Here is a 57671-nt window from a genome sequence, read left to right on the forward strand (position 1 = left end):
GGCTGGCCGCTGGGCGCGGCCCTCACGGGGTGGCTGGCCCAGCGACGGCCCAGCGACCGGCCGCAGTGGTTCTTCGCGGCCGCCGTCGCCGGCGGCATCGGGGTCGTCTACGCGATCGGGGTGCCCCTGCAGCTGCTCATCCTCGACCTGCCGGTGAGCGCGGCGTGGGCGAGCGCGGTGTTCCTGCCCGGCGACCTGCTCAAGGCCGTGCTGACGGCGTTCGTGGCCGGCGGGGTGCACCGCGCCCGTCCCGAGCTGCTGCCGCGGCGCCGCCGCCGCACCACCGCGCCGGTCTGAGCGTGACGGGGGCCGACGGACTCCTCGTCCTGACCTCCGGTGACGGCGCCGACGGGGACCTGGCGGCGGCGCTGGCCGAGGCGACGTCCCACCCCGCGCACCCGCCCGTCCTCGTGCTCGACCCCGCCGGCGGCGACGACCTGCTGCGGGCCACCCGTCGCGCCGTCGCCGCCGGTGACGTCGGCCCCGGCGACCTCGTCCTCAGCACCTCCGGCAGCACGTCCCGGCCCCGGGCCGTGGTGCGGACCTCGGCGTCCTGGGCTGCCTCCGCCCGGCCCCTCGCCGACCTCCTCGACCTCGGACCCGGCGACGTCGTCGGGACCGCCGGACCGGGCGCGTCCACCCTGACGCTGCACGCGGGCTGGCACGCGCTGCGGGTCGGGGCCCGCACCGCCGGGGCGGGCGGCCGGGTCCCGCCGGTGGACAGCACCGTCCTGCACGTCGTGCCCGCCGTCCTGGCCGCCGTCCTGGAACGGCACGAGCACCCGCACGTGCGGACGGTCGTCGTCGGGGGCGCCGGGCTCGACCCGCGGGTGCGGCGGTCCGCCCTCGACCGCGGTTGGCGGGTCGTGGAGTACTACGGCGCCGCCGAGCTGTCCTTCGTCGGGATCGCCTGCCACGCACCGGGTCCCGTGGAGACCGCCGAGGGTTTCGCGCCGTTCCCCGGTGCCGCCGTCCGCGTCCGGGACGGACTCGTGGAGGTCGCCTCGCCGTACCTCGCCCGGTCCCGGCTCGACGCGACGGGCACCGCGACCCCCGTGGCGGGCACCGCGTTCGCCGGTGTCGGGGACGTCGGGGCGGCGTTGCCGGCCGGCCGGTTCGCCGTCCTCGGCCGCCCCGGTGCGGTCCTCAGCGGCGGCAGCACCGTCCTCGTCGCCGAGGTCGAGCACGCCCTGCGGCCCCACCTCCCGCCCGGCGCCGAGGTCGTGGTCTGCGGGACACCCCACGACCGGCTCGGGGAGGTCGTCACCGCCGTCGTCGTCGGGGTGGACGCGGTGCCCGCGACGCTGCGGGCGGCCACCCGGTCCCTGCCGCCGGCGGCCCGGCCCCGCCGCTGGCTCGCGACGGGTGACGTCCCGCGCACCGGCAAGGGCGAACCCGACCGCGCCGCCGTGGCGCGCCTCGCCGGGGGCGGACGGTGAGCGCCGTCGTCGTCGCCGCCCGGCGCACCCCCTTCGCCACGGCGGGCACCACCTTCGCCGGGCTGCGCGACCACGACCTCGCCGCCGCCGTCCTCGCGGCGCTCGCGGACGACGTCACCGCCTGCGCGGCGGGGGAGGACGTCACGGTGGCCGAGGTCGTCGCGGGCGTGGGGACGGCCGACGGCAACCCCGCCCGCCGGGCCGCGCTCGCCGCCGGGCTGGGTGCCCACGTCCCCGGCACGACCGTCGACGCCCAGTGCGCCAGCGGCCTGGCCGCCGTCCGGTTCGCGGCGGCGCTCGCGGCCACCGGCACCGGGCCCGTCCTCGCGGTCGGCGCCGAGAGCACCACGGCCCGCCACCGCGACGGCGTCGTCCCCCGCGCCGCGTTCGCCCCCGACGACTGGCCCGACCCCGACATGGGCCCGGCCGCCGACACCCTCGCCACCCACCTCGGGATCACCCGCGCCGACCAGGAGGCGTTCGCCGTCCGCTCCCACGCCCGCGCCCTGGCCGCCCGCCGCCGCACCGCGCAGCGGTTCGTCCCGCTCGCGGGCGTCGAGCACGACGCCCGGCCGCGGGTCCTGCGCCCGGAGGTCGTGGCCCGGTTCCCGCCCGCCTTCGGCGGGACGGTCACGGCCGCCACCGCGAGCGCCCACGCCGACGGTGCCGCCGGCCTCGCCCTCCTCGACGCGGCGACGGCGGACCGGTGGGGCGCGGGCGGTCTGGCCGTCCTCGGCACCGCCGCCGTCGGGGCCGACCCCGCCCTGCCCGGGGCCGCGGCCGCCCCCGCCGTCCGGGAGGCGCTGCGGGCCGCGCACCTCGACGTCGCCGACGTGGACCGGTTCGAGGTGGGGGAGGCGTTCGCCGCCCAGGTCCTGGCGTGCTCGCGCGACCTCGGGCTCGCGGACGAGGACCCGCGCCTGAACCCCGACGGCGGGGCGCTCGCCGTCGGCCACCCGTGGGGCGCCACGGGGGCGGCGCTGCTCGTCGCCCTCGCCGGCGGGCTGGCCCCGGGGCGGGTCGGGGTCGCGGTCAGCGCCGCCGGGGGCGGGCTGGGGGTGGCCGTCGTCGTCCGGGCCCGGTCCGCGTCCGCGGGTGCGTGACGTCCCGGCACCGCGTCGTCCCCGAGGAGGTGCCGGAAGGACGCGCACCGCGGAGGCGCAACCCCTCCGGGGGCACCGTCAGCCCGTTCGGGTGATGTTCGGTCTGCGCGGGGGGCGACACCGATCTCGGCGGGCGCGTCGCGTCGTGCGGAGTACTTTCGTGACCACGGGTTGTCTGGAGTTCGAGGAGGAACTGTCATGGTCGTCCTGGGCATCGTCCTGCTGATCGTGGGACTGCTGGTCTCGTCGCTGAGCGTGCTGGTGTGGGTGGGTGCAGTGCTCATCGTCGTGGGCCTGGTCCTGAACCTCGTCCCCATCGGCGGGAGCAGGCGGCGGGTCTTCTGACGTCGCGGGTCGGGTGCGGAACCGTCGGGGGATCCGCACCTGGGCCGTGGAGGATCCTCGCGGTCTGACGCCGTTCAGGAACCGGCGTCGTCCGCCGTCCACACCAGCGAGTACCGCCAGAACAGGTGCCGGCGGGTCCGCGCCCCCGGAACCACCCGCCGCGCCACCTCCCGCACCTGCCGGAACGTCGCGGTCGAGGGGGCGGTGGGCGCGGTCATGGCCACGGGCCGAACGGCGGAACTTCTGCGCCGGGTCCGCACGGCGCCGACGAGGAGGTTCGCGGGAACCGCGACGACGCCGAGAGCGGAGTCGAGGAACCCCGCCTCGCGCGGCACACCGAGGACGACGAGGGTTCCGCCCGGCGCCACGAGGTCGCGCAACCGCGTGAGCCCCGCCTCCAGCGGGACGTGGTGCAGCACGGCGAGGGCGGTGACGACGTCGTACCGGCCGGGAAGGTCCGCGCTCAGCAGGTCGCCGCAGCGGAACTCGATCCCGGGACCGGTGGACGGTTCCGCCGCCGTGCGGACGATCCCGGGATCGACGTCGATCCCGGTCACACGGTCGGCGCGACGGGCCAGCCGGCGCGTGAACTCCCCCGTCCCGCAGCCGACGTCGAGCGCGGACCCGAACCGCGGCGGCAACCGCCGTTCGATCCACCCGTGGTACGCCGCGTCGTGGTCCCAGGGGTGCGCCGCGTTGAACGCGTCGCACCGGGCGAGGACCCGGTCCCTCAGCGCGGAACCCCGGCCTCGGCCGCGATCCGCTGCACGGCCTCCTCGTCCAGGACGAACAGTTCCTCCCCGTCGCCGGGGGAGGGGATCGACAGCACGCGGGAGAACACCCCCGCGTCGGTGACGTCCACGAGCAGGGCGCCGTGGCCGCGCAGGATCCGCTCCCGCCCGTGCGCGGCGAACGGGTCGCTGCGGTTGGCCACCGCGGGGGCGACGAGCGCGGTCAGCCCGGAGGGGTACGTCTGCGCGGCGTGGTGGTGGTAGTGCCCGGACAGCACCACCCGCACGTCGGTTCCCGCCACGGCGGAGAGCAGGTCGTCGGGGTTCTGCAGGCGCAGCGCCTCGTGCAGCACCGTCGGCGCGCGGACGGGGGAGTGGTGCAGGACCACCGCCGACCCGCGGGCGGCCGGGGCCGACAGTTCGGTGCGCAGCCGGTGGAGCTGGTCGGGGTCGAGGAACCCGTACCCGCGGCCGGGCACGGAGGAGTCCAGGACGAGGAGGCGGAACCCGTCGACGTCGTGGACGGACCGGGTGGGCCCCAGGACCTCGGTGAACTGCTCGCGGGTGTCGTGGTTGCCCATCGCGAACACCGCGACGGCCCCGTGCGAGGCCGCGAACTCACCCACGAGGGCGCGCGCCGTCGCGTACGAGGCGGTCGTGCCGTCGTCGGAGACGTCGCCCGAGACGACGACGGCGTCGAGGGGGCCGACGGCGTGCACCGACTCCAGCACGTGCCCGAGGGCGGCCGTGGTGTCCACGAGGCCGTTGTGCAGCGCCCCCGCGGCCAGCAGGTGCGTGTCGGACAGGTGCAGGATCCGCGTCACTGCAGGCCCCGGGCCTCACCCTGCGGCCCCCGGCCGGGCGCGGACTCGCCCCGCTGGCCCGCGGCCTCGGCCCTCGGGTTCCGGCCGGACCCGGGACCCACCCCGGAACCCACCGCGGAGTCCACGCCCGACCCCACGACGGCGTCGGCCCCCGGGCGCACCGCCGAGTCCGTGGGGGAGTCCTCCGGGCTGGTGGTCGGCGAACCGGACGGGGAGGACGTGGGGGTGCTGGTCGCCGTCGGCTCGGCCGCGATCGCCAGGTCGATGGAGGACCCGGCGGCGACCCGCGTGCCCGCGTCCAGGCTCTGGTCCACGACGGAACCGGGTTCGGCGTCGCTCTGGGCCGACGTCTCCCGGGTGTTGACGTTGAACCCGAGGGCGTTGAGCCTCTCCTGCGCGTCCGACTGCGACTGCCCGACGACGTCGGGGACGGTCACCTGACCGCTGGCGACGTCGATCGAGACGGTGGCGCCGCGGGGCACCGAGGAACCGATCGCCGGGTCGGTCGAGACGACCTGGTCCCGGCCCACGGAGGCGTCGTCGACGGTGTTGACGTTGCCGACCTCGAACCCGGCCTGCCGCAGCGCCTGCCGGGCCTCCTCCTGCGAGCGCCCGCGCACGTTCGGCACCTGCACCGCCTCCGGGCCCGAGGACACGACGACGTTCACGGTGCCGCCGACCGCGACCTGCGTCCCGGCCTCGGGGTCGGTGCTGATGACGTCGCCCTCGTCGACGGTGTCGTCCGCGGCCTGCGTGACGTTCGGGGTGAGACCGAGGTCGGTGATCTGCTGCTCGGCGCTGTCCTGCGAGGCGCCGACGAGGTCGGGCACGGCGACGGTCGCCGGCGCCGAGGACGTGGTCTCGGCGGGCGGGGCACCGTCGTCGCCGGTGTTCTGCAGCGCCCACACGACGGCGCCGATGCCGAGCAGCAGCGCGACGACGAGGAGGATCCACGGCCAGCGCCGGGGCCGGTCCTGCGGCGGGGGTGTCTCCTCGGTGACGCGCGGCAGCGTCCCGGTGGGCGGGCCCGCCGGGACGGCCGGGGTGACGGTCGTGGGGGCGGCGGCGGCGAACTGCTGGGTGGCCTGGGCCGTGGGCGGCAGGCTGGCCCCGCGCAGGGGGCGGCCCTCGACGGCCCGGCGCAGGTCGTCGGCGAAGTCGCCGGCGCTCTGGTAGCGGTGCTCGCGGTCCTTCGACAGGGCCATGAGCACGACGCTGTCGACGGCCGGGGGGATGTCCGGCACCAGCGCCGACGGCGGCCGGGGCTGCTCGGAGACGTGCTGGTAGGCCACGGCCACGGGGGCGTCACCGGTGAACGGCGGGCGGCCGGTGAGGATCTCGTACAGCAGGCAGCCGGTGGAGTACAGGTCGCTGCGGGCGTCGACCTGCTCCCCGCGGGCCTGCTCCGGCGACAGGTACTGGGCGGTGCCCATGACGGCCGACGTCTGGGTCAGCGTCGCGGAGGAGTCGCTGACGGCCCGGGCGATGCCGAAGTCCATGACCTTGACCTCGCCCGCGGGCGTGATCATCACGTTGGCGGGCTTGATGTCGCGGTGGACGATGCCCATCCGGTGGGAGTACTCCAGCGCGGCCAGGACGCCCTCGGTGTAGGCCAGGGCGTCGGTGATCGCCAGCGGGTGGTCGGTGCGCAGCATGTCGCGCAGCGTCCGACCCTCCACGTACTCCATGACGATCCACGGCAGCTCGACGCGGCCCCCGCCGTGCTCGGTGAGGTGCTCGGCGCCGGTGTCGTAGACGGCGACGATCGCGGGGTGGTTCAGCCCGGCCGCGGCCTGGGCCTCGCGGCGGAACCGGGCCTGGAAGGAGGGGTCGCGGGCCAGGTCGGAGCGCAGCAGCTTCACCGCGACGGTCCGCCCCAGCCGGGTGTCCTGGGCCACGTGGACCTCGGCCATGCCACCGCGCCCGAGCAGGTTCCCGACCTCGTAGCGACCGCCGAGCACGCGCGGCGCCGGCACCCCGTGGCCAGTCGTCGTGTCCGTCACTGCTCTCCCCGTCCCCTGCGTCCTGTGTGCCTGCGGTCGGCCCCGCGGGGGGCCCTGGGCTCAGCCATCCAGCGCCGCCTCCATCACCGTCTTGGCGACCGGCGCGGACAACCGCCCGCCGTAGGCGCTCTCGGTCGTGCCGCCGTCCTCGATGACCACGGCCACCGCGACCTCGCGGTCGCCCTTCTCGGCGAAGGAGGTGAACCACGCGTAGGGCGGCAGCCCGACCCCGTGCTGCGCGGTGCCGGTCTTGCCGCCGACGGTGGCGCCGTCGATCTGTGCCCGCGTCCCGGTGCCCCGGCTCACGACGAGCTCCATCATCTGCTGCAGCGTCCGGGCGGTCCCGGTGCTGACGGCCCGGCCCAGCTCCTGCGGCGAGGGCTGCTCGATGACGCTGCCGGACCCGCCCGCCTCGGAGACCTTCGCGACGAGGTTCGGCTTCATGACGACCCCGTCGTTGGCGATGGCCGCCGAGATCATCGCCACCTGCAGCGGCGTGGCGACGTCGCTGCCCTGGCCGATGGCGGAGTACGCCAGCAGCGGCCCGGCGACGTCGTCGCCGGTGGGGTAGCGGCTCGTGGCCACCGACGTGGGGATGGACAGCGACTGCCCGAACCCGAACTTGCCCGCCTGCTCCTCCAGGGCGTCCGCGCCGAGCTGCTCGCCGAGCCAGCCGAAGGCCGTGTTGCAGGAGATCTTCAGCGCGTCGGCCAGGGAGACCTGGTCGTTCGGACCGCACGCGGTGCCCTCGTCGTTCTTGAGGGTGTTGCTCGTCTGCGGCAGGTCCAGCTCCTGCGGGCCGGCCAGCGCCGAGTCGGCGGTGTAGTCCCCGCTCTCCAGCGCCGCGGCCGCGGTGACGAGCTTGAACGTCGACCCCGGCGGGTACAGCGCGGACGTCGCCCGGTTCACGAGCGGGTCGTCCTCGTCGCCGTTGAGCCGCGTCCACGCCTGCTCCTGCGCGGCGCCGTCGTGGGTGGCGAGGGTGTTCGGGTCGTAGCTGGGGCTGGACACCATGGCCAGCACGTCCCCGGTCCGGGGGTCCAGCGCGACCACGGCCCCCTTGCGCCCGGCGAGGGCGTCCCACGCGGCCTGCTGCACCCGGGGCTGCAGGGTGAGCGTGACGTCGGCGCCCTGGGGCTTCTCGCCCGTCAGCAGGCTGGAGAGGTTCCGGTAGAACAGCTCGTCCGCGGACCCGGACAGCACGTCGTTCTCGGCCCGCTCGATCCCCGCCGTGCCGTACCGCAGCGAGTAGTAACCGGTGAGGGGCGCGTACAGCGGTCCCGCCGGGTACGTCCGCTGGAACTCGTAGGGGTCGTCCACGCGCTGGCTCGTGGCCACCGCCGCCCCGCCCTGGACGAGGATCGCCCCGCGCTCGCGGCCGAACTCGGAGTACAGCTGCCGGGAGTTGCCCGGCATCGCGTTCAGCGTGCCGGCGGAGACGAACTGGACCCACGTCGTGGACGCGAACAGCGCGAAGAACAGGAAGGCCACCACGAGGGACAGCCGGCGCAGCGGTCGGTTCACGCGATCCTCACCGCCTGGGTCACCCCGGTGTCGCCCTCGGGGCCGTTGCGGACCTCCGCGGCGGGGCGGCGGGCCAGGTCCGACACGCGCAGCAGCAGCGCCACGACGATCCAGTTCGACACCAGCGAGGACCCGCCGGCGGCCAGGAACGGCATCGTCAGACCCGTCAGGGGGATGACCCGGGTGACCCCGCCGACGACGACGAAGACCTGCAGCGTGACGGAGAACGCGAGCCCGGCGGCCAGCAGCTTGCCGAACCCGTCGCGCACGCCGATGGCCGTGCGCAGCCCGCGCTCGACGAGCACGACGTACAGGACGAGCACGGCGAACAGGCCGACGAGGCCGAGCTCCTCCCCGAGGGAGGAGTAGATGAAGTCGGAGTTGGCGTACGGCACCGTCTGCGGACGGCCCTCGCCCAGACCGGTCCCGGTGAGCCCGCCGTTGGCCATCCCGAACAGCCCCTGGACGAGCTGGTAGCTGGACCCGGTGCGGTTCTCGGCGGTGAACGGGTGCAGCCAGATGTCGACGCGGGCCTGGACGTGGCTCATCGTCGTCGCGGCGAACACGGCCGCCGCGGAGAACATCAGCAGCCCCAGCACGATCCACGACACGCGCTCGGTCGAGACGTACAGGACGGCCACGAACAGGCCGAAGAACAGCAGCGACGTCCCGAGGTCGCGCTGCAGGACGAGGATCCCGACGCTCGCCACCCAGGCCAGCAGGATCGGCCCGAGGTCGCGCGCCCGCGGCAGCTGCAGGAACAGCACCTTCTTGCCGGTCAGGGACAGCGCGTCGCGGTGCACGACGAGGTACCCGGCGAAGAACACCGCCAGGCAGATCTTCGCCAGCTCCCCGGGCTGGAACGACAACGACCCGATCCCGATCCAGATGCGCGCCCCGTTGACGGTGCGGCCCAGCCCCGGCACCAGGGGCAGCAGCAGCAGGACCAGACCGGCGACCGCCGCCGTCCACGTGTACCGGCGCAGGATGCGGTGGTCGCGCACGAACACCAGCACCACCCCGGCCATGACGATCCCCAGGGCCGACCAGGTGAACTGCCGCGAGGCCGCCGAGGAGTCCAGCGCGAGGTCGAGGCGGTGGATCATCACGAGCCCGATGCCGTTGAGCAGGGTCGCCACCGGCAGCAGCAACGGGTCGGCGTGCTTGGCCCGCCACCGCAGCAGCAGGTGCAGGACGACGGCGAGGCCACCGAGACCGCCCGCGTAGGCGAACAGGTTCGGCGGCAGCGACCCCTCGACCGTCAGCCCGGTCACGGCCCAGGCGCCGCCGGCGATGACGACGGCCAGCACCACGAGCGCGAGCTCGACGTTGCGCCGGGTCGTGGGGTAGACGGGCAGCACGGTGGCCATCAGCCGGCGCCTCCGCAGTCCTCGGGGGTCAGGGTCTGGGTCGGGGAACTGGTGGGGGTGCTCGTGGGCGAGCCGGGCGACGCAGCGCTCGGGACGGAGTAGTCCGGGGTCGCGCTCGTGGCCGGCGAGGGGGCGGGCGTGGTCGCCGCGACCGCCGCGCGGCAGGCCGCCGCGTTGTCCTCCAGGTTGGCGACGAGCTCGCGCGCGTCGGCGAGGCTGTCGGTGCTCACCCGGTCCCGGACCCGGTTCGACCACGTCGTCGACAGGTCGCCCACCGCGATGCCGGTGGTCTGCAGCACGTGCGAGGTCTTCAGCGGCCCCACGTCCTGCGTGAGGCCCTGGTAGATCGCGACCGTCCCGTCGTCGTCACCGACGAAGTACTGCTGCTGGCTCCACCGCCACACCCCGAACCCGCCGGCGGCGAGCAGCAGGACGAGCAGCAGGGGACCGGCGATCCAGCGAGCGCGGCGACGGCGGCGCTCGCGGTCGGTCAGCGCGGGGCGATCGTCGTCCTCCGCGTCGTCGCCGGACTCGTCCTGGGCGGCGCGCAGCGCGGCGGCCCGGGCGGCCGGGGTCCCGGCGGCCGAGGACCGGCGGGGGCGGTGGAACGCCGCGGCCCCGACGACCTGCGGGGTCGTCGAGGGCGGTGCCCCGCCGCCGAGCTCGACGACGTCGGCCACGACGCAGGAGATGTTGTCCGGCCCACCGCCGCGCAGCGCGAGCTCGACGAGGCGCTGACAGGTGGTGTCCGGGTCCTCCCCGGCGGCGAGGGTCTCGGCGAGGGTGTCGTGGCTCACGACCCCGGACAGCCCGTCGCTGCACAGCAGGTAGCGGTCACCGGGCCGGGCCTCGCGGACGGAGACGTCGGCCTCGTCGTCGGCCCGGCCCGTCAGCACGCGCATGATGACCGAGCGCTGGGGGTGCCGCTCGGCCTCCTCGGGGCTGATCCGGCCCTCGTCGATGAGGGTCTGGACGTAGCTGTGGTCCTTCGTGAGCTGGGTCAGCCGGCCCTCGCGCAGCAGGTACCCGCGCGAGTCGCCGATGTGCGCCAGCACGAGCCGGGACCCGGCCCGCAGGATCGCAGTGACCGTGGTGCCCATCCCGGTGAGGTCGGGTTCGGCCTCGATGCGCCGGCGCAGCTGCTCGTTCGCGGCCTCGATGGCCTCGCTCAGGTGCTGGGCGGCGTCGTCGCTGCCGTGCGACTCCCCGTCCAGGGAGGACATCTCCCCGACGGCCAGGGAGCTGGCGACGTCACCGCCGGCGTGCCCGCCCATCCCGTCGGCGACGACCAGCAGGTGCGGGCCGGCGTACCCGGAGTCCTGGTTGGTGGTGCGGCCCAGTCCGACGTCCGAGCGCGCGGCGTAGTTCAGCGCGATGGCCACGGGCTACCTCCGGAGCTCGAGCACGGTCTTGCCGATGCGCAACGGCGTGCCGGGCTCGAAGGGGGCGGGGGCGGTCAGGCGGTCGCGGCCGAGGAACGAGCCGTTGGTGGACTGCAGGTCCTCGACCGTCCAGCCGTCACCGGCGGCGTTGGGGGTGATGCGGACGTGCTTGGTGGAGGCGTACTCGTCGTCCAGGACGAGCGTGCAGTCGCTGCCGCGGCCGATGAGCATGGAGCTCTGACCCAGCGTGAGCGTGGTGCCGCGCAGCGAACCCTCGGTGACCACGAGCGTGGCCCGCCGGGCCCGGGCCGGTTCGGGCGGGGCGGCGGCGGGGTCGCGGCGCGGCGCGGCCTTGGCGCGGTCGGTGCGGCGGGCCGTCACCCGCGTGCCCAGCAGGTCCGCGCGCAGGACGCCGACGATGGCCAGGACGAACAGCCAGAGCACGACGAGCAGCCCCAACCGCAGGACGGTGAGGGTCAGTTCGCTCACGGGCGCGTCCCCGGCTCGCCCGTCACGTCCAGCCCTCGTCCCGCCGCGCGGCGTGGAACACCAGCTTGCTGCGCCCCACGGTGATCACGGCCCCGTCCCACAGGTCCAGGGAGGAGACGCGCTCGCCGTCGACGAACGTGCCGTTGGTGGAGCTGAGGTCGGACACGCGGGCCCCGCCGGGGGCGACGCGGATCTCGGCGTGCCGCCGCGAGACGCCCGGGTCGTCCAGGACGACGTCGGCGTCGGACCCGCGCCCCAGGACGGTCACGGCCTCGGCCAGGACGTACCCGCGGCCGTCGACCTCCAGCCGGGGCCGGCCGGCCTGGCTGGTGCGCGGGGTCGCCGGGGCCACCCGGCCCTTGACGGTGGAGGACAGCACGCGGAAGACCCCCGTCTCCAGGTCGTCGGACTCGTGGAAACCGACCCGCACCGGCCCGACGAAGCTGTACCGCTGCTTCTCGGCGTGCTGGGTGACGGCCGCGACGAGCTCGTCGGCGAGGGTGTCCTGCCAGGACGCGATCTTCTCGTGGTCGGCGCTGCCGAGCTCGACGATGAAGCTGTTCGGGACGAGGGTCCGGCCCCGCGACAGCACGGCCGCGCGGTCGTCCAGCTCGCGGCGCAGGGCGCTGGCGACCTCCACCGGCTGCACCTCGCTGCGGAAGGCCCGCGCGAACACACCGTTGACGGCACGTTCGACCCCGCGCTCGAAGCGGTCGAGCACTCCCACGGTGGGCCTCCCTCCACGATCGCGTCCAGTCGTCCGGCCCGGCAATCCTAGCCGGGGACCCCCTCCGTGCCCGTGGAGCGGCGGTGCGGGCAGGTGGAGGTGGCGTGAGGGCCCTCCCGGGGCTGGTACGGTTGCTCTCAGCACGCGCGAGTGGCGGAATAGGCAGACGCGCACGGTTCAGGTCCGTGTGCCCGAAAGGGCGTGGGGGTTCAACTCCCCCCTCGCGCACGTGTGGCGGGGCCCCGGTCAGCAGACCGGGGCCTTCGTCGTTCCCGGCGCCGCTCCCGTCTGCGAGGGTGGCGGGACGGCGCGGGACGGGGGACGGGACGCCGGAGCGGACGGTCCCCGGTGCCGCCCCGGCCTCCGTCGCGGTGCCCGACGACCCGGACGCTCCCCGGCTGCGCCCCTCGACCGCCGACGCCGAGGAGCAGGCCCGCGACGGGGAGGGGTGCGCCCGGATGGGGGAGGGCAGGTCCCTCGCCGACGACGGGACGCACCGGCTGCCGGCGGAGCAGACCGACGCGCTGCGCCTCGTCTTCTCGGCGGCCACCGACGTCGCGTCCGCGGTCGGCTACCGCGAGGACGGCGGTGACCGCGTCTTCCTCTGCACCGGCTGCTCCCTCCGGGACGACAGCAGCGGCGCGTCCTCCGGGAGCGTCCCCGTGCCCGCCGCCGACGTCGCGGCCACGCTGGCCGGCTCCCCGGTGGGCCACCGGCCGGGGGAGAACGTCGTCGACCACTACGGCTGGGCCGCGCCCGTCGTCACCGAGGACGTCGCGGCGCGCGCAGGAGGCGACCTGGCGGGCCCTGGACGCCTCGGGGCGGGTCCTGGCCGAGGGCGGGACCCGGCGGGACTGACCCGGGCGCGGGAGCAGCCGAGGAAGAAGCCGCCCTCGCCCGGCCTTGCAGCAGACGTGGCAGACGTCAGCACGCGGAACGCGCTCCTGGACCTCGTCGGCTCGACCCGCAACGGCGTCCTGGTGACGCTCAAGCGCGACGGCCGGCCCCAGCTGTCCAACGTCACCCACCACTACGACCCCGAGCGCCGGCTCGTGCGGGTCTCGGTCACCGCCGACCGCGCCAAGGCGAGGAACCTCCAGCGCGACCGGCGGGCCAGCCTGCACGTCACCAGCGCGGACTTCTGGAGCTGGGCCGTCGTCGAGGGCGAGGCGGACCTGTCCGCCGTCGCCGCCCGCGAGGACGACGAGACCGTCGCCGAACTCGTCGACCTCTACCGGGCGCTCGCGGGCGAGCACCCGGACTGGGACGACTACCGCCGCACGATGGTGCGGGACCGCCGGCAGGTGGTGCGGCTGCCGGTCGGGCACGTCTACGGGCAGGTGCCCGGGTGAGGACCCGTCGGCCGGGGTGGTGGCGTCGTGCTCTCCGAACGGGGGCCTGCGTGAACGCCGGGTCGTGTCCGCGCCCGGAGCCCGGTCGCCGCCTCCCCGGGGATCACTCCGTGGGACGTTCACCGGGTTCGTGCCGCGTCGTCGTGTCGTCCTCGGGTACCCCCCACCGACCCCGCGCGCCTCGACGCCACGGCAGGCGGTCGGCGGCGGCCTCGACGACGTTCCCGGTCCCCGCCCTGGCGCCGTCGAAGGTCTTCGCACCCAACCGGCCCACGGCCTTCGCGCTGCGCCCGGTGATCCCCACGGCACCGTCGCGGGCCTCCCCGACGGCCTCGCGCCAGGGCTTCGCCTCGACGGTCCTGCGGCTACCGGTGATCCCGAGCGTCTCGTGGAAGTCGAGCACGTCACCGGCCACCTCGTTCCCGGAGCGCACGACGCGGCCGACCTTGAGCGGGTGGAGGAGCGCCTGCTGGTTGGCGCCCACCGCGGCAGCCTCCATGCGGGAGAGGAGGCGTGATGTGCTGCGCGCGATGAGGTCGCGCCGCTTGGCGCGGGCGGCCCGGATCGCAGCGCGGTGGCTCTCGACGTCGTCCGGTGTGGAGTCCAGGACGCGGTCGAGTTCGAGCACGGCCAGACCGTCGAGCAGCTGGAAGCACCGCGCCAGGACGGCCAGCCACTCCGCGACGGTCGCCTCAGCGGTACCGGTGAGCCTGTCGAGCTTCCCGATCCGGGACTTCTCACCCACCTTCTCGGCCAGGGCGTCGAGCTGGCGCAGGGCGTAGGCCTGGGTCGTGGCGATCGACTGCGCCGCACCGTGCAGGGTCGACCACGTCACCTCGGACACCCGCCCGACGTGCTCGCGCTTGAGCAGGGCGTCGTCGATGACCACGCCCACGCCGATCATCTCGGCGACGGCCGCGTCCTTCTGGGCGCGGAGGACGTCGTCGACCTTCTCGTCGATCACCTCGAGGTACTCGGTGACCTCGTCCATGGCCTGCTGGAGGGCGAGCTGCGCCATGATGCCCGCAGCGCCGGCGAGCACCGCAGGGTTGGTGAGCAGCGCGCCGGCTGAGCCGGGGCCGGTGAACTCCAGGATCTTCGTGATCTTGCCGTTCTTCGTCGTGGCGACCGCCCGGCTCACGCCGCCCGAGGAACCCTTCATCGCCCCGCCGAGCTTGAGCGCCCTGGCGGACTCCTCGGTGAGCTTCACCCAGCGACCGGAGTTCCCGGCGATCTGCGACCCGGCCCGGGCGAGACCGGAACCCGCGTTCACGGCCGGCCCGAGCTTCTGGTCCAGCCGCAGGGCCCTGGACGGGACGCCGGCCGACGTGAGGAAGCGGTCGACGGCGGCGGCATCGCCGATGACGGCCAGGCCGTCGCCGTCGCCGATCAGTTCGATCTGCTCGCTCACCGGTCCACCCTCCTGGCAGAAGCTCTGTGAGCAAAAGTAGCGGAGGTCATCGACGTCTCGTCAGGACGAGCCCGGGGCCCGGTGCCGGGCGGCGGGGCGGACGTGGTGGGTCCGACCGGGGGAGGGCCACGTCCCGCGCCGGGCGGGATCCGGTGGCAGGGTGGGGCTCATGGGACTCATCGCCGTCACCGGTGCCACCGGCCAGATCGGGGGCCGGGTGGCCCGCGGGCTCGCGGCCGCCGGTGCCCAGCAGCGCCTCGTCGTCCGCGACCCCAACCGCGCCCCCGACCTCGAGGGCGCCGACGTGCGGGTGGCGACCTACGCCGACGGTGAGGCGCTGCGGCACGCCTTCGACGGGGCGGACGTCCTGCTGTTCGTCTCCGGGGCCGAGGACGCCGACCGGATGAAGCAGCACCGGTCGGTGGTCGAGGCCGCCGCGGCGGCCGGGGTGCAGCGGGTGGTCTACACCTCGTTCCTGGGCGCCTCCCCGGGGAGCACCTTCACGTTCGCCCGCGACCACGCCGCGACGGAGGACCTGCTGAGCGCCGCGCGGTTCACCACGACGTTCCTGCGCGACAACTTCTACCTCGACGTCATGCCCGAGTTCGTCACCGACGGCGCCCTGCGCGGGCCGGCGGGCACCGGCCGGGTCTCGGCGGTGGCCCGCGCCGACGTCGCCGAGGTCGCCCTGGCCGCCGTCCTGGACGAGGCGCACGGGGGCCGCAGCTACGACCTCACGGGCCCGCAGGCGCTGTCCTTCGCCGAGATCGCCGCGACGATCGCCCGCGTCCGCGGGATCCCCGTGGACTACGTCGAGGAGACCGTCGAGGAGGCCTACGCCTCCCGCGCGGACTCCGGGGCGCCGCGGTGGATGCTCGACGGGTGGGTCAGCACCTACACGGCCGTCGCCGCGGGCGAGCTCGACGCGGTCAGCGACGCGGTCCGGACCGTGACCGGGCACGAGGCCCGCAGCCTGGAGGACGTCCTCACCGGGGGCTGACCGGGCCCACCACGACGCGGTTGCGGCCCGCCGCCTTGGCGGCGTACAGGAGCCGGTCGGCCTGGCACAGCAGGTCCCCGCCGGCGCCTGGGTCCGGGCGGGCGCCGACGACGGCACCGAGCGAGACGGTCACCCGCAGGCCGTCGGCCACCTGCCCCCAGTCGGCCTGCTCGACCTCGTGCCGCAACCGGTCCAGCCGCCGCTGCACCCCCTCGAGGCCGTCGCCGGTCCGGGAGGGACCGCGCAGCACGCACACCAGGGCGAACTCCTCGCCGCCGATGCGGGCGAGGAGGTCCTGGTCGCGCACGTCCTGGCGCAGCAGCGTCCCGAACCGGCGCAGCACCTCGTCGCCCACGCCGTGCCCGAACGTGTCGTTGACGACCTTGAAGTGGTCGATGTCCAGGAGGCAGACGCAGACGCGGTCGCCCTCCCCGGCCCCGGCCAGCAGGTCGGGCAGGGCGGCGTCGAAGGAACGGCGGTTGCGCAACCCGGTCAGCGGGTCCTCGTGCGCCTGCCGGTCCAGCGTCTCGGCGTGCGAGCGCAGCCGCTGCAGCTCCACGGTCTGCGTCAGCAACCGGGCCCGGACCTGGGCGGTCTGGGTCTGCTGCCGGGTCTGCAGCTCGTGGAACCGCCGGTAGGCGGCCAGGGCGCTGCGGAAGTCGCCGGTCTCCTCGTGGCAGCGGGCGAGCAGTTCCTGCGCCCGGACGAGGATGGTCGCGTCCTCCACCGCCTCCGCCATCCGCACCACGTCGGTGAACAACCCGGTGGCGGCTTCGAAGTCCTTGCGCCGCAGCGCGTCCATGGCGCGGGCCTCCAGGACGCTGAGTTCCAGGCCCCGGTAGCCGTGGGTGCGGGACAGGTCCCGGCAGGCCTGCAGGTCGCGCGCCGCGGGTTCCGGGTCGTCGAGGTAGGTGGTGAGCGCACCGCGGTTGAGCAGCGTGATCGCCTGCCGGTAGGGGTTGCCCGCCTCCTCGGCCAGCCGGAACGCCTGCCCCGACACCTCCACCCCGTGGCGCAGGTCGGCCGCGGGCACGTCGACCCCGGCGTAGGCCCGGTTCAGGACGAGGTCGGCGGTGTTCGTCAGCAGGCAGAACCGGGTCTCGTCCGAGACGTCCTGCCCGGCGAGCTCGGCGCCGGCCCGGTCGAACAGCTCCCCGGCCTCGTCGAAGTCGCCCATGGCGCAGCGGATCGTCCCGGCGCGGTTGAAGGTGGCCGAGCGCAGGTCGGCGTCGGGGAGGGTGACGACCCGGGCGGTGCTGCGCTCGATCGCGCCGAGCGCCTCCTCGAACAGCGCCAGCTGCAGGTAGGAGAACGCCAGCAGGTTCAGGGCCTCGACCTGGCCGGGCACGTCCCGGAGGCGGTCGGCGACGGTGAACGCCTCCGCGCCCGCGCGCGCGGCGTCCTCCAGGTCCCCCAGCCGCGCGGCCTGGTGGCAGACCAGGCGCAGCGCCTGCGCGAGCGCGCGGTCGTCACCGGCGGCCGTGGCGGCCACGACGACCTGCTCGGCCAGGCGACGGCCCTCGCGGTAGTCCCCGCGGGTGCGGGCCCGCTCGGAGCGGAGCAGCAGGACAGCGCTGTCCACGCCCTCGTCCACCACCGCCGTCGTCACCTCCTGAGCATCGGCCCCCGGCCCCCGGTCTTGACGCACGACACCCGGACGGGTGCTGCGTAGGGTGCCCCGGTGCCCGGACCCCGCGACACCCCCGCCGACACCCCCGCCGGCACGCTCGCCGCCACCCTGGAACGCCTCGACGGCGCACCCTACGCCCGCTACCGGTCCCTGACCGGGCGTCCCTGGCCCCTGGGCGGTGGGACGACGGCGAGCCTGCGGCACGGGCAGGCCGACCCCTTCGCACCGCCCTCGCGCTGGGAGGTGCGGTGCCCGCGCACCCCGTTCGCCGCCCTCGCCCTCACCACCGCGGTCCGCCGCCGGGCGCTGGCGGGGTTCCTGGCCCGCTCGGCCCGCTCGGCGGCCGGGCCGTTCCGCATCGACGCCGGGGGGCAGGAGGTGGTGCAGCGCAGCAGTTGCGAGGTGTCCGCCGACGGGTCCGTCGTGCTGCGCCCGGCCTACGCGCTGCCGGGACCGCGCCGCCGCATCGACGGGCACCGGGCCGCCGCCGACCTCGCCGGGACGCTGCCCGCGCTCGTCACCGAGCACGTCCTGGGCGTCGACCTGGAGCAGGCGCGGGCCTTCTGCGACGCCGTCGAGGACGCCGCCCACCTGCGCTCGCTGCTGCCGGGGCTGGGGCTGGTCGCCTTCGTCGCCGACGGCGCGGTCCTGCCGCGGGCCAGCGGGGTCGACGACCGCCCCCTGGCGGGCGCGGTGCCCTTCGACTCCCCGCCGTCGCTGCGGGTCGAGGTCGACCTGCCGCACCGGGGCCGGACGAGCGGGATGGGGGTGCCGACGGGGGTGACGGTGCTCGTCGGCGGGGGTTTCCACGGCAAGTCGACGCTGCTGCGCGCGCTGGAGGCCGGGGTGGACGACCACGTGCCCGGTGACGGCCGCGACCTCGTGGTCACCGACCCCGGGGCCGTCGCCGTCCGCGCCGAGGACGGCCGCGCGGTGACGCGGGTGGACGTGGGCGCCTTCGTCAGCGGGCTGCCCGGCGGGGCCGACCCGCGGGACTTCACCACGGCCGACGCCTCGGGGTCGACGTCCCAGGCCGCCGCCACCGTCGAGGCGCTGGAGGCCGGGGCGCGCGTGCTGCTGCTCGACGAGGACACGACCGCGACGAACCTCATGGTCCGCGACGCGCGGATGCAGGAACTGGTCGCGAAGTCGTCCGAACCGCTGAACCCGTTCGTCGACCTCGTCCGCTCCCTCGCCGACGACCACGCCGTGTCCACCGTCCTCGTCGTCGGCTCCAGCGGCGACTACCTCGACGTGGCCGACCGCGTGCTGCTGCTGGAGTCCTACCGCTGCCACGACGTCACCGACCGGGCCCGGGAGGTCGCCCGCCGCCCCACGGGCCGGGTCGCCGAGGCCGGCACCTTCCCGGCCGTCCGGGCCCGCGTCCCCGACCCCGCCGGTGTGGACGCCACCGCCCGCGGGCGCCGGCGGGTGTCCGCCGTCGGGACCGACACCCTGCGGCTGGGCGAGGACGACGTCGACGTGCGCGCCGTCCGGCAGTTCACCGACCCCGCCCAGGTGACGGGGGCCGGTCTCGCGCTCGACCACGCCGTGGCGGCCGGGCACCTCGACGGGCGGCGCACGCTGGCGGAGGTCCTGGACCGGCTCGAGGCCGACCTCGCCGGCCCGACCGGGGGGTGGACCGGCGGGGCGGCCGCGGACGTCGCGGTGCCCCGCCGGCACGAGGTCGCGGCGGCCCTGAACCGGCTGCGGTCCCTGCGGGTGCTGCGCCTGCGCTGAGGCCCGCACCAGGCCCGCGCCGGGTCGGTGCCTGACCCCTGCGACCCGAATGGCGCAGCCAGTCCCGGCGGGGCCCCGCCGATGTCTGACGGGTGATCCCCCGTCCGAGCCCGCCGCGCGCCCGCGCCGCCGTGCTCGTGGTCGCGGCTGGGACCACCGCGGCCGCCGCCCTGAGCGGGGTGCCGGTGGCCCACGCCCGCCTGCTCCTGCTCCTCGCCCAGCTCGCCGCCGTCCTGGTCCTGGTCCTGGCCGGCCGGCGCGAGGGGGGGATCTGGCGGTGGTGGGCCGCCGCCCTGGCCGTCATCGCCCTGGGACCGGCGGTCCTGGCCGGTCTCGGCCTGACCGGGGGTGTGCTGCCGGGGTCCTCGATCGTGGTGGCGACCCCGCTCGTCTACGCCGCCCTGGTGCGGTGGAACCGGTTCCGCACCTACGTCTCCGACCCCGGGGACTGGCTCAACGGGGTCAGCGCCGTCGCCGGGCTCACCGCCGCCACGCTCGTGGCGCAGCGGTGGCTGGGGTTCCTGCCCGCCGACTGGCCCTCCTGGCAGCAGCAGCTGTGGGCGCTCGTCGTGTCCTCCCTGGTCATCCTGCTCGGGACGGCCACCACCGTGGCTGGGATCGGCGGGCTGTCCCGGGACCCGCGGATGTGGCTCGTCCTGCTGACCCTCACCGGGCTCATCGCGCTCACCCTGAACCTGCGCGAGGACCCGTCCGGCCGCCTGCACGCCCAGACCGGCTGGACCGTCGCGGCCCTCCTCGTCGCGCTGGCCTCCGTCCTGCCCGCCCGCACCGTCCCGGTCCCGGCGACGAGCCAGGCCCCCGCGGTGGGGGCGGTCGTGGTCCTGGTCCTGGCGGTGGCCGCGCTCGGGCTGGACGACCACCGCGAGGGGTGGACGGCGTCCTGCTACGCCGGCGCCGCCCTCCTCGGGGTCGGCGTGCGGATGGTGCACCTCGTCCTGGAGCTGAAGCACCTGGCCGACTCCCGCAGGCAGGCCCTGACCGACGAGCTCACCGGGATCGGCAACCGGCGCGCGCTCCTGCGCGAGCTCGACCGCCTCGTCGCCGACGGGCGCCCGGGCGCGCTGCTGCTGCTGGACGTCGACCGGTTCAAGGAGGTCAACGACCGCGACGGCCACCACGCCGGTGACGACCTGCTGCGCCGCGTGGTGGCCGCCGCCCGGCGCGCCGTGCCCGCCGACGCCGTGCTGACGCGCATCGGCGGTGACGAGTTCGCCGTGCTGCTGCCCGGTCGCGACGAGGGCCAGGCCGCCGGCATCGGCCGGGCCGTGCACGCGGCCGTCGCCGAGGACGCGCAGATCGGGGTGTCGGTGGGGGTCCGGTCCGGCCCGGCCGGGGCCCTGGACCCCGACCGCCTGCTGCGCCAGGCCGACACGGCCATGTACTCGGCCAAGACCGCCGGCGGTGGGGTCAGCGTCTACGACTCCGAGGTGGACGCCCGCCACCGCGAACGCGCCGGCCTGGCCGACGAGGTGCGCCGCCTGCTGCGCGCGGGCCACGGCCGCATGGCCCGCGAGGTCGTCCTGCACTACCAGCCGCAGGTCGACCTCGTCAGCGGTCGCGTCGTCGGCGTCGAGGCCCTGGTGCGCTGGCAGCACCCGGTGCGCGGTCTGCTGCCGCCGCTGGTGTTCCTGCCGCTCGTGGAGGAACTGGGCCTCATGCAGCTGCTCACCGACCACGTCCTGCGCCGCGCCGCCGTCGAGGCGGCGTCCTGGCGCCACGACGGGGTCCCGCTGCGGATCTCGGTCAACGTCTCGGCGAGCTGCCTGACGCACCCTGACCTGCTGCCGCTCGTCGACGAGGCGCTGGCCCACAGCGGGCTGGCCCCGGGGCGCCTCGTCCTGGAGGTCACCGAGACCACGCTCATGGCCGACCCGGACCTGGCCCTGGCCGTCACCCACGCCCTGACCCGGCGGGGGGTGCAGCTCAGCATCGACGACTACGGGACGGGGTACTCCTCGCTGGCCTACCTGACCGACCTGCCCGCCACCGAGCTCAAGCTCGACCGCGCCTTCACGGTCCGGGTGCTGGGCGAACCGCGCACGGCGGACATCGTCGAGGCCACCGTCGCCCTCGCGCACCGGCTGGGTCTGCGCGTCGTCGCCGAGGGCGTGGAGGACGAGGCGACCCGCGCCGTGCTGCGGGGGTTCGACGTCGACGAGTCGCAGGGGTACCTGCACGCCCGGCCGCTGGCGCCGGGCGACTTCACCCGCTGGCTGGCTGCCCTGCCGTGCCCGGCCCGCACCGCCGAGGTCGTGGGCGCGGAGACCGGCGAGCACTGACCGTCCCCGGCACCGGGGAGGACCCCGCCGCCGTGGCGAGTGGGGCAGGACGGGGTTTCGTGACACGCTGCCGGGGTCAGGCGCCGGAGACGGTCGACCCGGTGCACCGGCGCACCGCACCAACGCCCCGGCGGTCCTCCACCGGTGGCGCGGCCCCCGTCCACCCCGGAGGACACCGATGGACACCTGGACCCAGACGCTCGGAGCCGGCCCGCTCCTGGGCATCGCCGCGGGCGCGATCGCCCTCATCCTGCTGCTCGTCATCGTCGTCAAGCTGCACGCGTTCCTGACCCTCATCATCGTCTCGGCCCTCACCGCGATCGCCACGGGCATCCCGACCGACCAGATCGCCCCCACGCTCATCAGCGGTTTCGGCACCACCCTGGGCACCGTCGCGCTGCTCGTCGGGCTCGGGGCCATGCTCGGCCGCCTCGTGGAGTCCTCCGGCGGCGCCCGCGTGCTGGCCGACAAGATGATCGACGTGTTCGGCGAGAAGCGGGCGCCGTTCGCGCTCGGCGTCGCCTCGCTCATCGTGGGTTTCCCCATCTTCTTCGACGCGGGCCTCATCGTCATGCTGCCCATCGTCTTCGCGGTCGCGCGCCGCATGGGCGGGCGCTCGCTGCTGCTGTACGGCATCAGCGCCGCGGCCGCGTTCTCCGTCATGCACGTGTTCCTGCCCCCGCACCCCGGCCCCGTCTCGGCCACCGACCTGCTCGGGGCGAACATCGGCGTCGTCCTGCTCGCCGGCCTCGTCGTGGCGTTCCCGCTCTGGTACGTCTCGGGCTACCTGTGGGCCAGGGTCGCCAACGCCCGCAACCCGTTGCCGGTGCTGTCCCTGTTCGGCGGCGAGGACGACGACGTGCAGGCGCAGAACCCGCCGAAGGCCGGGACGGTCATGGCGATCCTCGCCGTGCCGCTCGTGCTGATCCTCATGAACACGCTGTTCACCACGCTCGGCACCTTCGACGTCGTCGACGCCGCGAACCCGGTCGTGCAGGTGCTCGTGTTCATCGGCACCAGCTCCGTCGCGCTGCTCATCAGCGTCCTCGTCGCCGCCCTCGTCCTGGGCCGGGCCCGCGGCGTGCGGGGTTCGGCGCTGGAGAAGACGCTGGAGAGCGCCCTCGGCCCGATCTGCTCGGTCGTGCTCATCACCGGCGCCGGCGGCATGTTCGGCGGGGTCCTGCGCACCTCCGGCATCGGCGACGCCCTGTCGACGACGCTGGGCGACCTCGGCCTGCCCGTCATCGTCGCCGCCTGGCTCATCGCCGCGATCCTGCGGCTGGCCCAGGGGTCGGCGACGGTCGCCCTCGTCACGGCCGCGGGCCTGGTCTCCCCGGCCGTCGCCGCGGCCGACCTGAACCCGGTGCAGCTGGCCGCCGTCGTGCTCGCCACCGCCGCCGGGTCGGTGTTCGCCGGCCACGTCAACGACTCCGGCTTCTGGCTCGTGGGCCGCCTCATGGGCATGGACGTGAAGACGACGCTGCGGACCTGGACGGTGCAGCAGGCCATCGAGTCCGTCCTGGGGTTCGCGGCCGCGCTGCTCGTGTTCGCGGTCGGCGCCGCGTTCTGACCCCGCCCGCACCACCCACCCCCACCAGGACCCACCAGGACCCGTCAGGACCCGTCAGGAGCCGCACGCCATGACCGACCTCTTCGACCTCACCGGCCGGACCGCCCTCGTGACGGGGTCCTCCCGCGGGCTGGGCCAGTCCCTCGCCCTCGCGCTGGCCCGCGCCGGGGTGCGGGTGACGCTGCACGGCCGCGACGGGGCCGCCCTCACCGCCGGGGCGGACCTGCTCGAGCGCGAGACCGGGACGCGCCCGGCCACCGTCGCCTTCGACGTCACCGACGCCGCCGCCGTCGAGGACGCGGTCGGGCGGCTGCTGGCCGAGCAGGGCGTGCCGGACGTCCTCGTCAACAACGCCGGCCTGCAGCGGCGCGCGCCGTTCACCGAGTTCTCCGTGGCCGACTGGGACGCGGTCATCGCCTCGAACCTGTCGGGCGTCTTCTACGTCTCGCGCTTCGTGGCCCCGGGGATGGTCGAACGCGGCTCCGGCAAGATCGTCAACATCGCGAGCGTGCAGTCGGTGCTGGCCCGCCAGACCATCGCCCCGTACTCGGCCTCCAAGGGCGGGGTCGCGCAACTGACCCGCGGCATGGCCGCCGACCTCGCCCGGCACAACGTGCAGGTCAACACCATCTCGCCCGGCTACTTCGCCACCGAGATGAACACCGACCTGTGGCAGGACCCCGAGTTCGACGCGTGGCTGCGCCAGCGCACCCCCGCCCGGCGCTGGGGGCGGGTGGAGGAGCTGCAGGGCACCCTCGTCTACCTCGCCTCCCGGGCCAGCGACTTCGTCTCGGGCCAGAACATCTTCGTCGACGGCGGGATGACGAGCGTCGTCTGACGCCCGCCCCCGCCCCTGCTGCAGAAGGAGAACGTGGTGAAGACCGTCCAGATCGACGGCAAGCTCGCCCTCGCCCGGCGCGAGGTCCCCACCCCCGAACCCGGCCCGGGGCAGGTGCGCCTGCGGGTCGACTACGTCGGCATCTGCGGGTCGGACCTGCACTACTACTTCGAGGGCGCCAACGGCGCGTTCGTCGTGCGCGAGCCGCTGGCCCCGGGGCACGAGCTGTCCGGTCGCGTCGACCTCGACCCCGGCGGCCGGTACGCGCCCGGAACCCCCGTCACCGTGCACCCGGCGCGGTTCGGCGTCCCCGAGCGCGGCGTGGAGGACGAACCCCACCTGTGGCCCGGTGGGTCCTACCTGGGCAGCGCCTCCACCACCCCGCACACCCAGGGCGCCCTGGCCGAGTACCTCGTCGTCGAGGCCGGCATGGTCCGGGAACTGCCGCCCGGTCTGCCGCTGGACCGCGCGGCGCTGGCCGAACCGCTGGCCGTCGCGCTGCACGGGGTCACCCGCGCCGGGGACGTCACCGGCGCCCGCGTCCTCGTCTCCGGCGCCGGGCCCATCGGCCTGCTCACCGCCGCGGCCGCCCGCGCCCGCGGCGCCGCCGAGGTGACCGTCGCGGACCTGCTGCCCGAACCGCTGGAACGGGCGCGGGCCGTCGGCGCCGGCCACGTCCTGCGGATCGGCGCCGACGAGGTCCCCGCCGGGGAGTTCGACGTGGTGTTCGAGTGCTCCGGGGCCGCCCCCGCCGTCAGCGCGGCGTTCGTCGCGGCCCGCCGCCGCGGTGTCGTCGCCCAGATCGGGATGACGCCCGACGAGGCGCGCCCGGTGAACCTCGCCCCCGCGATCTCCAAGGAACTCACCGTCCTGGGCGTGTTCCGGTTCAAGGACGAGATCGACGAGGCCGTGCGCCTGCTGGCCTCGACCCCCGCCCTGGCCTCGGTCATCACCCACGTGGTCGACGCCGACGAGGCGCAGCGGGCGTTCGAGACCGCCCGGGACTCCAGCGTCAGCGGCAAGGTCCTCGTCGCCGTGTGGCCCGAGCGCGGCTGAGCCCCGGGTGGCGCTACTCCTTCCCGAGCGTCGGGGTGGTGCCGCCGGACTGGCGGGCCAGGAGGTCGCGGATCTCGGTGAGCAGCACGACGTCCTCGGTGGGAGCCTTCGGTGCGGCGACCTCGCCCTTCTTGCGCAGGGCCAGCAGGCGGTTGACCGGGGTGACGATGACGAAGTAGACGACGGCGGCGACGATGAGGAAGTTGATGACCGCGCCGATGACCGCGCCGAAACCGAAGGTCGCGCCGTTCAGTTCCACCTCCCACAGCCTGTCGGTGTTCGGTGCCCCACCGATGGCGGCGATGAGCGGCGTGATGAGGTTGTCCACGATGGACGTGATGATCCGGGTGAACGCCGCGCCGATGACCACGGCCACGGCGAGGTCGATGACGTTGCCCCGCAGGACGAAGTCCCTGAACCCGTTGACGATCTTCACAGCAGTCCTCTCGGTCGTGGGCGGGAAGCCGTGACGAACACTAGGGCCGCGCGGCACTCCGGGCCCGCGCTCACGGTGGTGGGGCTGGGAGCGGCCGGGGCGAGCCTGGCGTGGCGGCTGGTGGACGCCGGGGTCCCGTTCGAGGTGGTCGAGGCGCCCCGGTCCGCCGACGTGCGCAGCCCGGACCGGACGTGGAGCACGTGGGGCGCGGCCGGTCCCGGCCCGTTCGGCCACCTCGTCTCGGCGAGCTGGCCGCGCATCCGCCTGGTCGCTCCCGACGGCGCCGTCGTGACCGCCGACCTCGGGGCCTGGCGCTACCGCAGTCTGCACTCCACCGACCTGGACCGGGCGGTGCGCGCGAAGCTGGCCGCCGCCGGGGTGCCCGTCCACGAACGGGTGCTGACCGGGCCGGCACCGGGGCCGGCGGTGGACACCCGGCCGGTCCCCCTCCCGGGGACCGGCCGGACCCTGCTGTGGCAGCACTTCCTGGGGTACCGCCTGCGCGCGCGCCGTCCCGTCTTCGACCCGGCGGTCGCCACGCTCATGGACTTCCGCACCCCGCAACCGGCCGGCGGGGTGGCGTTCGGGTACGTCCTGCCGACGTCGCCGACGGAGGCGCTGGTGGAGTACACCGAGTTCTCCGCCGACCTGCTCACCGACGCGCAGTACCGCGACCGGCTCGGGGAGTTCCTGCGGCGCAGCGGGACCGGGCCGCACGAGGTGGTGGGGGAGGAACGGGGCGTCATCCCGATGACGGACGCGCGGTTCCCGGCCTCGGGGGAACCGGGGGTCCTGCGGTGGGGGGCGGGCGCCGGGTCGATCCGGCCGTCCACCGGGTACTCGTTCACCACGCTGCAGCGTCAGGCCGACGCGCTCGCGGCGCAGGTCGCGCGCCGCGGGCCGCAGGGTCTGACGCTGCCACCGCCGCACCGGCGTCGGCACCTGCTGATGGACTCCCTGGTCCTGGAGGCGTTGACGTCGGGACGGGTCGAGGGGGCCGCGTTCTTCGTGGACCTGTTCCGGCGCAACCCGGTCCACCGCGTGCTGGGTTTCCTCGACGGGACGACGACGCCCGCGCAGGACCTGGCGCTGATGGCCACGTCCCCGCGGGCGGCGATGCTGTCGACCGTGGTCAGCCGGGTGGTTCCCGGCCGGTGATCAGGCGTTGAGGACGGCCTCGACGTCGAGTTCCAGGTCGACCTTGTCGGCCACGACGAGACCGCCGTTGTCCAGGCGCGCGTCGAACTCGACACCGAAGTCGCGGCGGTTGATCTGGCCCCTGGCCGAGAACCCGGCGCGGGTGCCGCCGTAGGCGTCGGGACCGAAACCGGAGACCTCGACGGTCAGCGTCACGGGGCGGGAGACGCCCTTGAGGGTCAGGTCACCGGTGAGGACGAAGTCGTCCCCGTCGTGGCCCAGGGCGGTCGAGCGGAACGTCGCGGTGGGGTGGTTCACGACGTCGAAGAAGTCGTTGGTCTTGAGGTGCCCGTCGCGCTGCTCGTTGAACGTCGTGACGGTGGTGACGTCGACCTCGGCGGTCACCGAGGACCGGCCCGGCTCCTCGCTCGTGACGATCTCGCCGGACACGGAGCCGAGGCGGCCGCGGACCTTGCTGACGGCCATGTGCCGGACCGTGAAGGAGATCTCGGAGTGGCTCGCGTCGATCGTCCAGGTGCCGGCCCGGTAGCCGGGGACCGCGGGCAGCCCGGCCTGCGCCGGCGCCTCGATCGTCGTCGTGCCGCTGTTCTTGCCCTTGCCGCCGAACCAGCCCATGGTGTCCTCCAGAAGTCTTTGCAGCTTCAACTGCCTGGAAGCGACGGTACCCCCAAGTGCTTCAAGGTGCAAGTATCTTTGCTGGTGTTCCTCCCCGGGGCGCGCAGCGGGTCGGTACCGTCGGGCTGTGATCAGCCGCAGGCTCCCCGACGGCTGGGCCGCGTGGCCCCTGCTCCTCGCGTCGGTGGCGCCCGTGCTCGCGACCGGTCACGTCGTGTGGACAGCGCTCGGGGGAGCTTCGGACGGGATCGTCCAGGAGGACCCGCCCCCCTCTGCGGCGGAGCTGGTGGGGAACCGGTGGTCGACGCTGTGGTCCGGGCCGCAGGTCACGACCCTCCTCGTGGTCGCGCTGCTACCCCTCCTCGTGCTCGCGGCCGCCGCCGTGGCGGGGCGACCGGTGGCCCTGGTGCCCCGAGGTGTCGCCCGGCGCGCGGCCACCGGCCTCGCCGCCGTCACGACGCTCGCCTCGATCGCCGGGATCCTCGGGTTCTGCGCGCAGTTGCTGGGGGTGCTCCCCGTGCGGATGTGGTCCGGTACGCCGTCGAAGCTCGACGCGTTCTCGGTGGGGGCCACGGTCGTCCTCGCCACGACCGTCCTGGGGTCGGTCGCGACAGCCGTGCTGCTGCCCCGCAGCGGCACGGGTTCCGCGGACGACGTGGCGGACGACCTCGAGGGGGACGAGGCGGTCGGGGACGACCACGCCGAGGACCCCCCGTCGCGCCGGCCGGTCAGCGCCGTCGTCGACGCCCCACCACGCCCGGCCCGGGCGGGCCTGCCGCGGCTCCGCCCCGAGGACGTCGCGCTCTACCGCCGTCCCTGACGGGAACCGCCGGGCCGCAGCCCGGCTGAGCCCTGCCGTCGACGTCGTCATCCTGCGCGTCGCCGTGTGCGCCGAGGCCGGCCTTGCCGCGCTGCTGGCGGGGGGAGGGCTCCCGGCGCGCCGCCCACGACCCCCGGGGGCGCAGTGCGCCGCAGGGGCGGGGCACCGGGACGGACCTGCTGCCCGGTCCTCGACGAGCGGTCGGACTGCTCGACGCCGGGGGACACGGCAGCGCGCCGACCCGAGTGACCACCTGCGCGAACCGCCGGCGCGACCCGTCAGACGACGGTGCCCCGCTCGAAGAACCACGTGACGGCGAGCGCCCCCGCGTCCACGGCACCGTCCACGACGGTGTGCCGGGTGCCGTCGGCCGCGGCGCGGTAGGCGGCGTTGAGGGCGGCGACGGCGGGCACGTCGGCGATGTCCGCCCCGGCGAGGGCGTCGGCGGCCGGGGCCATCGCGTCGACGAGGGACCCCGCGCCCGTGGCCGGGGCGCCGGCGCGCTGCACGGCGGCCAGGCCGGCCTGCGCCGCGTCGGCCAGTTCCCGGGTGCCGGCCTGCCGGCCGCAGGAGCGGGCGAACTCGCCGAACCAGGGGGCCAGCAACGACGGCAGCCCCGGACTGGCGGCGAAGCCGGTGGCGACGGCGGCGAAGACGTCACCGGCCAGCTCCGGGGTCCGCTCGCGCAGGACGTCGTCGGCGGCGGCCGCCGCGCGTTCCAGTTCGGGGCCCAGGCCGTGCAGCTCCTCGGAGCGGGTGCGCAGCTGGTGCTCGAAGCCCCGCCACCACAGCAGGACGCGCCGGACGTCGAGGTCGGCGGCGCGGGTCCCGGCGACGGGGTCGACCCGGCGGCCGTCACGGCGCAGTTCCAGCTCGTCCAGGGGGGACAGCGTGCCTGCCGGCGCGCCTGTCGTCGTCGTGCTCGCCGGTCGCTTCACGGCCCACCGCCTCGTCGTCGAGGGTTCCGTCGTCTGACGCGGCGAGCCTGTCACGGGGGCCGGGTGATCGCCAGACGGAGGCGTCCGAGGCGCGGTTGAACGTTCTAGATGACTACGGAGAGTAGCTTCTAGGCTACCCATCTGCGGCTCAAGCGTGCTGAGATGCGGACCGATGCCACGAGTGTCGGTGACGCACCGTCTCGACGCACTCACGAGAAGGAGCTCCACCGTGAACAAGCACCGTTCGCTCGCCGCCGTCCTCGTCTCGGGTGCCCTGCTCCTCGGTGGCGCCGCCTCGGCCCCCGCCGCCTCGGCCGCCGTCACCGCGACCGCGAAGACCTCCGTCGCGAAGACCTCCGTCGTGAAGACCGCCCCGGCGAAGACCACCGGCCACCTGCGCTCGGCGTCCACCGGCCACCTGCGTTCGGTGTCCACCGGCCACCTCCGCTCGGTCTCGGCGGGCCACCTGCGCTGACACGCGCCCCCCGCGTGGTCACCGGTCCTCCCCCGGAAGGGGAAGATGGACGTCGTGGCCAAGATCGAGGACTACGCCCTGATCGGTGACCTCCACACCGCGGCGCTCGTCGACCGCACGGGGTCCATCGACTGGTTGTGCTTCCCCCGCTTCGACTCACCCGCGTGCTTCGCGGCCCTGCTCGACACCCCGGACGCCGGACGGTGGCGGCTCGGGCCGAGCGGCGGCGCCCGCAGCACCCGACGGCGCTACCGCGGGGCCTCCCTGGTGCTGGAGACCGAGTGGGACACCCCCGACGGCACCGTCCGGGTCACCGACTTCATGCCCCAGCGCGGCAACCACCCCGACGTCGTCCGCATCGTGGAGGGCCTGGAGGGCGAGGTCCGGATGACCTCCGAGCTCACCCTCCGCTTCGACTACGGCTCGATCGTGCCGTGGGTGCGCCGCCGCGGTGACGAGCTCGAGGCCGTCGCCGGGCCGGACTCGGTGTGGTTCTGGACCACCGTCCCGGTCGAGGGCCGGGACCTGAGCTCGGTGTCCGACTTCGTCGTCCGCGAGGGTGAGCGCGTCCCCTTCGTCCTGACCTGGGGCCGCAGCCACGAGAAGGTCCCGCACCGCCCCGACCCCTTCCACGCCCTCGAGGACACCCTCGCGTTCTGGCAGGACTGGAACCGCACCGAGACGGTCGAGGGGCGCTGGGAGGAGGCCGTCACCCGTTCCCTGGTCGTCCTGAAGGCCATGACGTACGCCCCCACGGGCGGGATCGTCGCCGCCGTGACGACGTCGCTGCCCGAGGAGCTGGGCGGGACCCGGAACTGGGACTACCGCTACTGCTGGCTGCGCGATGCGACCTACACGTTGCAGGCGATGCTGCTGTCCGGGCACTTGGAGGAGGCCGGCGCGTGGCGGGAGTGGCTGCTGCGCACCGTCGCCGGGGACCCGGGCGACCTGCAGATCATGTACGCCCTCGACGGCACCCGGCGGCTGCCGGAGATGGAGCTGCCCTGGCTGAAGGGGTACGAGGGGTCCTCCCCCGTGCGCATCGGCAACGAGGCCGTCGACCAGTTGCAGCTCGACGTGTGGGGCGAGGTCCTCGACAGCCTGTTCCTGGCCCGCCAGGCCGGGCTGGAGCGCCAGGACGACTCCTGGAACCTGCAGAAGGCGCTCATGCACCACCTCGAGGCGCGCTGGCAGGAACCGGACAACGGCCTGTGGGAGATGCGCGGTCCGCGCCGGCACTTCACCCACTCCAAGGTCATGGCCTGGGTCGCGGCCGACCGCATGGTGCGCAGCGTGGAGGAGTTCGGCCTGCCCGGGCCGGTGCAGCGGTGGCGCCGGGTGCGCGAGGAGATCCGCGCCGACGTCCTCGCCAACGGCATCTCCCCGACGACCGGGACGTTCACGCAGAGCTACGGGTCCGACAACCTCGACGCCAGCCTGCTGCTCATCCCGCGCGTGGGCTTCCTGCCCTTCGACGACCCGCGCGTGGTCGCGACGGTGGAGGCGATCCAGCGCGACCTCACCGAGGACGGGTTCGTGCTGCGGTACCGCACCGAGGAGTCCGCCGACGGTCTACCGGGCTCGGAGGGCGTCTTCCTGGCGTGCTCGTTCTGGATGGTCGACGCCCTGCACGGGATCGGTCGCACGGACGAGGCGCGGGAGCTGTTCGAGCGGCTGCTGTCGCTGCGCAACGACGTCGGGCTCCTGTCCGAGGAGTACGACCCCGTCTCCCGGCGCCAGCTCGGCAACTTCCCGCAGGCGTTCAGCCACTTCCCGCTCGTCGTCGCCGCCCACCACCTCACCAGCGGTGAGGGCGAGCGCAGCGACGACGTGGACGGGCACGTCGAGGGGCACGGCGAGGGGTGAGCCCTGCGCCCGGCGACCGGCGCCACGGCCGGGCACGGCGCTGCTCCGACCGGGTCCGGTTCGCCGCCGGCGGTTGAGATCGCGCGGGACGTGCCGATACGCAGGTGTGCAGCGAGAACGACGGACCGCCGGCGCGAGCCTGGCCGCGCGTCGCCGTCACCTGCTGCGCGGCATCAGCGCCCGGGACCCGCGCTCGGCCCGGGTCTGGGCCGTCGTCGCGCTCATGGCGACCGTCCTGACCAACGTCGTCAGCGGCGCCGTGGAGGTCCGCGGGGTGCCGGTCCTGGAAGTGGCCGGGGCCCTCGCGCTCGCCGCCCTGTCGGCGGTGCTGCTGCGCGTGTCGGTCGACCGCGCGGGACCTCTCATCGTCCTGGCCCCCCTGGCCGGGGTCGCCACCATCGTCTGGCTCGACCTCGCCACGCACGACGCCGGTGTCACCGGTCAGGTGTTCTTCATCGTCCCCGTCGTGTGGGCCGCCGCCCAGCTGCGCACCGGCGGCGTGGCGATCGTGACGGCCGCGACGATCGCGGGGGAGGGGGTCGTCGTCTGGACCCTGCTGGAACCCCGGCAGGCCGCGACCGACTTCGCCTACCTCACGGTCGTGTTCCTGCTCGTCAGCGGCGTCCTCACCCGGGCCGCGGCCGCCCAGGAACGGCTCGTGGACCGGTTGCGCGAGCAGGCCAGCATCGACCCGCTGACGGGGCTGTGGACGCGGCGGGTGCTGGACACGGCGACCGCGCGCGCCGTGCAGCACCGCGTCGCCGAGGCCTCCCTCGTCATCATCGACCTCGACCGCTTCAAGACGATCAACGACACCTACGGCCACCTCGGCGGTGACGCGGCCCTGACGCACGTGGCCGAACTGCTGACCGGGCACTGCCGGGAGGCGGACGTCGTCGCGCGCATGGGCGGGGACGAACTGGCCGTGCTCATGCTGGACTGCCCCCGCGAGATCGCCGCGCACCGCGCCCAGCAGTTCGTCGACGCGGTGCGCTCCACCCCGCTGCACCTGCCCGGCGGGGCGCTGGTCCCGCTGTCCATCAGCGCCGGGCTGGCGACGCTGTCCCCCTCCGCCACGCGCGCCGAGGACCTCTACGCCAGCGCCGACGCCGCCCTGTACGTGGCCAAGCGGGCCGGGCGGGGCAGGTTGTCGGCGGCCTGAGCCGGCCGGCCGTCGCGTTCCCCGGCGGACCCGCGCGGGTTCGGCCGATGATGGGCCCGGGAACCACCGGCGGGGTGGGCGGACGGGAGGGTGCGGTGGCTGTTCGGCGGGCTGCCCGGCCGGTGTCGGGACGGGCGGCGGGACGGGTGGCGGGGTGGGCGACCCACGTCGGCTGGCCCGTCGGGGTGGCCCTCGTCGTCGCCGCCCTGGGCCTGCTGGCCCGGTCGGCCGGGCTGCAGGCCCACCTCGTCCCGGCCACCGTCGGCGGGTTCCTGCTCGGCGTCCAGGCCACCCCGCGGATGCGGGTCCACGCCGGCCCCTGGGACCCCAGCCCGTGGGACCCGTGGCCGCTGCTCGTCTCGTGCGCCCTCATCGGCACCGTCCTGACCTGCCTCGGGCTCGGCGTCGTCGTCCCCGGGGCCTGCGCCGCGGCGGGCGTCTACGGCGTCCTGACGGTCCCGACCCCGCGGCGGCTGCTCCAGACCGTCGCGTGCGTCGTCGCCAGCTCGGGCCTGGCCTTCGCCGCCCAGGCGCTCGGGTGGGTCGACGGCGTCGTGGGGGTGCTGCCGGGTCTGCTCGTCGGCACCGCCCTGCTCAGCTTCTCCGTCCCCGTCCTGGCCAACGTCGCGGCGTTCTCGCGGCGCGCGCAGGCGACCGCGGCCGCGCTGGAGGCCGAACGGCGCGCGCACGTCGCGGTCCTGGAACGGGCCGCCGCCCACGACACGCTCACCGGTCTGCTCGGGCGGCGCGGGCTGGAGGGACCGCTGCGCCGGGCGGCGGCCACCGCGACCGCGGAGGCGATGACCGCCGTCCTGTACGTCGACCTCGACGGGTTCAAGGCCGTCAACGACACCCACGGCCACCGGGCCGGTGACGAGCTCCTCACCGTCCTCGCCGCGCGGTTGTCCTGCGCCCGGCGCGGACCGGCCGTCGTCGCGCGCACCGGCGGCGACGAGTTCGTGCTCGTCCTCACGGGGCTGACCGAGGCGGCGCAGGCGGCGGTGGTGGCCGCCGGGGTGCGCCACGACCTGGAGCAGGACGTCGTCCTGGCCGACGGGACGGTCGTGTCCGTGGGGGCCAGCACGGGGGTCGCGGTGGCCGCGGGGCCCCGCGACCCCGACGAGCTGCTGTCCGAGGCGGACGCGGCGATGTACGCGCAGAAGCGGAACCGCGCCACCCGCACGGCCTGACGGCGGCGCGGCGCGGTCCCCCCTCGTCTCAGCCGATCCCGTGCGCCTCGCGGTAGGCGGTGGCGTAGGCGAGCTTGCCGGGCTTGTCGTCCTCGTAGGGCCGGCTCAGCTTGCCGAACTCCCCCTTGGTCACGCCCTTGCCGTCGTTCCACACCGCCAGCGCACCCAGCTGCGCGGCCGTCGACCCGTGGTCGACGACCGCGTCCCGGGGCAGGGCGGTCATGGCGCGCGTGACGGACTCCACGGTGGCCAGGTAGCTGTCCCGGTCGGCGCGGTCCCAGGCGGAGAGGTCGACGGGGGCGCTGTCGCGGATCCAGGAACCCCAGGAGAACTCCTGGAACGGCAGGCCGTTCTGCTCGTACCCGATGTCGCGGCTGAAGTACACGAGGCTGCGGTAGGGGTCGTCGGCCATGGTGGCGAGCCCGACCGTGCGGGGGAGCCGGTTCACCGTCACCGGCCGGCCCTGCGGGTCCCGCAGGTAGACCCAGCCCTCGGCCTGCATCCGCTCCCAGAAGGCCGGCGGGGTCAGGGAGCTGAGGTTCGCCACCACCCGCAGGCGCACGTGCAGGTCCAGACCGCCGTCGGGCGTCTCCGCGAAGGAGGTGAGGGTGTGGTGGCCGTCGGTGAGGTACAGGGTGCCGCGGGGGCCGACCACCACGGTCTTCACCGCGGCCAGGCTCTCGGCGGTCTCCGCGCCGACGGGCAGTTCGCAGGTGAAGGACGAGGGGTCGTCCAACCGTGCGCCGGGCTGCACGTCCTCGGCGGCCAGGCGGCCGTCGGCCTCGCACCAGTCGTCGAACTTCTTGTTCACGGCGTCCTTGCCCAGGGTGTACCGACCGAGTTTGTAGAAGACCTGGTCGTACCCGACGGACGGCTGGGTGGGGTGGACGTCCCCGATGCGGACGTCGAGGAGGTCCCCGGGCTGCGCGCACAGGTTCTCGGAACCCGGTGAGCGCCGCTGGTCGTGGCCGCAGAAGACGGGACGTTCACCGGGACGACCGGGGGCGGCCGAGGCCGGGGCCAGCAGACCCACCCCGGTACCCAGGGCGAGGACGGCCGCGGCGAGGACGCGGGCGGGACGGAGGGGGGAGAGGGGCATGGTGCGGCAGCTCCTGCGGTCGGGGACGGTGTGCGCAGCGTCCGGAGACGAGGGAACCGCTCCGGGGACCGGAGGTGACGCGAGCGCGCACCCCGGGTGAACACTGCCGTCCACGCACGGACGCCCGGGACCTGCTCGGTCCCGGGCGTCCGCCGGTCACACCCGCCGTCGGCGCGCGGTCAGGACTCCGCCCCGTCCTGCTCCTGGCGCCCCGTGCCGCGGCCCTGGTCCAGGACGTCGGTGCCGGGGCCGCCGATCAGCACGTCGGCCCCGTTGCCGCCGCTGAGGCGGTCGTCGCCGAACCCGCCGAGCAGGACGTCGTCGCCGTTGCCGCCGGAGATCGTGTCGTCCCCGGCGCCGCCGCAGATGACGTCGTTCCCGTTCCCGCCGGTGATGACGTCGTTCCCGCCCAGGCCCATGATGACGTCGGGTCCGTCGGTGCCGGTGAGCACGTCGTCGCCGTCGGTCCCGCGGATCGTGGGCACCAGGCCGTGGCAGCGCTCGTCGAGGTCGATGCCGACGACGATCGGGTCGTGGTCGCTGGAACGGTAGGGGTCCGGCGCGTACAGGGCCTCGTCACCGGAGTACTGGTAGGCGAAGGACTCCACCGAGTTGATGTTCCAGTGGGCGGCGCCGGTCACCTTCGCCGTCAGTTCCGGGCTGGCCAGCGCGTGGTCCAGGGAACCGGAGAGCGCGTCGAAGACGTAGCTGTACCGGCCCTCGTCGAACCTCGACCCCAGGTCGGTCAGGCCCGCCTCGGTGCGCAGGACCTCGATGGGGTCCTCCTGCGTGTAGGCGTTGAAGTCGCCCAGCGCCACGACGTCCGGGTCACCGGTGCGGGTGCGCAGGTCGGTGAGGAAACCGGCCAGCGACCGCGCCTGCCGGACGCGGTCGCCGGTGTAGGCGCCCTGACCGGTGTCGGTGTTGTCACCGCTCGCCCCGCTGCCGCCCTTGGACTTGAAGTGGTTCGCCACCACGGTGAACGTGTCGCCGTCCTTGACGAACGTCTGCGCGATCGGCTCCCGGGCGTTGAACCAGACGCTCTCGTCGACCAGGCCGACCGGGGCGCCGACCGGCTGCACGATGTCGGTCCGGTAGATGATCGCGTTGCGGATGACGTCGCGGTCCACCGCGTACAACTCCTGCGGCATCGGGACGTAGGCCCACACCTGCGCCCCGGCGGCGGAGTCCAGCCGGCCGACGAGGTCGGCCAGCGCGGTGTCGGCGTTCCCCGGGGTCAGGCCGGTGGAGTCGGTGTCCTCGATCTCCATGAGGGTGACGACGTCCGCGCCCAGCGCGCCGATCGCCGGGACGATCTTGCCCGCCTGCTCCTCGAACTCCGCCGGCGTGCTCGCCCCGCGACCCTGGCCGCCCAGGGTGAGGAAGTAGTTCAGGACGTTGAAGGCGCCGACCTGCACGTCACCGCCGACCGGGCCCGGCGCGGCCGGCCGGGTGTCCTGCGGGGCGAACACGCCGTCGGCGGTGCCGTCGGCCGGCTGCAGGCGCCAGGCGCCGAAACCGAAGCCGAGCACCAGCGGCTCGGTGAACTCCACGACGTCGCCCACCCGCACGGGAGTGGCCGGGCTCAGGTACGGGCGGGTGGTGACGCCGACCCGGGAACTCACGGCGTCGTCCAGGACGATGCTGCGCCGGGCGTTCTCCGCGGCGATCGCGTCCGCGGCGGCGCCGGGGCGGGCCAGTTCGGTCGGCTGCACGAGCACGCCGCCCTCGGACAGGGTCAGTTCCCCGTAGGTCGTGAGGTCGTAGACCTCGCTGACCGTCAGGTCGTCGGCGGGGGCGACGAGCATCCCCTCCAGGCGCTCGCGGGCGGCGTCGTCGGCGGGCAGGTCCAGCACGGCGGGCGCGGGCAGGTCCGCCGCGCTGCCCTCGGCGAGGACCGTGACACCGGAGGGGGCCGAGATCTGCGTCTGCTCGAACTGCTCCTGCACCTGCCCGGTGACGGTGACGGTGTCGCCGAGGTCGACCGGGGCGGGGCTGGCCACGAACACTCCGTCGGAGGTGGCGGGGTCCCCGTCGCCGTCGGGGTCCTGCAGGTAGAACCCGGACAGGCCCGGGGTGTCCCCGACGACGACGCCGGTGACGGTGACCTGCCGGCCGACCAGCGGGCTGCCGGCGCCGGTGCCCTGCACCTCCCCGATCTCCACGGGGTCGGCCGGCGCGGGGGGCTGAGGGCCGGGGTCGGTGGGGGCGGTGGAGTTCACGACGCCGCGGGTGGCGGGCGCGGGACCGGACCACACCAGCGCGTCGGCGGCGGCGTCGTAGGTGCGCTGCAACGACTGCCCGGCCGGTTCGCTACCCGTCTCGGAGACGCCGATGTCGGTGCTGGTCCGCCCGGCGGCCGGACCGTCGGCGGCGGTGAAGGTCCCCTCGTAGGACAGGAACTCCAGCACCTCGGCGCCGCGGACCAGGGCCAGGGCGTCGGGGGAACCGTTCTGGAGGCCGTTGGCCGGGTAGTCGACGACCGCCACGGCGGGGGCGTCGGCGGGGGCGGTGACGGCGGGCAGGGCGTCAGTGCCGTAGACCCCGCCGCCGTTGCCGTTGTAGAGGACGATCGACAGGCCCGCCGAGCTGGTGCCGGCGGGCAGCTGCACCTCGACGAACTCGCCGGTGTCGGTGCCGGCGTTGTCGTAGTGGATCTCGGAGACGAACGGCGCGCTCGGGGCGGCCGCGGAGGCGACGGGCAGACCGAGCGCGGTGAGCGCGGCGCCGGCGACGCCGAGCGCGACGCAGCCGCTGGTCAGGCGCGTCGCGCGGGAACGGGTGGGCATGGGGGTCCTTCCGGACAGGCACGGGAGAGATCCAGAAGGTAACCCGGGGTGACGGGCGCTCGACACCGTCCGGGTGGCCGCGCCGGTTAACTTCGTGTGACATCCGCGTGGCCGGGACAGGGTCCTGACCGGGGACCAGGACCGGGCGGGTACGGGACTGCCCCGGCACGGACCGGTGGGTCGTGCCGGGGCAGCGGGGTCGTGCCGCTCTCCGCGGGATCAGTTCCGGACGCTGATGCGGTCCAGGGCCGGGGCGGCGACGGGGGAGGTGGCGCCGAGGTGGGCGGTGAACGCGTCGAGGTCGATGGGCCCGGTGACCGCGTTCGTGGCGGCGGTCAGCACGCTGAAACCGTCACCACCGCCGGCGAGGAAGTTGTTGACGGTGATGCGGTAGGTGCCCGCGCCGGTGATGGGCTGCCCGGCGATGGCGACGCTGTCGTCGACCACGCGGCTGCCGGTGCAGGGGTCGGCCCCCGTGGCGGCGGTGGTGCCGGCGGGGTCCACGGTGTAGGTGAGGGTCGCGGAGGGGTAGAGGGTCCGACCCACCTGGAACTGCTGCTCGAGCAGGCACTGCACCTGCGTGCCGGTGAGGTCGAGGGTGACGAGGTTGTTGGCGAAGGGCTGCACGGTGAACGCGTCCTCGTAGGTGACCGGGCCCGCGCCGAGGTCGGCCCGGACCCCGCCGGGGTTCATCAACGCCGCCACGGCGCCCGCCTCGTCGTCGGTGGCGGCCAGTTGCGCGTCGGCGATCACGTTGCCCAGCGTCGACTCCCCGAGGGCGAACACCGGCGCACCCGTGCTGGAGGTGCCGGTGGGGAACAGCTGTTCCTGGGCCCGGGTGAGGTCCTGGGCGGCGGTCCCGACCTGGGCGGTGGCGATGGGGCCCAGCGCGGTGCGGTAGCGCTCGATGAGCGCGGTCTGCGCCGGGTCCGCCGGCACGTCGCGGGTGACGACGACGTTCTCGGCGGACGCGGAGGTGACGTCGCCGGTGCGCCGGTCGATGGACAGGTCGATGTCCGTGACCAGCCGCCCGAAGGAGCTCGCGCTGGTGACGAGCTTGCCGTCGATCTCGCAGTTGTACGCCTGGTGGGTGTGGCCGCTGACGACGACGTCGATGGCGTCGCTCATGCCCTCGGCGATGTCCACGATCGGCCCGGTCAGGCCGTGGCAGCCGTTGACGTCCCAGGCGTCCGGGCCGGTCTGCTGACCGCCCTGGTGCAGCAGGACCACGATGGACTCCACGCCCCGGGCCTGCAGCTCACCGGCGTAGCGGTTGGCGGTGGCGATCTCGTCGGCGAACCCGAGACCGGCGACGCCCTGCTGGCTGACGATGTCCCCGGTGCCTTCCAGGGTCATGCCGATGAAGCCGATCTCCACGCCCTGCACCTGGTGGATCGCGTACGGGGGCAGCAGCGGCTGCCCGGTGTCGGTGACGAAGGCGTTGGCGGAGAGGTACTGGAAGTCCGCACCGGCGTAGGGGGTGCCGTCGGCGCAGCCGTCGACGGGGTGGCAGCCGCCGTTCTGGATGCGCAGCAGTTCCTGGGCGCCCTCGTCGAACTCGTGGTTGCCGACGCTGGCGTAGTCCAGACCGGCCAGGCCGAGGGCCTCGATGCTCGGTTCGTCGTGGAAGGCCGCCGACAGCAGGGGGGAGGCGCCGATGAGGTCACCGGCGGCGACGGTGATGGTGTTCTGCTTCTTCTGCTGCGCGGCGAGGTCGCGCAGCTGGGTGGCCAGGTGCTCCACCCCGCCGGCGTCGACGGTGACCGCGGTGCCGTCGGCGTTCACACCGGTCTGGATGCGGCCGCTGGATCCGGTCGGGGTTTCGAGGTTGCCGTGGAAGTCGTTCAGCGCGAGCAGCTGCACCTGCACCGGCGGTGGCCCGGCGGGTCGTCCGCGGCCGGTGTCGGTGGTGGGGTGGGCGGCGGCGGTCAGCGCGCCGGCGGCCAGCGTCGCGACGCCGGCCAGGGCGAGGCGACGCAGGGGGGATTTCATCACGACGGCTCCTGGGGCAGGTGGGGACCGGTGGCGTCCCCCGGTGAGGACGCTGTGGAGGATCATGCCGCCCGCTGTCAGCCGCTCGCCGCCGGCAGGTGAACGCCCGGTGAGCGGGAGGTGACGCTTCCACTCCCCGTCCGTCAGGTGGTCGCGGCGACGGCTCCCTCCGCGGGGTGTTCCTCCGTGCTGCGGGAGTTCGTCAGGGAGGTGGCCCCCAGCCCGGCGACGACCCCCACGACGACGGCCAGCACGGTGAACGCGATGCGCTCGCCGTGGAAGAACGACTGGACGAGGTCGGAGCTCCACGTCCCCGCCGGCAGGGTGGCGGTGACGAGGGCGGCGATGAGGGTCCCGACGACCGCGGTCCCGACGCTGGTCCCCACCTCCTGCGCGGTGTCGTTGAGCGAGGCCGCCAGCGAGGTGCGGTTCTCCGGGGCGGCGCTCACGAGGGCGACGGCGCAGATCGTCATGACCGTCCGCAGGCCGACGGTCAGCACGACCAGGCAGACGGCGATCACGGGGTACCCGTGGTCCACGCCGACGGCGAGACCGGCCAGGGCGGCGGTCAGGAACCCGGCGCCGACGAGGCAGGCGGTGCGGTGACCGAGGCGGCGGGCGAGCGCCTCCGAGACCGGCGTCGCGGCGATCATCGTCAGGATCAGCGGCAGGTTCGCCAGCCCGGCGCGCACCGGGCTCCAGCCGTAGGCGAACTGGAAGTGCAGGATGAGGCTGAACATCACCGCGGCCATGGCGATGGAGGTGCCGACCTGCGCCACGGCGGCACCGCGGACGGTCCCGTCGCGGAACAGGGCGAGGTCCAGCATCGGCTGGGCGGCGGTCCGCTCACGGCGGACGAACCCGGCCAGCGCCAGCACCGCACCCAGGGCCGAGCCGATCGTGGCGAGCGAGGTCCAGCCGTGCTCGACGCCGCTGGTCAGGGCGTAGCAGGCGAACCCGATCGTGGCGGTGGACAGGGCCGCTCCGGGCAGGTCCAGGGCGTCGCCGGTGAGGTCGGCGCGGCGGTCGGCGGGGACGCCGAGGCGCACGCCGATCACGGCGACCAGGGCGATGGGGGCGTTGACGAGGAGCAGCCACTCCCAGCCGACGTGGGCCAGGGCGGTGCCGCCCAGCAACGGGCCGAGGACGAAACCGCTCATGCCCACGACGATCATCACCGTCATGGCGCGCATGCGCAGCGCCTCGTCCTCGAAGAGGCGGAACACCAGGGAGTTCGTGATCGGCGCCATGGCCGCGGCGGCGACGCCGAGGGCGGCGCGCAGGGCGATGAGCTCACCGGGGGTCGTCACGACCGCGGCGAACAGGCTCATCGCGCCGAAGACGGTCAGCCCGAGGATCAGGACGCGCCGCCGGCCGAACCGGTCCGCGGCCGAGCCGGCGGTCAGGAGCAGCCCGCCGAAGGTGAGGGAGTAGGCGCCGGTGACCCACTGCAGCGCGGTGGTTCCGCTGCCGAGGTCCCGGCCGATGGTCGGCAGCGCGATGGTCAGCAGCGTGTTGTCGACCATCTCGACGAAGAAGGCCAGGCACAGCGCGAGCAGCGGGATCCACGCCGCGCGCAGCGACGGGTAGGCCCTGGGCGTCGGCGCAGGCGTCGGGGTGGTCTCCGGGGTGGTCTCCGGGGTGGTCTCCGGGGTGGGGTGCACGGCGTCTCTCCTCTCGGGGGTGGCCGTTCGGTATCGAACGACGTTCGGTAATATAGAACGACGTTCGGTCGGTTGTCGAGGGTGTGGTGGGATGGGTGCATGGCGGATGCGCGGACCACCCCCCGAGGCCGACCCGGGGAGGGGCGCCGCACCGGCGGCGCCCGTGCGGCCCGTGGAACCCGTCAGCGCGCCTCGCACTCCCTGGAGGCCGTCGTCGGCGAGGCCGTCGCGCTGCTCGACGAGGCGGGGGAGTCGGCGCTGACCTTCCGCGCGCTGGCGGCCCGCCTCGGCGGCGGGGTCGGCAGCATCTACTGGTACGTCTCGAGCAAGGACGAGCTCCTGGACCTCGCCGGCGACCACGTCATCGCCTCCGTGCTGGCGGCCACCGAGGGCCGCACCGGGGCCGAGGACCCCCTCGACGACGTGCGGGCCACCGCCGTCGCCTTCTTCGACGCCGTCGTCGTCCGTCCCTGGCTGGGGGCGCGCTTCCTCGGCAACACCGAGCAGCAGCCCAACGGGATGCGCCTGTACGAGCGCCTCGGCCAGCAGGTCATGCGCCTGGGGATGCCGCCCCGGCAGAGCTTCGAGGCCGTCTCGGCGGTCCTGGGCTTCGTCGTGGGGACCGCCGCGGACCTCGGCCGGCAGTCGACCGCGCACGGCCTCGACCGCGACGGCGACCTCGCGCGGCACGTCGAGCAGTGGCGGTCCCTGGACGAACGGGAGTTCCCCTTCGTCCACTTCGTCCTCGGGGAGTTCGCGACCCACGACGACGGGGAGCAGTTCCGCGCCGGCCTGGACCTCCTGCTGGCCGGGCTGCGGTTGCAGGCCCGCGGCTGAGCGGTCTCAGCCGGGGGTTCCCGCGAGGTCGACCTCGTCGCTCGTCACGGCCTCCGCGACCCGCCCCGGGGCGCGCTGGAAGCTCCAGCACAGGTTCGTGTGCGCGACGACCTGCTCCGGCGGCGGGGCGCCCCACGCCGACAGGTCCTCGGTCGTGTGCGCGTCGGTCACGAGCGTGACGTCGTAACCGCGCGTGAAGCCGCCGTGCAGGGTCGAGCGGATGCAGGCGTCGGTCTGCGCGCCCGCGACGACGAGCCGGCCCACGCCGCGCGCGGCGAGCACGTCCTCGAGGTCGGTGTCCTCGAAGGAGTCGCCGTACGTCTTGTGCACCACCGGTTCGCCCTCGGCCGCGACGAGCTCGGGCACGTACCGCCACGCATCGCTGCCCCGCGGCAGCTCCTCGCTGGAGTGCTGCACCCACACGACCGGGACGCCGGCCGCGCGGGCCCGCTCCACCAGCCCGGCGACGGTCGTGACCACGCGGTCGGCCTCGACGCTGGCGGCCATGACGCCGCGCTGCACGTCGATCACCAGCAGGGCCGAGCCGGGGCGGTCGGTGAGGGTGGTCATGCGGCAGACCCTAGGGGCCGGCTCCGACGCGGGGGAGGTGTGCAAGGTTTCGCCGCGTGGGGCGTCCAAGGGGTGTGAGAACAGCAGGAGCGGCCGTGCCACCGGTCGCCGAGACGGCGGACGACGCGTACCGCGCGCTGTTCGTCCGCCACTTCCGCCCGACGGTCCGCCTCGCGCAGCTCCTCGGCGCCGACGACGCCGAGGACGTGGCGCAGGAGGCGTTCGTGCGCCTGCACCAGCACGGGAACCGCCTGCGTGACCCCGCCGCGACGCTCGCCCACGTGCGCCGGACGACGGTGAACCTCGTGAACTCCCGGCTGCGCCACCTGCGCGTCGTCCGTCGTACGCCCGGCGACGTGCCACGGACCGAGGCGTCGGCCGAGGACGCGGTCGTGGCCGCGGCCCGCGTCGACGAGCTGCTGGTCGCGGTCCGACGCCTCCCGGCCCGCCAGCGGGAGGCCCTCGTCCTGCGCTACTGGCTCGACCTGCCCGTCGCCGAGGTGGCCGACGCCCTCGACGTCCCCGTCGGCACCGCCGCGTCGGCCATCTCCCGGGCCCAGCGGGCCCTCGCCGCCGTCCTCGAGGAGCGCTCGTGAACCCCGCCGACCTGCAGCGACGTCTCGACTCCGCCGCCCTCGCCCCGGAGGAGGCGACGAACGCCGACTGGGCGCGCAACGTCGCCCTCGTGCGCAGCCGAACCCGGCAGCGCCGAGTGCGCGGTGTCGTCGTCGCCGCACTCGCCGCTGCGGCGGCTGTCGTCGTCGCGGTGACCTGGCAGCCCGCTGGGCCGGTCGTCCGGGTCGAGCCGGCGGCGCCCGACCCGACCGCGCCTCGCCTCGTGGCACCCGGGACGCTCTCGTCCGTGGCCCAGACCTGCGCCCGTACGGTCGGGGAGGACGACGACGTCACTCCCGTGTTCGGCGGGCGGACCGATGCCGTGGAGGCGGTCCTCTACCGCTTGCAGGACGGCCGGCTTCACTTCTGCTCGCGGCTGGGGGGAGCTCTCGTGGACGGTCCCGTCGCTCCGAACGGGACGGCCGCCGGTCCCGTGCGGAACTCCGCGATGGGGGGGACCACGGTCACGGAGGCAGGCGACACGATGGTCTCCGCCTTCGGGTTCCTCCCGCCCACCGCGACCCGGGTCGTCGTGAGCGCCCCGGGCCGGTCCGCCGTCGCACTGACGTCCGGCGGCTACTGGTGGACCACGTTGCTCGTGGGACGCGACCAGTTCGCCGACGTCACCTGGACGGCGACCGACGCCTCCGGCTCCGTGGTCGCCGAGGGCGGCCTGTCCTGAGGGCAGGATGACCCGGTGACCCACCGCGCCTCCCGCGCCGTCCACGCCGTGCTGGGGCTGGTCGTCCTCGCCGCCTTCTGCGCCCAGGTCGTCCTGCTCCTGGGCGGGGGTGCCGACGCGAACTCCGGGCAGGCCGAGCCGGTGCCCGTCGTGGCCCGGTTCGTCCGCTTCCTCAGCTACTTCACCTCCCAGAGCAACCTCCTCGTCCTGCTCGCGGCGGTCTCGCTGGTCCTGGACCCGGCCCGTGACGGACGCCTGTGGCGGGTGGTCCGCCTCGACGCCCTGCTGGGCATCACGGTGACGGGGCTGGTCTTCGGGGCCGTCCTGGCCCCCTACGTCCACCCGACGGGCCTGGCGTGGTGGGTCAACGCCGGGTTCCACTACGTCTCACCCGTCCTGGCCGTCCTGAGCTGGGTGCTGTTCGGGCCGCGGCCGCGCATCGACGGCCGGACGTTCGCGTGGGCGTTCGCCTGGCCCGTCGGCTGGACGGTCATCACGCTCGTCCGCGGGTCCGTGACCGGCTGGTACCCCTACCCCTTCCTGGACGCCGGGGCTCTCGGGTACGGCACCGCGCTGCGCAACGTCGGGTTCGTCGTCCTGCTGTCGGTGGCGCTGCTGAGCCTGTTCCGGGTGCTGGACCACCGCCTGCGCCCGCGCCCGGGGGCCGTGGCGCCGCGTTCCTGAGCACCGCGGGAGGGGCCCCGCGCACCGGTTCCCGTCCCGTCCGGGCCAGGCCCTTGACCGCTCCGAAGTCCCCGGCCTACTGTGCAGCAAACTGATATACCAGTTCCGAACGCAGACGTGGAGGTTGGCGTGACTCTGGAGCTCGATCAGACCTCGGCCCCGACCGGTGACCCGGTCCTGTCCGGTCGCCTCGCCGACGTCGACCCCGACGTCGCGGCGGCCATCGCCGCGGAGCTGCACCGGCAGCAGTCGACCCTGGAGATGATCGCCAGCGAGAACTTCGCTCCGCTGGCCGTCATGGAGGCCCAGGGCTCGGTCCTGACGAACAAGTACGCCGAGGGCTACCCCGGACGCCGCTACTACGGCGGCTGCGAGAACGTCGACGTCATCGAGCAGCTCGCGATCGACCGCCTCAAGGCGCTGTTCGGCGCCGAGTACGCCAACGTCCAGCCGCACTCCGGCGCCCAGGCCAACGCCGCCGTCATGGCCGCGCTGCTGACCCCGGGCGACCGGATCCTCGGGCTCGACCTCGCCCACGGCGGGCACCTGTCGCACGGCATGAAGCTGAACTTCTCCGGCAAGCTCTACGACGTCGCCGCCTACCACGTCCGCGAGGACGACCACCGCGTCGACATGGACGAGGTCGAGCGCCTGGCCCGCGAGCACCGCCCGAAGCTGATCATCGCCGGCTGGTCGGCCTACCCGCGCCACCTCGACTTCGCCCGGTTCCGCGAGATCGCCGACGAGGTCGGCGCCTACCTCATGGTCGACATGGCCCACTTCGCCGGCCTCGTGGCGGCCGGGCTGCACCCCTCGCCGGTGCCGCACGCCCACGTCGTGACCTCCACGACGCACAAGACCCTCGGCGGTCCCCGCGGCGGTGTCATCCTCGCCACCGCCGAACTGGCCAGGAAGTTCAACTCCTCGGTCTTCCCCGGCCAGCAGGGCGGGCCCCTGGAGCACGTCATCGCCGGCAAGGCGGTCGCCTTCAAGCTCGCCGCCGAACCCGCCTTCGCCGACCGCCAGCGCCGCACGCTGGCCGGGGCGGCGGCCATCGCCGACCGCCTCACCGCCCCGGACTCGCGCGAGGCCGGCGTCGCCGTCGTCAGCGGCGGGACCGACGTCCACCTCGTCCTGGTCGACCTGCGCGCCTCCACCCTCGACGGCCAGCAGGCCGAGGACCGGCTGCACGAGATCGGGATCACCGTCAACCGCAACGCCGTCCCGTTCGACCCGCGCCCGCCGATGGTCAGCTCCGGGGTCCGCATCGGCACCTCCGCCCTGGCCGCCCGCGGTTTCGGCGACGAGGACTTCGCCGAGGTGGCCGAGATCATCGCCACCGCCCTGCGACCGGAGACCGACACCCTCGGCCTCATCGGGCTGCGCCAGCGCGTCACGGCGCCCGCCGCCCGCCACCCGCTCTACCCGACCCTGTCCGGCCCCCTTCCCACCCCCGCACAGGAGGCGAACCGGTGACCACCGTCGACGCGTTCTCGACCGACCCCGACGACGCAGTCCCCCACACCCCGGCCCCGGAGACGGCCTCGCCCCGCACCCCGGGCGCGGACCTGCCCGAGCACCCGGACTTCCTCTGGCGCACGCCGGAACCGAAGAAGTCCTACGACGTCGTCATCGTCGGCGGCGGTGGGCACGGTCTGGCCACGGCGCACTACCTGGCGCAGAACCACGGCATCACGAACGTCGCGGTGCTGGAGAAGGGCTGGCTCGCCGGCGGGAACATGGCCCGCAACACCACCCTCATCCGCTCGAACTACCTGTGGGACGAGTCGGCGGGGATCTACGAGCACTCCCTGAAGCTGTGGGAGGGGCTGGAGGAGGACCTCGGGTACCCGATCCTGTTCAGCCAGCGCGGGGTCCTGAACCTGGCGCACACCCTGCAGGACGTGCGCGACTCGGTCCGGCGCGTGGAGGCCAACCGGCTCAACGGGATCGACGCCGAGTGGGTCGAACCGGACGAGGTCCGCAAGATCTGCCCGATCGTCAACACCTCCACCGACATCCGCTACCCCGTGCTGGGCGCGACGTACCAGCCGCGGGCCGGGATCGCCAAGCACGACTACGTGGCGTGGGGTTTCGCCCGCCGCGCGTCCGAGGCCGGGGTCGACCTCATCCAGGACTGCGAGGTCACCGACTTCATCCGCGAGGGCAACCGCGTCGTCGGCGTCCGCACCACGAAGGGCGACATCGCCTGCGGCCAGGTCGCCCTGGCCTCGGCCGGTTCCACGTCGGTGCTGACCGACAAGCTCGGGCTGCGCGTGCCCATCCAGTCCCACCCGCTGCAGGCCCTGGTCTCCGAGCTGCTCGAACCGGTGCACCCGACGATCGTCATGTCGAACGCCGTGCACGTGTACGTCTCGCAGGCGCACAAGGGCGAACTCGTCATGGGCGCCGGCGTCGACTCCTACAACGGGTACGGCCAGCGCGGGGCGTTCCACATCATCGAGCGCCAGATGGCCGCCGCCGTGGAGCTGTTCCCCGTCTTCGCCCGCGCCCACCTGCTGCGCACCTGGGGCGGGATCGTGGACGTCACCCCGGACGCCTCGCCCATCGTCTCCAAGACGCCGTACGACAACGTCTACCTGAACTGCGGGTGGGGCACCGGCGGGTTCAAGGCGACCCCCGGTGTCGGGTGGACGTTCGCCCACACCATCGCCCACGACGAACCGCACCAGTACAACGCCCCGTTCACCCTGGACAGGTTCGTGACGGGCCGGCTGGTCGACGAGCACGGCGCCGCCGCCGTGGCGCACTGAGAGGGGTTGACGAGGTGCAGTTGATCGAGTGCCCGTGGTGCGGGCCGCGCGAGGAGATCGAGTTCCACTACGGCGGGCAGGCGCACGTCGCCTACCCGCAGGACCCGTCCTCGCTGGACGACCGCGAGTGGGCCGAGTACCTGTTCTTCCGGGACAACCCCAAGGGCCTGTTCAAGGAGCGCTGGTCGCACGCGGCGGGGTGCCGGCGGTGGTTCAACGCCGAGCGCGACACCGTCACCTACCAGTTCACGAAGGTCTACACCGAGCAGGAGAAGGGACCGGTGGCCCGGTGAGCACCGACACCTCGTCCACGGGGCACGCGCCCTTCCGCACCGCCGAGGGCGGCCGCATCGACCGCAGCCGGGTGCTGGAGTTCCGCGTCGGCGGCCAGACGCTGCCGGCGCACCCCGGCGACACCGTCGCCTCGGCGCTGCTGGCCAACGGCCGCCACCAGGTCGGCACCAGCATCAAGCTCGGCCGGCCCCGCGGCATCGGCGCCGCCTGGGCCGAGGACCCGGGCGGGCTGCTGCAGGTGGAGGAACCCTTCCCCGAGCCGATGCTGCTCGCCACCACCGTCGAGGTGTTCGACGGCCTGGCCGTGGAGGGCATCCCCGGGCAGGGCCGGCTGGCCGAGGTCGCCGACACCGCCCGCTACGACACCCGGCACCTGCACGTCGACGTCCTGGTCATCGGCGCCGGCCCCGCCGGGCTGCAGGCCGCGCTCACCGCGGCCCGCTCCGGTGCCCGCGTCGCCCTCGTCGACGAGCAGTCCGAGGCCGGTGGGTCCCTGCTGGGCACCACCGACCGCCTGGACGGGGCCCCGGCCACCGAGTGGGTCGCCCGCGCCACCGCCGAGCTCGCCGGTTACGCCGACGTCACGCACCTGCAGCGCACCACCGCCTTCGGCGTCTACGACGACGGGTTCGTCCTGGCCGTGGAGCGGCGCACCGACCACCTCGGCGCGCAGGCGCCCCAGCACCTGTCCCGCCAGCGCGTCCACCGCATCCGTGCCGAGCACGTCGTCGTCGCCACCGGCTCCCACGAACGCCCCGTCGTCTTCACCGACAACGACCGGCCCGGGACGATGCTCGCCGGCGCGGCCCGCACGTTCCTGCACCGCTACGGGGTCCTGCCGGGCACGCGCGCCGTCGTGTTCACGACCAACGACTCCGCCTACGCCGCCGCCGTCGACCTCGCCGACGCCGGGGTCGAGGTCGCCGCCGTCGTCGACGTCCGCCAGGAGGCCCCGGCGCAGTGGGCCGCCGAGCTGTCCGCGCGCTCCATCCCGCTGCGCACCGGCCAGGTGGTCACCGGGACCCGCGGCACCGACCGCGTCAGCGCGGCCGTCGTCGCCCGCCGCGACGGGTCGCAGGCCGCCGAGGTCGACTGCGACCTGCTGCTGGTCAGCGGCGGCTGGAACCCCGCCGTGCACCTGTTCAGCCAGGCCCGCGGCCGCCTGCGCTTCGACGCCGGCCTCGGCGCGTTCCTGCCGGCCGAGGACCTCTCGGGTCTGACGGTGGTGGGGGCCGCCGCCGGGGAGTTCACCCTCGCCGGGGCCCTGGAGCAGGGCCGCCGGGAGACGCGCGCCGTGCTCGGCGAGCTGAACCTGGAGGTGGCCGCCGAGGACGACCTCCCGGTCGCGGCCGAGGCGTTCGCGGTCCAGCCGCCGGCGCTGCTGTGGTTCGTCCCCGACCCCGACGGCGACTCCTCCCGCCAGTTCGTCGACGTCCAGCGCGACGCCACCGTCGCCGACATCGAGCGGGCCGTCGGCGCGGGCCTGCGCTCGCCCGAGCACGTCAAGCGGTACACGACCATCGGCACCGCGCACGACCAGGGCAAGACCTCCGGGATCGTCGCCACCGGCATCCTGGGGCAGCTGCTGGGCCGTGGCCCCGAGGCCGTGGGCACCACGACGTTCCGCCCGCCGTACACCCCGGTGTCCTTCGCCACGCTGGCCGGCCGCGACCGCGGTCAGTTGTTCGACCCCGTCCGCACCACCGTCCTGCACGACTGGCACGTCCTGCACGGCGCGGTGTTCGAGGACGTCGGGCAGTGGAAGCGCCCGCGGTACTACCCGCTGGCGGGGGAGGACATGGAGACCGCCGTCCTGCGCGAGTGCGCCGCCGCCCGCACCGGCGTCGGCATCCTCGACGGCTCGACGCTGGGCAAGATCGACGTGCAGGGCCCGGACGCCGGGGAGTTCCTCGACCGGCTCTACACCAACCTCATGAGCTCGCTGAAGGTCGGCAAGGTCCGCTACGGCGTGATGTGCAGCGCCGACGGCATGGTCCTGGACGACGGGACCGTCCTGCGGGTCGCCGACGACCGGTTCCTCGTCATGACCACCACCGGCGGGGCCGCGAAGGTCCTGGACTGGATGGAGGAGTGGCTGCAGACGGAGTGGCCCGAGCTGCGCGTGCACCTGGCCTCGGTCACCGAGCAGTGGGCGGCGTTCCCCGTCGTGGGGCCGCGCTCGCGCGACGTCGTCGCCGAGGTGTTCGGGATCGACACCTCCGCCGAGGTGTTCGAGTTCATGACGTGGCGCGACGTCGAGCTCGACGGCGTGCCGGTGCGGCTGGCCCGCATCAGCTTCTCCGGTGAACTGGCCTGGGAGGTCCACGTCAGCGGCTGGTACGCCCCGGCCGTCTGGGAGCGCCTGGTCGCCGCCGGCGAACGGTTCGCCATCACGCCCTACGGCACCGAGACGATGCACGTCCTGCGCGCCGAGAAGGGCTACCCGATCATCGGGCAGGACACCGACGGCACCGTCACCCCGCAGGACCTCGGGATGTCCTGGGTGGTCTCGAAGAAGAAGCCCGACTTCGTCGGCAAGCGGTCCTTCGCCCGCCCCGAGAACCAGCGGGCCGACCGCAAGCAGCTCGTCGGCCTGCTGCCGGTGGACCGCGAGACCGTCCTGCCGGAGGGGTCGCAGATCATCGACTTCCGCGAGGACGGGGAACTGCCCCCGCCGCCGGTGGCGATGCTCGGGCACGTCACGTCCAGCTACCGCAGCTCGTTCCTCGAACGGCCCTTCGCCCTGGCCCTGCTCAAGGGCGGTGCGTCCCGGCACGGGGAGACGGTCCACGTCCCCGTGGGGGACGACCTGGTGGCCGTCGAGATCACCGGTCCCGTCCTCGTCGACCCCGAAGGAGCGCGCCGCGATGGCTGAGCTGACCCGCACCCACCCCCTCGCCGACCCGCAGCAGCTGACCGACCTCACGGCCGGTCACGTCGAGGCCCGCCCGTTCGTGGCGATGGTCGTCGTGCGGGCCGCGGCCGGCGGCGAGGCGGCCGCGGCCGCCGCCGACGTGCTGGGGACGGACCTGCCCACCCGCCCGAACACCTGGGCCGCCACGGCCACGGGCAAGGTCGTCTGGCTCGGCCCGGACGAGTGGCTCGTCCTGGACGAGACCGCGGCGCCGTGGGACCTGGAGGACACCCTGCGCACCCGGCTGGCCCCGGTGGGGGGTGCGGCCACCGACGTGTCCGCCCAGCGGCTCGTGCTGCGCCTGCACGGCCCGCACGCCCAGGAGGTGCTGCGCTCGGGCACCTCGGTCGACGTCGACCCGCGGGTGTTCCCGGCCGGGTCCAGCGCCCAGACGAACCTGGCCCAGGCCGGTGTCGTCCTGCTGGCCCTGGGCGGCGGGGACGACTTCGAACTCCTCGTGCGCACGTCCTTCGCCGGGTACCTCGCGGCCTGGCTGGCCGACGCGGCCCTGGAGTTCCGGCCCCCCGCCTGACCCGGCCCACCACCACCGCCCGCACGACCCCGACCGACCAGCCGGAACCGCCCGGCGGAGGGAGAGACCCCCATGAGCACGACCCCTCGCGTGGTGATCATCGGCGCCGGCATCGTCGGTGCGAACCTCGCCGACGAGCTGACCGAACGCGGCTGGACCCGGGTGACCGTCCTGGACCAGGGCCCGCTGCCGCTGGCGGGTGGTTCCACCTCCCACGCGCCCGGCCTGGTGTTCCAGACGAACTCCTCCCGGGCCATGACCCACCTGGCCCAGTACACGGTCGACAAGCTCAAGAGCATCGACCTCGACGGGCAGTGGTGCTTCAACCAGGTGGGCGGCCTGGAGGTCGCCACGACGCCCGAACGCCTCACCGACCTGCAGCGCAAGCTCGGCTGGACGAAGGCGTGGGGCGTCCAGGGCGCCGAGCTGCTGGACCCGCAGGAGTGCCTGGCCCTGTACCCGCTGCTGGACCCCGAGCGGGTCCTGGGCGGTCTGCACGTGCGCAGCGACGGGCTGGCCAAGGCCCACCGCGCCGTCACCGCCCTCATCCGCCGGGCCACCGGCCGGGGCGCGGAGTTCCGCGGGCTGCAGCGCGTCGTGGCCGTCGAGCACGCCCACGGCAAGGTGACCGGGGTGCGCACCGCCGAGGGCACCGTCCCGGCCGACGTCGTCGTGAGCTGCGCCGGGTTCTGGGGGCCGGAGGTCGGTGAGCTCGTGGGGATGAAGGTCCCGCTGCTCCCGCTGGCCCACCAGTACGTCAAGACCGGTCAGGTCGCCGACCTCGTCGGCCGCAACTCCGAACTGGCCGAGGCCTCGCTGCCGATCCTGCGCCACCAGGACAAGGACCTGTACTACCGCGAGCACGTCGACCGCATCGGCATCGGGTCCTACGCCCACCGCCCCATGCCCGTGCGCCTGGACGAGCTGCCCGAGGGCGAGATCACCACGTCGGCGATGCCGTCGATGCTGCCCTTCACCGAGGAGGACTTCGCCCCGAGCTGGGAGGACAGCCAGGACCTGCTCCCGGCGCTGCGCGGCACCAAGGTCGAGGAGGGGTTCAACGGGATCTTCTCCTTCACCCCCGACGGCGGGTCCCTGGTCGGGGAGTCGCGCGACGTGGCCGGGTTCCACATCGCCGAGGCCGTGTGGGTCACCCACTCCGCCGGTGTCGCCAAGGCGCTCGCCCAGACCCTCGTCGACGGTTTCTCCGAGTACGACCTGCACTCCCTCGACGTGCACCGCTTCGAGGAGGTCCAGCTCACCGAGAGCTACGTCAGCGAGACCTCCCAGCAGAACTTCGTGGAGATCTACGACGTCCTGCACCCGCTGCAGCCGCGCACCTCCCCCCGCGACGTGCGGGTCAGCCCCTTCCACTCCCGCCAGCGCGACCTCGGCGCGGTGTTCCTGGAGTCCGGCGGCTGGGAGCGCCCGCACTGGTACGAGGCGAACGCCGCGCTGCTGGAGGAGCTGCCCGCCGAGTGGCAGCCGCCGGCCCGCGAGGAGTGGGCCGCGATGTTCCACTCCCCGGTCGCGGCCGTCGAGGCGTGGAAGACCCGCACCGCGGTGGCGATGTACGACATGACCCCGCTGAAGCGGCTGGAGGTCTCCGGGCCCGGTGCGGTCGCGCTGCTGGAACGGCTCACCACCGCCAAGATGGACAAGTCCGTCGGGTCGGTCACCTACACCCTGTTCCTGGACGAGAACGGCGGTGTCCGCAGCGACGTGACCGTCGCCCGGCTGGCCGCCGACGTGTTCCAGGTCGGCGCCAACGGCCACCAGGACGACGTGTTCCTGGAGCAGCAGGCCGCCCGGTACGCCGAGGAGTTCGGCGCCGTCCACGTCCGCGACACCACCGGCGGCACCGCCTGCATCGGCCTGTGGGGCCCGGACGCGCGCCGGGTCGTGGAGAAGGTCTCCGACGACGACTTCAGCAACGAGGGCCTGAAGTACTTCCGCGGCAAGCAGGCCACGATCGGCGGCATCCCCGTCACCGCGCTGCGCCTGTCCTACGTCGGGGAGCTCGGCTGGGAGATCTACGTCAGCGCCGAGGTCGCGGCCCGGCTGTGGGACGTCCTGTTCGAGGCCGGCCGGGAGTTCGGCGTCGTGCCGGCCGGGCGGGCCGCGTTCAACAGCCTGCGGCTGGAGAAGGGCTACCGCTCCTGGGGCACGGACATGACCACGCAGCACAACCCCTACGAGGCCGGCCTCGGGTTCGCCGTCCGCTCCCCGCTGGACTCCTTCACCGGCGGGTCCGCCCTGGAGGGCCTCAGCGAGGACACCGTGCAGCGCAAGCTGACCTGCCTCACCGTCGACGACGGCCGCAGCGTCGTGCTGGGGTCGGAGCCGGTGTCCGTGGGCGGGGAGGTCCAGGGCTACGTGACGAGCGCCGCCTTCGGTCACACGATCGGCAAGCCCATCGCCTACGCCTGGCTGCCCGCCGCGTCCACGGCCGTCGGGACGGCCGTGGAGATCGAGTACTTCGGGACGAAGGTCGCGGCGACGGTGACGGCCGAACCGCTCGTCGACCCCGAGATGCACCGCATCCGCGGCTGACGCCGGTGAGCATCAGCGTCTTCGACCTGTTCAAGGTCGGCATCGGGCCGTCGAGCTCGCACACCGTGGGACCCATGAAGGCGGCGTACCTGTTCGTCGAGCGGATGCGGTCCGAGGGCACCCTCGGCCGCGTCGCCGGCGTGCGGTGCGAGTTGTTCGGGTCCCTCGGGGCGACCGGCCACGGCCACGGCAGCGTCAAGGCCGTCGTGCTCGGTCTGGCCGGGGAGCAACCCCACCTCGTCGACCCGGTCGGGGCGGACCCGCTGGTGCAGGCGGCCCGCGCGTCGGGCCGCCTGCGGCTCGGGGGGCAGCACGAGATCGCGTTCGCGGTCGACGACGACGTCGTCCTGCACCGCCGCAAGCGGTTGGAGTTCCACACCAACGGGATGCTCTTCGTGGCCCGCGACGCCGGGGGCGCGGAGGTCGAGCGTCGGGAGTACTACTCGGTGGGCGGGGGGTTCGTCCTCGACGAGGACGAGGCCGGGCGCCCCGTCCTCGTGCCGGACGCGACCCCGGTGCCCTACCCGTTCACCACCGGGGACGGGTTGCTGGAGATCACCGAGCGCACCGGTCTGCGGATCAGCGACGTCATGCTCGCCAACGAGCTGTCGTGGCGGACCGAGGAGGAGGTGCGCTCCGGGCTCCTGCACATCTGGTCGGTCATGCAGGAGTGCGTCGCCCACGGCAGCAAGACGACGGGCACGCTGCCCGGGGGGTTGAAGGTGCGGCGCCGTGCGGCCGCCCTGAAGGAACGCCTGGAGACCGAGGCCGACGACCGGGACCCGCTGCGCGCGATGGAGTGGGTCACGCTGTTCGCCCTGGCGGTCAACGAGGAGAACGCCGCCGGGGGCCGGGTCGTCACCGCCCCGACGAACGGGGCCGCCGGCATCGTCCCGGCCGTCCTGCACTACGGGGCGATGTTCCTCGACGGGTTCGACGACGACGCCGTCGTGCGCTTCCTGCTGACGGCCGCCGCCATCGGCATCCTGTTCAAGGAGAACGCCTCCATCTCCGGCGCCGAGGTGGGGTGCCAGGGCGAGGTCGGGTCGGCCTGCTCCATGGCGGCGGCCGGTCTGGCCGAGATCATCGGCGGCACGCCGCAGCAGGTGGAGAACGCCGCCGAGATCGGGATCGAGCACAACCTCGGCCTGACCTGCGACCCCGTCGGGGGGCTCGTGCAGATCCCCTGCATCGAGCGCAACGCCGTCGGGTCGGTCAAGGCCATCACCGCCGCCCGGATGGCCGTCCGCGGCGACGGCCGGCACCACGTCACCCTCGACAAGGCCATCAAGACCATGCGGGAGACGGGCGCGGACATGAAGGACAAGTACAAGGAGACCGCCCGCGGCGGTCTCGCCCTGAACATCGTCGAGTGCTGAGGAGCAGCCATGACCAGCAACGCCGTCCTGACCCTCAGCTGCCCGCAGCGGCCGGGCATCGTCAACGCCGTGACGTCCTTCGTCTACCAGCACGGGTGCGACATCACCGAGCACCAGCAGTTCGACGACGCCCACTCGGGCCGGTTCTTCTCGCGCACCGCGTTCAGCAGCGTCACCGGTGACCTGGACGCCGAGCGCCTGACCCAGGAGTTCGCCGCGACGGCGTCCTCGTTCGACATGGAGTTCCAGTTCGGCGGGGACCGGCTGCCGCGCATCCTCGTCATGGTCTCCAAGATGGGGCACTGCCTGAACGACCTGCTGTTCCGGTGGCGCTCGGGCAGCCTCGGCGGCGACATCGTCGCCGTCGTCTCCAACCACGAGGACCTGCGCCCGATGGCCGAGGCGGCCGGGCTGCCATTCGTCCACGTCCCCGTGACGGCGGCGACCAAGCCCGAGGCGGAGGCCCGCCTGCTGGAACTGGTCGCCGAGCACGACGCCGACCTCGTCGTCCTGGCCCGCTACATGCAGGTCCTGTCCGACGACGCCTGCCGGGCGCTGAAGGCGCGCGCCATCAACATCCACCACTCGTTCCTGCCCGGGTTCAAGGGGGCCAAGCCCTACCACCAGGCGTTCGACCGCGGGGTCAAGCTGGTCGGGGCGACCGCCCACTACGTGACGCCGGACCTCGACGAGGGGCCGATCATCGAGCAGGAGGTCATCCGCATCGACCACACCCACGACCCCGCCGCCCTGGCGACGGTCGGCCGCGACGCCGAGGCGCTGGCCCTGTCCCGCGCGGTGAAGTGGCACTGCCAGCAGCGGGTGCTGCTCAACGGGCACAGCACCGTCGTGTTCCGCTGAGGTCCCTCACCCGGCGGCGGCCGCGAGCACCCCGTGCGGCCGCCGCTCGCCGTCCTGCCCGCGGGTGAGGCGTTCGACCTCGGTGAACCCGTGGACGGCCAGGCGCGCCGACAACTCGTCCACGGGCCAGCGGTGCGCCGTCGTGACCCGGTGGTCGAACTCCTCGCGCACCGGACCCTCGAAGAACCCGAGGACGAACGCGCCGCCGGGGGCGAGCACCCGTCGCACCTCCGCCAGCGACCCGTCCAGCTCCTGCGGGTCCTGGTGGATGAGGGAGTACCAGCACAGCACGCCGGCCACGGACCCCGCGGGCCGGTCCAGTCCCGTGAGGGACCCCTGCACGAACGGCACCTGCGGGTGGGTGCGGCGGGCGTGGGCGATGAACTCCGGGACGAGGTCGACGCCCGTCACCTCGCACCCCGCTGCGTGCAGGAACGCCGTGAGGTGGCCGGGCCCGCACCCGAGGTCCAGCACCGGTCCGTCCGAACCCGCCAGGTGCCGCAGGATCACCCGCCGGTCGTCGGGGTGGACGACGTCCATCGTCGCGAGCCGTTCGAGGTAGACGTCGGCCATCGTCGAGTAGGCCTGCTGCACGCGGTCGGAACTCACCCCGGCACGGTAGCGACGGCCCGCCGGGGGTCACCGCGCCCCGCGCGCCGGGTGGCCCACCCGATGAGGGGCGAGCCGACGAGCGTGGGGACGACCCACGCCAGGGGGCTGGACCAGTTCACGACGAGCGCCGCCGTGACGAAGGAGACGTACGAACCCGCCGTCAGGGAGATGTGGACCGGGAGCCAGCCCGGGCGTCGACGCCGGGCCACGACCCACCCCGCGAGCGCGGCCGTCTCGGTGGTGACGGCGATGACGAGCAGCCCCCACAGGACCCGGGGCGCGGTGAGGGCCAGGGCGACCGCGGAGGACCTCATGACCGCGACGATCCCCTGGTAGGCCAGGCCGCACCGGGTGTGCCAGCCCCGGCGCTTGCGGACCGCGAGGGTGAGCGCCCCCACGAGGAGACCGGTGCACCCGGCGGCGATGTGGGTGGCCAGGAGCACTGCGTACGCATCCATGTCGTACCTTCCCTTGTGGACGGTCCCATCAGCGTGGTCCGTCCACAGTGGACTGTCAAGGGGTGGGGATGGCCGGCGTCAACGCGACCGTGGGGTCGCTCCTGGGGTTCCTCCACGAGGGGCCGCAGTCGGGGTGGGACCTCATGGAGACCGCCCGGTCCCGCATCGACGGGTTCTGGTCCCTCACGCGCAGCCAGGTGTACCGGGAGCTCGCCGGCATGGCCGAGGCCGGTCTCATCGTCACCGACTCCACCGGCGCCCGGGACCGGCGCGTCTACCGGCTCACTGACGAGGGGCGGGCGGCGTTCCGCGCCTGGGTGGGGGAGACCCCCGGCGAGGAGAACATCCGGTACCCGCTGCTGCTGACGCTGGCCTTCGCCCGGCACCTGCCCCCCGACCGGCTCGCGGAGTTCCTCACCACCCACCGGGCGATCCACCAGGCCCGGTGGGAGACGTACCGGCTCCAGGACGAGCAGGCCCGCGCGGCGGGGGCGAGCCCGCTCGACCTGGTCACCCTCGACTTCGGGCTGCGGTACGAGCGGGCCGTGCTCGACTGGTTCGACGGGCTGGGGGACGTGACGGGAAACCCGTGACCGTCGGCTCGAACCCGCTCACCCGGCCGGGTCGAGCAGGAGGTCGACGAGGACCGCGTCCTCCTGTCCCGGGGTGACGTCGCCGACCTCGGCGTCCGGGTGGGGCGACGGGCGGCAGAACTCCCAGTCGGCGGTCGTGACCTCCCGGTACTGCAGGCTCCCTGCCACGGGGTACCACATGACCTGCGGTGTCCCGTTCGGTCACAGGTCGCCACGACTCTCGAGACGGCGGTCCAGCGCTCTGACCCGGGTCCGCAGCACCGTGCCCCGGACCG

Annotated in this window: 52 protein-coding genes and 1 tRNA gene (2 of these 53 cut by a window edge); 31 read left to right on the forward strand and 22 right to left on the reverse strand. The window is 74.5% G+C overall.

What is annotated here, in order from left to right; all coding sequences use genetic code 11:
• The 4 genes from AB2L27_RS00330 to AB2L27_RS00345 form a co-directional block, all read left to right on the forward strand.
• Nucleotides 1-297 carry the 3' portion of a biotin transporter BioY gene (locus AB2L27_RS00330; RefSeq protein WP_370439465.1) on the forward strand. It extends 288 nt beyond the left edge of the window, so 297 of the gene's 585 nt are visible here — the last part of the coding sequence; its start codon lies off the left edge, out of view; it ends in the stop codon at nucleotides 295-297.
• Nucleotides 298-299: 2 nt separating this feature from the next.
• Nucleotides 300-1439 carry an AMP-binding protein gene (locus AB2L27_RS00335; protein WP_370439466.1) on the forward strand — a complete coding sequence of 380 codons (1140 nt, stop codon included), beginning with the start codon at nucleotides 300-302 and terminating at the stop codon, nucleotides 1437-1439.
• Complete coding sequence (locus AB2L27_RS00340; RefSeq protein WP_370439467.1) at nucleotides 1436-2542, forward strand: thiolase family protein; 1107 nt, start codon at nucleotides 1436-1438, stop codon at nucleotides 2540-2542. Before AB2L27_RS00335 ends, AB2L27_RS00340 begins: the two co-directional genes overlap by 4 nt.
• A 198-nt stretch (nucleotides 2543-2740) precedes the next feature.
• Entirely contained in the window at nucleotides 2741-2887 is a 147-nt protein-coding gene (locus AB2L27_RS00345; protein WP_370439468.1) for a hypothetical protein, read from the forward strand.
• Between the two features lie 74 nt (nucleotides 2888-2961).
• Here the strand turns inward: AB2L27_RS00345 and AB2L27_RS00350 are convergent, their stop codons facing one another.
• From AB2L27_RS00350 to AB2L27_RS00385, 8 genes are read right to left on the reverse strand one after another with little or no spacing between them, the layout of a single operon-like run.
• Complete coding sequence (locus tag AB2L27_RS00350) at nucleotides 2962-3621, reverse strand: class I SAM-dependent methyltransferase (protein ID WP_370439725.1); 660 nt, start codon at nucleotides 3619-3621, stop codon at nucleotides 2962-2964.
• Nucleotides 3618-4442, reverse strand: coding sequence for a metallophosphoesterase family protein (locus AB2L27_RS00355; protein WP_370439469.1), 825 nt, complete (start codon nucleotides 4440-4442; stop codon nucleotides 3618-3620). Before AB2L27_RS00355 ends, AB2L27_RS00350 begins: the two co-directional genes overlap by 4 nt.
• Nucleotides 4439-6445 (reverse strand): Stk1 family PASTA domain-containing Ser/Thr kinase, encoded by a 2007-nt coding sequence (pknB, locus tag AB2L27_RS00360; protein ID WP_370439470.1) that lies wholly within the window; start codon nucleotides 6443-6445, stop codon nucleotides 4439-4441. The genes AB2L27_RS00355 and pknB overlap by 4 nt, the downstream gene beginning before the upstream one ends.
• A 60-nt stretch (nucleotides 6446-6505) precedes the next feature.
• Nucleotides 6506-7969, reverse strand: a complete 1464-nt coding sequence (locus tag AB2L27_RS00365) for a peptidoglycan D,D-transpeptidase FtsI family protein (protein WP_370439471.1) — start codon at nucleotides 7967-7969, stop codon at nucleotides 6506-6508.
• The gene (locus tag AB2L27_RS00370; RefSeq protein ID WP_370439472.1) at nucleotides 7966-9339 is read right to left on the reverse strand and encodes an FtsW/RodA/SpoVE family cell cycle protein; all 1374 of its coding nucleotides are present in this window, start codon (nucleotides 9337-9339) and stop codon (nucleotides 7966-7968) included. The genes AB2L27_RS00365 and AB2L27_RS00370 overlap by 4 nt, the downstream gene beginning before the upstream one ends.
• On the reverse strand, nucleotides 9339-10721 hold the full coding sequence (locus AB2L27_RS00375; protein ID WP_370439473.1) for a Stp1/IreP family PP2C-type Ser/Thr phosphatase: 1383 nt from the start codon (nucleotides 10719-10721) through the stop codon (nucleotides 9339-9341). Before AB2L27_RS00375 ends, AB2L27_RS00370 begins: the two co-directional genes overlap by 1 nt.
• 3 nt (nucleotides 10722-10724) lie before the next feature.
• Nucleotides 10725-11210, reverse strand: a complete 486-nt coding sequence (locus tag AB2L27_RS00380) for an FHA domain-containing protein FhaB/FipA (RefSeq protein WP_370439474.1) — start codon at nucleotides 11208-11210, stop codon at nucleotides 10725-10727.
• 22 nt (nucleotides 11211-11232) lie between these two features.
• Nucleotides 11233-11937, reverse strand: a complete 705-nt coding sequence (locus AB2L27_RS00385) for an FhaA domain-containing protein (RefSeq protein ID WP_370439475.1) — start codon at nucleotides 11935-11937, stop codon at nucleotides 11233-11235.
• A gap of 144 nt (nucleotides 11938-12081) precedes the next feature.
• Between AB2L27_RS00385 and AB2L27_RS00390 the strand changes: the two genes are divergently transcribed.
• Together AB2L27_RS00390 and AB2L27_RS00395 are read left to right on the forward strand one after the other, a co-directional pair.
• Nucleotides 12082-12165, forward strand: a tRNA-Leu gene (locus AB2L27_RS00390).
• 686 nt (nucleotides 12166-12851) lie between these two features.
• Nucleotides 12852-13289 (forward strand): PPOX class F420-dependent oxidoreductase, encoded by a 438-nt coding sequence (locus AB2L27_RS00395; protein ID WP_370439726.1) that lies wholly within the window; start codon nucleotides 12852-12854, stop codon nucleotides 13287-13289.
• 103 nt (nucleotides 13290-13392) lie between these two features.
• Here the strand turns inward: AB2L27_RS00395 and AB2L27_RS00400 are convergent, their stop codons facing one another.
• Nucleotides 13393-14700 (reverse strand): hypothetical protein, encoded by a 1308-nt coding sequence (locus AB2L27_RS00400; protein ID WP_370439476.1) that lies wholly within the window; start codon nucleotides 14698-14700, stop codon nucleotides 13393-13395.
• Between the two features lie 169 nt (nucleotides 14701-14869).
• Between AB2L27_RS00400 and AB2L27_RS00405 the strand changes: the two genes are divergently transcribed.
• Nucleotides 14870-15700 carry an SDR family oxidoreductase gene (locus tag AB2L27_RS00405; RefSeq protein ID WP_370439477.1) on the forward strand — a complete coding sequence of 277 codons (831 nt, stop codon included), beginning with the start codon at nucleotides 14870-14872 and terminating at the stop codon, nucleotides 15698-15700.
• Here the strand turns inward: AB2L27_RS00405 and AB2L27_RS00410 are convergent.
• Nucleotides 15687-17309 (reverse strand): tetratricopeptide repeat-containing diguanylate cyclase, encoded by a 1623-nt coding sequence (locus tag AB2L27_RS00410; RefSeq protein WP_370439478.1) that lies wholly within the window; start codon nucleotides 17307-17309, stop codon nucleotides 15687-15689. The genes AB2L27_RS00405 and AB2L27_RS00410 overlap by 14 nt on opposite strands.
• 72 nt (nucleotides 17310-17381) lie before the next feature.
• Between AB2L27_RS00410 and AB2L27_RS00415 the strand changes: the two genes are divergently transcribed.
• From AB2L27_RS00415 to AB2L27_RS00435, 5 genes are all read left to right on the forward strand, one after another.
• Entirely contained in the window at nucleotides 17382-19070 is a 1689-nt protein-coding gene (locus AB2L27_RS00415; RefSeq protein WP_370439479.1) for a P-loop domain-containing protein, read from the forward strand.
• 92 nt (nucleotides 19071-19162) lie between these two features.
• Nucleotides 19163-21370: a putative bifunctional diguanylate cyclase/phosphodiesterase gene (locus AB2L27_RS00420; RefSeq protein WP_370439480.1), complete on the forward strand. Its 2208-nt coding sequence runs from the start codon at nucleotides 19163-19165 to the stop codon at nucleotides 21368-21370.
• A 178-nt stretch (nucleotides 21371-21548) separates the two neighbouring features.
• Complete coding sequence (locus AB2L27_RS00425; protein WP_370439481.1) at nucleotides 21549-22940, forward strand: GntP family permease; 1392 nt, start codon at nucleotides 21549-21551, stop codon at nucleotides 22938-22940.
• A gap of 70 nt (nucleotides 22941-23010) precedes the next feature.
• A complete protein-coding gene (locus AB2L27_RS00430) occupies nucleotides 23011-23778 on the forward strand; it encodes an SDR family oxidoreductase (protein WP_370439482.1) in 768 nt (255 codons plus the stop codon).
• Nucleotides 23779-23814: 36 nt separating this feature from the next.
• Complete coding sequence (locus AB2L27_RS00435; protein WP_370439483.1) at nucleotides 23815-24834, forward strand: zinc-binding dehydrogenase; 1020 nt, start codon at nucleotides 23815-23817, stop codon at nucleotides 24832-24834.
• Between the two features lie 13 nt (nucleotides 24835-24847).
• Here the strand turns inward: AB2L27_RS00435 and mscL are convergent, their stop codons facing one another.
• Nucleotides 24848-25264, reverse strand: coding sequence for a large conductance mechanosensitive channel protein MscL (gene mscL, locus AB2L27_RS00440; protein WP_370439727.1), 417 nt, complete (start codon nucleotides 25262-25264; stop codon nucleotides 24848-24850).
• A 36-nt stretch (nucleotides 25265-25300) separates the two neighbouring features.
• Between mscL and AB2L27_RS00445 the strand changes: the two genes are divergently transcribed.
• Nucleotides 25301-26428 (forward strand): lycopene cyclase family protein, encoded by a 1128-nt coding sequence (locus AB2L27_RS00445; RefSeq protein ID WP_370439484.1) that lies wholly within the window; start codon nucleotides 25301-25303, stop codon nucleotides 26426-26428.
• Here AB2L27_RS00445 and AB2L27_RS00450 read toward each other — a convergent pair whose 3' ends face one another.
• Nucleotides 26429-27043 carry a YceI family protein gene (locus AB2L27_RS00450; RefSeq protein ID WP_370439728.1) on the reverse strand — a complete coding sequence of 205 codons (615 nt, stop codon included), beginning with the start codon at nucleotides 27041-27043 and terminating at the stop codon, nucleotides 26429-26431.
• Between the two features lie 127 nt (nucleotides 27044-27170).
• Here AB2L27_RS00450 and AB2L27_RS00455 point away from each other — a divergent pair, with 127 nt between their 5' ends.
• A complete protein-coding gene (locus AB2L27_RS00455; RefSeq protein ID WP_370439485.1) occupies nucleotides 27171-27863 on the forward strand; it encodes a hypothetical protein in 693 nt (230 codons plus the stop codon).
• Between the two features lie 278 nt (nucleotides 27864-28141).
• Here AB2L27_RS00455 and AB2L27_RS00460 read toward each other — a convergent pair whose 3' ends face one another.
• Nucleotides 28142-28801, reverse strand: a complete 660-nt coding sequence (locus tag AB2L27_RS00460) for a DAK2 domain-containing protein (RefSeq protein WP_370439486.1) — start codon at nucleotides 28799-28801, stop codon at nucleotides 28142-28144.
• 229 nt (nucleotides 28802-29030) lie between these two features.
• Here AB2L27_RS00460 and AB2L27_RS00465 point away from each other — a divergent pair, with 229 nt between their 5' ends.
• From AB2L27_RS00465 to AB2L27_RS00480, 4 genes are all read left to right on the forward strand, one after another.
• Entirely contained in the window at nucleotides 29031-29276 is a 246-nt protein-coding gene (locus AB2L27_RS00465) for a hypothetical protein (protein WP_370439487.1), read from the forward strand.
• A gap of 54 nt (nucleotides 29277-29330) precedes the next feature.
• Nucleotides 29331-31142: a glycoside hydrolase family 15 protein gene (locus tag AB2L27_RS00470; protein ID WP_370439488.1), complete on the forward strand. Its 1812-nt coding sequence runs from the start codon at nucleotides 29331-29333 to the stop codon at nucleotides 31140-31142.
• A 106-nt stretch (nucleotides 31143-31248) separates the two neighbouring features.
• Entirely contained in the window at nucleotides 31249-32304 is a 1056-nt protein-coding gene (locus AB2L27_RS00475) for a GGDEF domain-containing protein (protein WP_370439489.1), read from the forward strand.
• Between the two features lie 95 nt (nucleotides 32305-32399).
• Entirely contained in the window at nucleotides 32400-33494 is a 1095-nt protein-coding gene (locus tag AB2L27_RS00480; protein ID WP_370439490.1) for a GGDEF domain-containing protein, read from the forward strand.
• Between the two features lie 28 nt (nucleotides 33495-33522).
• Here AB2L27_RS00480 and AB2L27_RS00485 read toward each other — a convergent pair whose 3' ends face one another.
• The 4 genes from AB2L27_RS00485 to AB2L27_RS00500 all read right to left on the reverse strand — a co-directional run bounded on the left by AB2L27_RS00485 (nucleotide 33523) and on the right by AB2L27_RS00500 (nucleotide 40954).
• The gene (locus AB2L27_RS00485; RefSeq protein ID WP_370439491.1) at nucleotides 33523-34593 is read right to left on the reverse strand and encodes a ParB/Srx family N-terminal domain-containing protein; all 1071 of its coding nucleotides are present in this window, start codon (nucleotides 34591-34593) and stop codon (nucleotides 33523-33525) included.
• 179 nt (nucleotides 34594-34772) lie between these two features.
• A complete protein-coding gene (locus AB2L27_RS00490) occupies nucleotides 34773-37382 on the reverse strand; it encodes an ExeM/NucH family extracellular endonuclease (protein WP_370439492.1) in 2610 nt (869 codons plus the stop codon).
• Between the two features lie 219 nt (nucleotides 37383-37601).
• Nucleotides 37602-39374, reverse strand: coding sequence for a bifunctional metallophosphatase/5'-nucleotidase (locus AB2L27_RS00495; RefSeq protein WP_370439493.1), 1773 nt, complete (start codon nucleotides 39372-39374; stop codon nucleotides 37602-37604).
• A gap of 143 nt (nucleotides 39375-39517) precedes the next feature.
• Nucleotides 39518-40954: an MFS transporter gene (locus AB2L27_RS00500; protein WP_370439729.1), complete on the reverse strand. Its 1437-nt coding sequence runs from the start codon at nucleotides 40952-40954 to the stop codon at nucleotides 39518-39520.
• Nucleotides 40955-41137: 183 nt separating this feature from the next.
• Here AB2L27_RS00500 and AB2L27_RS00505 point away from each other — a divergent pair, with 183 nt between their 5' ends.
• Nucleotides 41138-41875, forward strand: coding sequence for a TetR/AcrR family transcriptional regulator (locus tag AB2L27_RS00505; RefSeq protein ID WP_370439494.1), 738 nt, complete (start codon nucleotides 41138-41140; stop codon nucleotides 41873-41875).
• Nucleotides 41876-41881: 6 nt separating this feature from the next.
• On the opposite strand, the gene AB2L27_RS00510 is transcribed toward AB2L27_RS00505, so the two are convergent.
• The gene (locus AB2L27_RS00510) at nucleotides 41882-42445 is read right to left on the reverse strand and encodes an isochorismatase family protein (protein WP_370439495.1); all 564 of its coding nucleotides are present in this window, start codon (nucleotides 42443-42445) and stop codon (nucleotides 41882-41884) included.
• A 95-nt stretch (nucleotides 42446-42540) separates the two neighbouring features.
• Here AB2L27_RS00510 and AB2L27_RS00515 point away from each other — a divergent pair, with 95 nt between their 5' ends.
• The 11 genes from AB2L27_RS00515 (at nucleotide 42541) to purU (ending at nucleotide 55733) form a co-directional block, all read left to right on the forward strand.
• Nucleotides 42541-43041 carry an RNA polymerase sigma factor gene (locus tag AB2L27_RS00515; RefSeq protein WP_370439496.1) on the forward strand — a complete coding sequence of 167 codons (501 nt, stop codon included), beginning with the start codon at nucleotides 42541-42543 and terminating at the stop codon, nucleotides 43039-43041.
• Complete coding sequence (locus AB2L27_RS00520) at nucleotides 43038-43742, forward strand: hypothetical protein (protein ID WP_370439497.1); 705 nt, start codon at nucleotides 43038-43040, stop codon at nucleotides 43740-43742. Before AB2L27_RS00515 ends, AB2L27_RS00520 begins: the two co-directional genes overlap by 4 nt.
• Before the next feature lie 15 nt (nucleotides 43743-43757).
• Nucleotides 43758-44426, forward strand: coding sequence for a Pr6Pr family membrane protein (locus AB2L27_RS00525; RefSeq protein WP_370439498.1), 669 nt, complete (start codon nucleotides 43758-43760; stop codon nucleotides 44424-44426).
• A 135-nt stretch (nucleotides 44427-44561) separates the two neighbouring features.
• Complete coding sequence (gene glyA, locus AB2L27_RS00530) at nucleotides 44562-45902, forward strand: serine hydroxymethyltransferase (RefSeq protein ID WP_370439730.1); 1341 nt, start codon at nucleotides 44562-44564, stop codon at nucleotides 45900-45902.
• A 92-nt stretch (nucleotides 45903-45994) separates the two neighbouring features.
• The gene (locus AB2L27_RS00535; protein WP_370439731.1) at nucleotides 45995-47200 is read left to right on the forward strand and encodes a sarcosine oxidase subunit beta family protein; all 1206 of its coding nucleotides are present in this window, start codon (nucleotides 45995-45997) and stop codon (nucleotides 47198-47200) included.
• 14 nt (nucleotides 47201-47214) lie between these two features.
• Nucleotides 47215-47493, forward strand: a complete 279-nt coding sequence (locus tag AB2L27_RS00540) for a sarcosine oxidase subunit delta (RefSeq protein WP_370439499.1) — start codon at nucleotides 47215-47217, stop codon at nucleotides 47491-47493.
• Nucleotides 47490-50369, forward strand: coding sequence for an FAD-dependent oxidoreductase (locus tag AB2L27_RS00545; protein WP_370439500.1), 2880 nt, complete (start codon nucleotides 47490-47492; stop codon nucleotides 50367-50369). Before AB2L27_RS00540 ends, AB2L27_RS00545 begins: the two co-directional genes overlap by 4 nt.
• Nucleotides 50362-50940, forward strand: a complete 579-nt coding sequence (locus AB2L27_RS00550) for a sarcosine oxidase subunit gamma (RefSeq protein WP_370439501.1) — start codon at nucleotides 50362-50364, stop codon at nucleotides 50938-50940. Before AB2L27_RS00545 ends, AB2L27_RS00550 begins: the two co-directional genes overlap by 8 nt.
• Nucleotides 50941-51012: 72 nt before the next feature.
• Nucleotides 51013-53493 carry a GcvT family protein gene (locus AB2L27_RS00555; protein ID WP_370439502.1) on the forward strand — a complete coding sequence of 827 codons (2481 nt, stop codon included), beginning with the start codon at nucleotides 51013-51015 and terminating at the stop codon, nucleotides 53491-53493.
• Between the two features lie 5 nt (nucleotides 53494-53498).
• The gene (locus AB2L27_RS00560) at nucleotides 53499-54872 is read left to right on the forward strand and encodes an L-serine ammonia-lyase (protein WP_370439503.1); all 1374 of its coding nucleotides are present in this window, start codon (nucleotides 53499-53501) and stop codon (nucleotides 54870-54872) included.
• Nucleotides 54873-54881: 9 nt separating this feature from the next.
• A complete protein-coding gene (gene purU, locus AB2L27_RS00565; RefSeq protein ID WP_370439504.1) occupies nucleotides 54882-55733 on the forward strand; it encodes a formyltetrahydrofolate deformylase in 852 nt (283 codons plus the stop codon).
• A gap of 6 nt (nucleotides 55734-55739) precedes the next feature.
• Here the strand turns inward: purU and AB2L27_RS00570 are convergent, their stop codons facing one another.
• The gene (locus AB2L27_RS00570) at nucleotides 55740-56342 is read right to left on the reverse strand and encodes a class I SAM-dependent DNA methyltransferase (RefSeq protein WP_370439505.1); all 603 of its coding nucleotides are present in this window, start codon (nucleotides 56340-56342) and stop codon (nucleotides 55740-55742) included.
• On the reverse strand, nucleotides 56339-56803 hold the full coding sequence (locus AB2L27_RS00575) for a hypothetical protein (RefSeq protein WP_370439506.1): 465 nt from the start codon (nucleotides 56801-56803) through the stop codon (nucleotides 56339-56341). The genes AB2L27_RS00570 and AB2L27_RS00575 overlap by 4 nt, the downstream gene beginning before the upstream one ends.
• Before the next feature lie 68 nt (nucleotides 56804-56871).
• Between AB2L27_RS00575 and AB2L27_RS00580 the strand changes: the two genes are divergently transcribed.
• The gene (locus AB2L27_RS00580) at nucleotides 56872-57396 is read left to right on the forward strand and encodes a PadR family transcriptional regulator (protein WP_370439507.1); all 525 of its coding nucleotides are present in this window, start codon (nucleotides 56872-56874) and stop codon (nucleotides 57394-57396) included.
• Nucleotides 57397-57414: 18 nt separating this feature from the next.
• On the opposite strand, the gene AB2L27_RS00585 is transcribed toward AB2L27_RS00580, so the two are convergent.
• Together AB2L27_RS00585 and AB2L27_RS00590 are read right to left on the reverse strand one after the other, a co-directional pair.
• Nucleotides 57415-57564: a hypothetical protein gene (locus tag AB2L27_RS00585; RefSeq protein WP_370439508.1), complete on the reverse strand. Its 150-nt coding sequence runs from the start codon at nucleotides 57562-57564 to the stop codon at nucleotides 57415-57417.
• Between the two features lie 33 nt (nucleotides 57565-57597).
• Nucleotides 57598-57671, reverse strand: partial view of a hypothetical protein gene (locus AB2L27_RS00590; protein WP_370439509.1) — the 3' end only. 265 nt of this gene lie beyond the right edge of the window; 74 of the gene's 339 nt are visible here — the last part of the coding sequence; its start codon lies off the right edge, out of view — the gene reads right to left on this strand; its stop codon occupies nucleotides 57598-57600.

It is taken from the genome of Kineococcus halophytocola, assembly GCF_041276425.1.
Classification (GTDB): Bacteria; Actinomycetota; Actinomycetes; order Actinomycetales; family Kineococcaceae; genus Kineococcus; species Kineococcus halophytocola.

Excerpts from the sequence above, each read along its gene's own strand:
- AB2L27_RS00405 (WP_370439477.1), top strand. The coding sequence starts at position 14,870 with ATGGGACTCATCGCCGTCACCGGTGCCACCGGCCAGATCGGGGGCCGG.
- AB2L27_RS00510 (WP_370439495.1), bottom strand. The coding sequence starts at position 42,445 with ATGACCACCCTCACCGACCGCCCCGGCTCGGCCCTGCTGGTGATCGAC.
- AB2L27_RS00505 (WP_370439494.1), top strand. The coding sequence starts at position 41,138 with ATGGCGGATGCGCGGACCACCCCCCGAGGCCGACCCGGGGAGGGGCGC.
- AB2L27_RS00345 (WP_370439468.1), top strand. The coding sequence starts at position 2,741 with ATGGTCGTCCTGGGCATCGTCCTGCTGATCGTGGGACTGCTGGTCTCG.
- AB2L27_RS00555 (WP_370439502.1), top strand. The coding sequence starts at position 51,013 with ATGAGCACGACCCCTCGCGTGGTGATCATCGGCGCCGGCATCGTCGGT.
- AB2L27_RS00425 (WP_370439481.1), top strand. The coding sequence starts at position 21,549 with ATGGACACCTGGACCCAGACGCTCGGAGCCGGCCCGCTCCTGGGCATC.
- AB2L27_RS00495 (WP_370439493.1), bottom strand. The coding sequence starts at position 39,374 with ATGAAATCCCCCCTGCGTCGCCTCGCCCTGGCCGGCGTCGCGACGCTG.
- AB2L27_RS00370 (WP_370439472.1), bottom strand. The coding sequence starts at position 9,339 with ATGGCCACCGTGCTGCCCGTCTACCCCACGACCCGGCGCAACGTCGAG.
- AB2L27_RS00580 (WP_370439507.1), top strand. The coding sequence starts at position 56,872 with ATGGCCGGCGTCAACGCGACCGTGGGGTCGCTCCTGGGGTTCCTCCAC.
- AB2L27_RS00450 (WP_370439728.1), bottom strand. The coding sequence starts at position 27,043 with ATGGGCTGGTTCGGCGGCAAGGGCAAGAACAGCGGCACGACGACGATC.
- AB2L27_RS00575 (WP_370439506.1), bottom strand. The coding sequence starts at position 56,803 with ATGGATGCGTACGCAGTGCTCCTGGCCACCCACATCGCCGCCGGGTGC.
- AB2L27_RS00490 (WP_370439492.1), bottom strand. The coding sequence starts at position 37,382 with ATGCCCACCCGTTCCCGCGCGACGCGCCTGACCAGCGGCTGCGTCGCG.
- AB2L27_RS00485 (WP_370439491.1), bottom strand. The coding sequence starts at position 34,593 with ATGCCCCTCTCCCCCCTCCGTCCCGCCCGCGTCCTCGCCGCGGCCGTC.
- purU (WP_370439504.1), top strand. The coding sequence starts at position 54,882 with ATGACCAGCAACGCCGTCCTGACCCTCAGCTGCCCGCAGCGGCCGGGC.
- AB2L27_RS00430 (WP_370439482.1), top strand. The coding sequence starts at position 23,011 with ATGACCGACCTCTTCGACCTCACCGGCCGGACCGCCCTCGTGACGGGG.
- AB2L27_RS00550 (WP_370439501.1), top strand. The coding sequence starts at position 50,362 with ATGGCTGAGCTGACCCGCACCCACCCCCTCGCCGACCCGCAGCAGCTG.